This window comes from Paraburkholderia sp. RL17-383-BIF-A (genome assembly GCF_046028015.1).
Lineage (GTDB): Bacteria > Pseudomonadota > Gammaproteobacteria > Burkholderiales > Burkholderiaceae > Paraburkholderia.
In genome coordinates this window covers 56,862-99,413 of record NZ_JARESR010000030.1, presented here as the reverse complement: position 1 = coordinate 99,413, position 42,552 = coordinate 56,862, and the positions used below count along the sequence as shown (strand labels likewise).

Annotated in this window: 35 protein-coding genes, 1 tRNA gene and 2 pseudogenes (1 of these 38 cut by a window edge); 13 read left to right on the top strand and 25 right to left on the bottom strand. The window is 60.0% G+C overall.

Going from position 1 to position 42,552, the window contains the following annotated elements:
- On the bottom strand, window positions 1-341 hold a 341-nt coding region (locus P0D71_RS27895), incomplete at its 3' end, for a hypothetical protein (protein ID WP_408483128.1).
- A 406-nt stretch (window positions 342-747) separates the two neighbouring features.
- Entirely contained in the window at window positions 748-1,569 is an 822-nt protein-coding gene (gene ppk2 / locus P0D71_RS27890) for a polyphosphate kinase 2 (RefSeq protein WP_408185270.1), read from the bottom strand.
- A 262-nt stretch (window positions 1,570-1,831) separates the two neighbouring features.
- Between ppk2 and P0D71_RS27885 the strand changes: the two genes are divergently transcribed.
- The gene (locus tag P0D71_RS27885; protein WP_408483127.1) at window positions 1,832-2,482 is read left to right on the top strand and encodes a hypothetical protein; all 651 of its coding nucleotides are present in this window, start codon (window positions 1,832-1,834) and stop codon (window positions 2,480-2,482) included.
- A gap of 178 nt (window positions 2,483-2,660) precedes the next feature.
- Here the strand turns inward: P0D71_RS27885 and P0D71_RS27880 are convergent, their stop codons facing one another.
- The 4 genes from P0D71_RS27880 to P0D71_RS27865 all read right to left on the bottom strand — a co-directional run bounded on the left by P0D71_RS27880 (window position 2,661) and on the right by P0D71_RS27865 (window position 8,147).
- Window positions 2,661-3,215, bottom strand: coding sequence for a sn-glycerol-3-phosphate transporter (locus P0D71_RS27880; protein ID WP_408483126.1), 555 nt, complete (start codon window positions 3,213-3,215; stop codon window positions 2,661-2,663).
- 279 nt (window positions 3,216-3,494) lie between these two features.
- Window positions 3,495-4,508 (bottom strand): hypothetical protein, encoded by a 1,014-nt coding sequence (locus tag P0D71_RS27875; RefSeq protein WP_408483125.1) that lies wholly within the window; start codon window positions 4,506-4,508, stop codon window positions 3,495-3,497.
- A 356-nt stretch (window positions 4,509-4,864) separates the two neighbouring features.
- Window positions 4,865-6,286, bottom strand: coding sequence for a DUF2252 domain-containing protein (locus tag P0D71_RS27870; protein ID WP_408296653.1), 1,422 nt, complete (start codon window positions 6,284-6,286; stop codon window positions 4,865-4,867).
- 127 nt (window positions 6,287-6,413) lie between these two features.
- Window positions 6,414-8,147 (bottom strand): SulP family inorganic anion transporter, encoded by a 1,734-nt coding sequence (locus P0D71_RS27865; protein ID WP_408483124.1) that lies wholly within the window; start codon window positions 8,145-8,147, stop codon window positions 6,414-6,416.
- Window positions 8,148-8,666: 519 nt separating this feature from the next.
- On the opposite strand from P0D71_RS27865, the gene P0D71_RS27860 reads away from it, so the two are divergent.
- From P0D71_RS27860 to ydiK, 6 genes are all read left to right on the top strand, one after another.
- Window positions 8,667-9,116: a glycine zipper family protein gene (locus P0D71_RS27860; protein ID WP_408185313.1), complete on the top strand. Its 450-nt coding sequence runs from the start codon at window positions 8,667-8,669 to the stop codon at window positions 9,114-9,116.
- Window positions 9,117-9,207: 91 nt separating this feature from the next.
- Window positions 9,208-9,795, top strand: coding sequence for a hypothetical protein (locus P0D71_RS27855; RefSeq protein ID WP_408483123.1), 588 nt, complete (start codon window positions 9,208-9,210; stop codon window positions 9,793-9,795).
- A 482-nt stretch (window positions 9,796-10,277) separates the two neighbouring features.
- Complete coding sequence (gene arcA / locus P0D71_RS27850; RefSeq protein ID WP_408185314.1) at window positions 10,278-11,534, top strand: arginine deiminase; 1,257 nt, start codon at window positions 10,278-10,280, stop codon at window positions 11,532-11,534.
- A gap of 69 nt (window positions 11,535-11,603) precedes the next feature.
- Window positions 11,604-12,614 carry an ornithine carbamoyltransferase gene (locus tag P0D71_RS27845; RefSeq protein ID WP_408185277.1) on the top strand — a complete coding sequence of 337 codons (1,011 nt, stop codon included), beginning with the start codon at window positions 11,604-11,606 and terminating at the stop codon, window positions 12,612-12,614.
- Window positions 12,615-12,678: 64 nt separating this feature from the next.
- Complete coding sequence (gene arcC / locus P0D71_RS27840; protein WP_091795485.1) at window positions 12,679-13,611, top strand: carbamate kinase; 933 nt, start codon at window positions 12,679-12,681, stop codon at window positions 13,609-13,611.
- A 20-nt stretch (window positions 13,612-13,631) separates the two neighbouring features.
- The gene (ydiK, locus tag P0D71_RS27835) at window positions 13,632-14,807 is read left to right on the top strand and encodes an AI-2E family transporter YdiK (protein WP_408483122.1); all 1,176 of its coding nucleotides are present in this window, start codon (window positions 13,632-13,634) and stop codon (window positions 14,805-14,807) included.
- A 16-nt stretch (window positions 14,808-14,823) separates the two neighbouring features.
- Here ydiK and P0D71_RS27830 read toward each other — a convergent pair whose 3' ends face one another.
- The 5 genes from P0D71_RS27830 to P0D71_RS27810 all read right to left on the bottom strand — a co-directional run bounded on the left by P0D71_RS27830 (window position 14,824) and on the right by P0D71_RS27810 (window position 20,515).
- Window positions 14,824-15,135, bottom strand: a complete 312-nt coding sequence (locus P0D71_RS27830) for a hypothetical protein (protein WP_408483121.1) — start codon at window positions 15,133-15,135, stop codon at window positions 14,824-14,826.
- A gap of 25 nt (window positions 15,136-15,160) precedes the next feature.
- Entirely contained in the window at window positions 15,161-15,943 is a 783-nt protein-coding gene (fabI, locus tag P0D71_RS27825; protein WP_408483120.1) for an enoyl-ACP reductase FabI, read from the bottom strand.
- 66 nt (window positions 15,944-16,009) lie between these two features.
- Entirely contained in the window at window positions 16,010-17,197 is a 1,188-nt protein-coding gene (locus tag P0D71_RS27820) for an acetate/propionate family kinase (RefSeq protein WP_408483119.1), read from the bottom strand.
- A gap of 4 nt (window positions 17,198-17,201) precedes the next feature.
- A complete protein-coding gene (locus P0D71_RS27815; protein ID WP_408296634.1) occupies window positions 17,202-18,140 on the bottom strand; it encodes a phosphate acetyltransferase in 939 nt (312 codons plus the stop codon).
- 38 nt (window positions 18,141-18,178) lie between these two features.
- Window positions 18,179-20,515, bottom strand: a complete 2,337-nt coding sequence (locus P0D71_RS27810) for a DUF3141 domain-containing protein (protein WP_408483118.1) — start codon at window positions 20,513-20,515, stop codon at window positions 18,179-18,181.
- 339 nt (window positions 20,516-20,854) lie between these two features.
- Between P0D71_RS27810 and P0D71_RS27805 the strand changes: the two genes are divergently transcribed.
- On the top strand, window positions 20,855-21,748 hold the full coding sequence (locus P0D71_RS27805; protein ID WP_408483117.1) for a transporter: 894 nt from the start codon (window positions 20,855-20,857) through the stop codon (window positions 21,746-21,748).
- 73 nt (window positions 21,749-21,821) lie between these two features.
- Here P0D71_RS27805 and hpnJ read toward each other — a convergent pair whose 3' ends face one another.
- A complete protein-coding gene (hpnJ, locus tag P0D71_RS27800) occupies window positions 21,822-23,243 on the bottom strand; it encodes a hopanoid biosynthesis associated radical SAM protein HpnJ (RefSeq protein WP_408483116.1) in 1,422 nt (473 codons plus the stop codon).
- Window positions 23,244-23,860: 617 nt separating this feature from the next.
- Between hpnJ and hpnI the strand changes: the two are divergent.
- The 4 genes and pseudogenes from hpnI to P0D71_RS27780 all read left to right on the top strand — a co-directional run.
- Window positions 23,861-24,712: pseudogene (gene hpnI / locus P0D71_RS27795) on the top strand (bacteriohopanetetrol glucosamine biosynthesis glycosyltransferase HpnI); the annotation flags it as partial.
- Between the two features lie 43 nt (window positions 24,713-24,755).
- Window positions 24,756-25,568, top strand: a complete 813-nt coding sequence (locus tag P0D71_RS27790) for an IS5 family transposase (RefSeq protein ID WP_408483115.1) — start codon at window positions 24,756-24,758, stop codon at window positions 25,566-25,568.
- Between the two features lie 6 nt (window positions 25,569-25,574).
- Window positions 25,575-25,853, top strand: a pseudogene (locus P0D71_RS27785) (glycosyltransferase); the annotation flags it as partial.
- A gap of 393 nt (window positions 25,854-26,246) precedes the next feature.
- Window positions 26,247-26,750, top strand: a complete 504-nt coding sequence (locus P0D71_RS27780) for a hypothetical protein (RefSeq protein ID WP_408185284.1) — start codon at window positions 26,247-26,249, stop codon at window positions 26,748-26,750.
- A gap of 227 nt (window positions 26,751-26,977) precedes the next feature.
- Here P0D71_RS27780 and P0D71_RS27775 read toward each other — a convergent pair whose 3' ends face one another.
- From P0D71_RS27775 to P0D71_RS27740, 8 genes are all read right to left on the bottom strand, one after another.
- Window positions 26,978-27,364, bottom strand: coding sequence for a BON domain-containing protein (locus tag P0D71_RS27775; RefSeq protein WP_408483114.1), 387 nt, complete (start codon window positions 27,362-27,364; stop codon window positions 26,978-26,980).
- Between the two features lie 31 nt (window positions 27,365-27,395).
- On the bottom strand, window positions 27,396-28,541 hold the full coding sequence (locus P0D71_RS27770; RefSeq protein WP_408483113.1) for a porin: 1,146 nt from the start codon (window positions 28,539-28,541) through the stop codon (window positions 27,396-27,398).
- 44 nt (window positions 28,542-28,585) lie between these two features.
- Window positions 28,586-29,074: a Rieske (2Fe-2S) protein gene (locus P0D71_RS27765; RefSeq protein WP_408483112.1), complete on the bottom strand. Its 489-nt coding sequence runs from the start codon at window positions 29,072-29,074 to the stop codon at window positions 28,586-28,588.
- The gene (locus P0D71_RS27760) at window positions 29,071-29,619 is read right to left on the bottom strand and encodes an RBBP9/YdeN family alpha/beta hydrolase (protein WP_408483111.1); all 549 of its coding nucleotides are present in this window, start codon (window positions 29,617-29,619) and stop codon (window positions 29,071-29,073) included. The genes P0D71_RS27765 and P0D71_RS27760 overlap by 4 nt, the downstream gene beginning before the upstream one ends.
- Before the next feature lie 93 nt (window positions 29,620-29,712).
- Window positions 29,713-30,561: a TauD/TfdA dioxygenase family protein gene (locus P0D71_RS27755; protein ID WP_091795523.1), complete on the bottom strand. Its 849-nt coding sequence runs from the start codon at window positions 30,559-30,561 to the stop codon at window positions 29,713-29,715.
- Window positions 30,562-30,571: 10 nt separating this feature from the next.
- Entirely contained in the window at window positions 30,572-31,552 is a 981-nt protein-coding gene (locus P0D71_RS27750; RefSeq protein WP_408483110.1) for a quinone oxidoreductase family protein, read from the bottom strand.
- A 112-nt stretch (window positions 31,553-31,664) separates the two neighbouring features.
- Entirely contained in the window at window positions 31,665-32,984 is a 1,320-nt protein-coding gene (locus P0D71_RS27745) for an MFS transporter (protein WP_408483109.1), read from the bottom strand.
- A 181-nt stretch (window positions 32,985-33,165) separates the two neighbouring features.
- On the bottom strand, window positions 33,166-34,221 hold the full coding sequence (locus tag P0D71_RS27740) for a beta-keto acid cleavage family enzyme (RefSeq protein WP_408483108.1): 1,056 nt from the start codon (window positions 34,219-34,221) through the stop codon (window positions 33,166-33,168).
- A 246-nt stretch (window positions 34,222-34,467) separates the two neighbouring features.
- Between P0D71_RS27740 and P0D71_RS27735 the strand changes: the two genes are divergently transcribed.
- Window positions 34,468-35,469: an AraC family transcriptional regulator gene (locus tag P0D71_RS27735; RefSeq protein WP_408483107.1), complete on the top strand. Its 1,002-nt coding sequence runs from the start codon at window positions 34,468-34,470 to the stop codon at window positions 35,467-35,469.
- 235 nt (window positions 35,470-35,704) lie between these two features.
- On the opposite strand, the gene P0D71_RS27730 is transcribed toward P0D71_RS27735, so the two are convergent.
- From P0D71_RS27730 to P0D71_RS27710, 5 genes are all read right to left on the bottom strand, one after another.
- Window positions 35,705-35,795, bottom strand: a tRNA-Ser gene (locus tag P0D71_RS27730).
- A 61-nt stretch (window positions 35,796-35,856) separates the two neighbouring features.
- On the bottom strand, window positions 35,857-37,875 hold the full coding sequence (locus P0D71_RS27725; RefSeq protein WP_408342840.1) for a sodium:solute symporter family protein: 2,019 nt from the start codon (window positions 37,873-37,875) through the stop codon (window positions 35,857-35,859).
- Window positions 37,876-37,879: 4 nt separating this feature from the next.
- The gene (locus P0D71_RS27720) at window positions 37,880-38,248 is read right to left on the bottom strand and encodes a DUF4212 domain-containing protein (RefSeq protein ID WP_408483106.1); all 369 of its coding nucleotides are present in this window, start codon (window positions 38,246-38,248) and stop codon (window positions 37,880-37,882) included.
- A gap of 159 nt (window positions 38,249-38,407) precedes the next feature.
- Entirely contained in the window at window positions 38,408-40,390 is a 1,983-nt protein-coding gene (acs, locus tag P0D71_RS27715) for an acetate--CoA ligase (RefSeq protein WP_408296604.1), read from the bottom strand.
- Between the two features lie 595 nt (window positions 40,391-40,985).
- Window positions 40,986-42,552, bottom strand: the 3' portion of a protein-coding gene (locus P0D71_RS27710) for a hypothetical protein (protein WP_408483105.1). Its footprint extends 1,112 nt past the window's final position; the window shows 1,567 of its 2,679 coding nt (coding positions 1,113-2,679); its start codon lies beyond the right edge, outside the window; the stop codon is at window positions 40,986-40,988.

Genomic DNA, 42,552 nt, shown 5'->3' with positions numbered 1-42,552 from the left:
GACATATTTTCATCAAGCATCTGAAGCGCCGGGCGACGCGGCACACGAAACCACGAAAATGGCGAGATGATTTGCTGTGGCGAGCTTGCCTTCGTGTCCGTCGATCCGGATGCGTATAGGCTCTCTCCTGCCGGGTGCGCAACATGCGCTAAAGCAGACGTCAGGCTGTCTTGCGGCAACAGAACGCAGGCCCGATCAGCCGAAAATCGCATCTCCATCGAACAGCCAGTTTCAACGCCAGTGCGACTAGCAGCAGGAAGCCTGCGAGGGGAGTATAGAGCCGTCAAATTTCCAGCAAGGCGAAGGGCAAACGCCTTCACCTGCCCAATTCGATTCGTCATCGATGTCTCCGCGCCATGTATAGCTCGTTTTTCGAGTCGTTGCGACTGGTCCGCTCGCCTGACATATCTTCCGAATCGCGCGGGCCAATCCATATTGCAACTTAGAACTGCCGACCCTGTGAACTCACTCTAGCGCATTTCCTCCCTTATTTTTTGACTTATATCATCGGTTTTCGGTCAACCTTACTGTTTTATTTTTTTACCTAACTAAATCCGCTTCACAGCCATCGTTACTTAATTAAGAAAAACGAACATAAATACAATCGCACGAATCGAAATTAGAGTTTTTGAATAGGTATTTACACCGCTTTTCTATTTTATTTGTAAAAATAGTGCGGCTACGAGTTTAGCTTCTTGCCGCCACATGGCGCTTAAGAGCGAGATCAAAAGCTCACCTGCCTAATTATTAGAAAACTTCGGGCACGTATCGAAACGGGTATGCAGGATCGACATAGCCCTTTGGTTTCTGGCGCGCCGGCAGCGCAATCCGCTTGCGCGGCAATTCTTTGTATGGAACCGAATTCAGGAGATGGCTAATGATATTCAGACGGGCGCGCTTCTTGTGATCAGAAGGCACCACGAACCAGGGTGAGCCTTCGGTGTCCGTTGCTGCAAACATCTCGTCGCGCGCCCGAGAGTAGTCATACCAGCGGCTGTATGACTCGAGATCCATTGAAGAGAGCTTCCATATTTTTCGTTCGTCATTGATGCGCGATTCCAGCCTGCGAGTCTGCTCTTTTTCACTCACTTCCAGCCAATACTTCAAAAGAATAATGCCTGAACCCACGATCGCTTTTTCAACGAGCGGAATTGCTTTCAGGAACGCTTGCGCCTGTTCCTCCGTGCAAAACTTCATCACGCGCTCTACTCCCGCACGGTTATACCAACTCCGATCAAAGAGTACGATTTCACCCGCCGCGGGCAAATAGGGAAGATATCGCTGCACGTACATCTGGGTCTTCTCGCGATCAGTGGGTGCCGGCAAGGCAACGACACGGAAGATCCGTGGGCTGACGCGTTCCGTAATGGCTTTGATCGCGCCCCCCTTGCCCGCACCGTCTCTCCCTTCAAATACGACGCAAATCTTCGCCCCGGTCGCGACAGCCCACTCCTGAAGCTTCACCAGTTCAACGTGCAATCGAGCGAGCTCTTTCATGTAAGTCTTGTTGTCGATCTGTCCCAACCTGGCAGCATCCGCGTTTTCCCTTCTCTCAAGTGTTTTAGACATTGCTCCCCCTTGAAACGCGCAAAATTAATGGCATCACCTCACTATCTTCCGCATATCACGGTGCGGCAATAGGACTTTCGGCCCATTCACGTCTGCATGGCGACGCCGCACATCCAATGCCTCCATTTCGGCCCACGCAAGTCTACGTTCTGCGAAAAGCTCACCTTAGATCCGTGCTTGTTTTCGTCGAGAAGATTGACCAGCCTCAACAACTTCACCCAACTGTGGACTACGGTTGAAAGAGGACAACGGTAGAAGATCAATGAAGAATATGAAGGTCGGAAGGCTTCTGGACCCGATAGATCGAACCTCTGAAATATTGTTCGGCATTATCATGGCCGTTACTATCGTCGGCACAGTCTCGCTCGCCTCGCCTGAAGGCCAGCAGGCGCGTGCCGCGACAAGGGCTGCGCTAGGCTGCAATCTCGCATGGGGTCTGGTCGACGCAGTCATGTACCTGCTCAGGATCGTCACCGAACGAACCCACAATCGTGTCGTCGCGTCGCAGATCGCTTTAGCCGACTCTGAAACAGGGTTCAACCTCGTCAGAGATTCTCTACCCGGCTATGTTGCCGCGATCAGCGGACCAGAGGAAATTGCCGGCATGCGGCACCGCCTGCTTGCTTTGGATCTTACCCGGCACCCCCTTCTTCGCACGGAGGACTTCGCGGCGGCAGCTGGGATTTTTCTGCTTGTCGTTATCGCGACTTTTCCGGTCGCGCTTCCTTTTCTCGTCACGCAAGATATTCACGTTGCCTTGACTTCATCCCGCTGTGTTGCGGTGGCGATGCTATTTGCGGTGGGCGCGACACTCGGACGGTATGCCGGCGTTGGAAGACCCGCTTTCACAGGCGCATTGATGGCGATACTCGGCGTCGTACTCATTATGATCGTCATGGCGCTTGGCGGATGACCAGGCGACTGCCGGCTACGGTCCACAACGGCCGTGGTCTATCGAGAGATGTGTGCGCACGCTGAACCGTTGACCCGATGTTCACCACGAACCGCCCGGCGATGAGCTTGCCGCGTGGGCGATGACGGACCCGAATGGCTCAATGAGATCGAGGCCGGAACGAAGCGAGCAATATCCGTCAGAAGGCGATGCCGCCTGTGATCATGAGCCCACTGGTCCAGATAAACTGTGTCTCAATCCTCACGGGCCCCAGCTTATATCCGATGGCCGGGATGATACCAGGAGCGAATCCCCCGACATTGAGCGGCAACTTGTCTTTGTATTGCCCCGTGTAACCGTGAACGACACCACCCACCAACTTCGCATAAAACCCGGTGTCGGCAATGTTCCAGAGATATCCGCCATAAACCGTCTGTGAGAACTGTCCAAATGAATTTAGAAATACCCCGCCTCCGATCAACCACCCGTCGTTTCGTCGCCACTCTGCGGCGACCAAAGGCGAGTATGGTATGTGATCTGGGTCATAGTGGTAGTGGATGTTGTAGAGATTGGTTTGCAGTGTGATTTCATCTCCGCATGCAAAACCCGCTGCAACAGTCTGAGTGACGAAAACGAGAGCGATTGCACAAAGTTCCCGATTTAGTCGACGGTCACCACTCACGTCGCCCCTCCAGTGGACACCGGCCCAAACGATGAAGGCCGCGCCTTGCAACACACCTTGCCAGGAGTACATCAGCCTCCGCAGCGCTGAACGCGGAAATTCTGCCCTGGATGCCCAGCGGCGGAAAACGACCACCGACGATAATTAGTACCGTTGTACCTGCTCGTTGCGCGTCAATTTCACGCTACATCACCGGCGAAATATTGGATATAGGACTTTGGTCTCCCGTGTGATCTCTGCCATTGGGCATGAGGCGCGTACACGACTGAAAGTATTCACGGCATCCTTTAGATGAGAAACGCCGCCCGGTCCGCCGATGCAACTCACAACCAGCGTGACCAGCCGTTTCCACTAAAGCGCCCTGATTGCAGGGTCAATATGCAATCCAGCCGGCAGTAACTCGTGACGAGAATACCGAACTACTGCAAAAGCACGCTGCTCCGGTTTGATGCCGGGAATTCGAGCGAAGTTGAATTCAATATCGTGGCTACCCCGCGAGCCCGCTGGTTGGACCACGTTCATCAGATCGATGCGCAACCGCTTCTTCGTCAGGTAAATATGTGCAGAAGACTCTGACAGCACTTCGCAGACACGTTCAAATTCGAGTTCGATGACTTCGGTAGGCGCCTTGAGTGCCGCGAGTTTGCCGGCATTGTCTTCTATCGCCGCGTGCAGGCGGGCCAACTCCTCCGTGCTGGACTCGTCGCCGCCCCCAGTCACAGAGCGCATACCCGCGCCTTGCGTCTGAAACAGAGCGAAGCGCTCCTCGATAAGTTCGTGTCCGCGAGACAGCAGATCGCGGCGGTCTGCCGCGAGCTTCGCCAATCCTTCCAAGGCCAGTTGATCGACAAGACGGTTTCCAATTTCCTGATGCAGCTCGCTCTCTGTGGCGGCGCATATTCGGACCCGATAGTCGCCGAAGCAGATCGTGGTTTGCGCAACGTCACGACGAATTGTGTCGCCCTGCATCGCAACGCCGAGCACATGGCGTTCGGTCATGGCCATCCCGAGTACCGCATAGGCTTCCTCTGATTCAGGATGCAGGTCGAAATATTCACGCAACGCCTCTGAGCGGCCGAATGCCGTGGTCAAGTCTTCGGGCGTTGCAAAGAAAGCGCGCAGATGGGGATCGGACGACCACGTATTGATACTTGCCTGACGCGCTGCCGGCAACGAAGCGAGCATAGCCGCTTCGAAACGAAGATAAGCAGCAACGGCGGGCGCAAGGCGTGTACGGTAACGCTTTGCCATGCGCAAGCGGGGGATCATCGTGAGAATACGCTCGATCGTTGCGTCGATCCGCTCTTCTTGCTCAGGCGTTCCGCGTGGTTCGTCGCGATGCCATAGCCTGCTGAGTATGCTCATTGCCGAGCCTCCTGAAAAAAGCTCTCGCTCACGCTGAGGGATATTCTGCGGACTGGCAGTCTTGACCACGTAGACCAGTTGCAGCGGTGCGATGCAGGCGGATTCCTGATTACCGGTGAAAAATTATGCTTTCCACTGTGCAATCCGGAACGCCTGCCTTCGCCACCTTTATCATCGGCAGGTCACGACCCCACGTAATGATCCAGATCAAGCTCGGCAACAGCTGCTTTAATGGGCGCAAAAGCGGCAGGTGAATCGAATGCCACATGAGACGCACCGTCAAGGTATTGTCGTGGCGCGAGAACCTCTCGCTTCATCCCAATCCAACCGTGACCTCACGCCCGCTATTGCGCCCTCTAGCCTTCGACTATTGCCTCGATCCGTCCTTCACGGATCGCATGAACGAATTGCCGGTAGTCGCGCCGGTTCTGTGAGCTATATTCCGCAGCGAACTCGGTGATCGCATCGTCAAACGTCTGGCCCGAACCCATATACCCGGCGATCATTGCGGCGTCGCCCGAGCGCGCGTGAGCACGCGCAAGCGCGTGCGAGCACATACGCGCGTATTGCCGGAGCATGCCGGCGTCCAGCCCCTCGATCATGACGGACATTTTCATGTCGCGAAGCTGACGGACATAAAAGTCGCGCCCATTCTGACCGCGGCTCCACCCGAGAAACACGTCGCTGGCCGCCTGCATGATGCGATGACCGGCAATGACCCGTTGCCCATGGTTGGGATGCAGGCTTTTCCCCGCATAGGGTTCGAGCACGGACATTTTTGCTTCCTTGACTTGCAGGAACAGCGGATCGTTGTCCGACGCCATGAACAGCCCCACTCCGCAGATCGTGCCGACGCTGCCCACGCCGACCACCTTGAGCGCCAGATCAACGAAGTGGAACCTGTCGAACAGTACCCGCACATGTTCGGCGAGGCTCTCGCGATACGAGGCAATGGCCTCCGCATAGCCCGACTGAAGCCCGGGGGCGACGTCCTCAGTGGGATGAAAGATGAGCGGCGGCTCGTCCTTGATGCGGGGATGCCCGTCTGCTTCCGTGACCAACTTCGGATAGAGATGGTCAGGCACGGTCTTGCGGCGTTCCATTTCGATGCGCTGCGCGATGCGCTTGCGCGCTGCCTCGACAATGGCGGGATCGCCCGTCCGATCCTGGTACTTTTGCAGATCGATGCGGTCGTACCAGACATCGAGCGCGCGCATGGATGCGAAGTCGTGCATGCGTTCGCGATATTCGCGCACGAGATCCGTGCTAATGCGTGTCGTGTCGCTGTAGGGCAACTCAAGATGCTGCGCCGCGATCACGACACTGGCTGCGAGCCGCTTCAAATCCCACTCGAAGGGCGCGGGCAAGGTCTCATCCAGATCGTTGATATCGAAAATGATGTTGCGCTCAGGCGTTGCGAATCCGCCGAAGTTCATCAGGTGTGCGTCGCCACACGCCTGCACGCGTAACCCGCTGGTTGCCGTCGTCGCCAGGTCCGCAGCCATCAAGGCCGCCGCGCCGCGATAGAACGCGAATGGAGACGCAGACATACGACCGAACCGGATCGGCACCAAACTAGGCAGGCGCCCCTCATTGGATTCGTTGAGAAGCTCAAGGATATCCCGCCGACCATCGGGCTGCTTCCAGCCTCCCTGTGACGTCCGCGGCACCGAATCGCGCATGAGTCGACCTTCCGCCGCCCTCTCATCAGGTGTGCGGTACTGAACGTCTTTAGCATTCGATCTGCTTGCCGCCTTGCGTGAAACAGCCTTGTCCATGATATCCCCTGCCTGATTTGCTCTCGCCTCGTTATTCCCGTGTCATCGGTCGGTCCCTCTGACACAACCTTTACGCCGCCATTTGTCTTTCGCCCTTCACTCCGTAACTTCAACGATCCTGGATGGCTCAGTGCGCGATGCCCCGTGGCGCGTCCGGCGCAGCCTGCTTACCGTCCCGCGCGCACCAGGCGGCAAGCGCCTGCTCGAGGTTGAGAAACATCCGCTCGCGTCCCAGCGTCTTGCCGAGCGGCGCGTTCTGCACTACGGCAAAAACCTCGGGACTGAGGCCGACGAGCCATATGGACACTCCGTTTTCGCGGTAATGCTTCTCTGCTTCAGTCAGCATCTTCAGCGCCGTGTACTCCAGATCGAATACCGACCTCATATCCAGCGCAATCACCTGAGGATGCGCGCGCTCGACGAGCGGGGTGATCTTGTGACCAATGTTCGAAGCGTTGACGAAGAAGATGCGTCCCTCGGGCCGCAGAAGGAGGAGTCCCGGGAAATGTTCATCGTCGGGGTGCTGCTCGGATATCGGGCGGAATACGTTGGTGCCGCGCTTGCGACGCAACTCATAGACAGGCGGATCAGACACCTGATAGGCGAGCGCCGCGAGCGATACGAGAATGGCGATCAGAATACCGTTCAACGTACCCAGCAAGACGACGCCTGCGAGCGCCACGAGCGCCCAGATGAACTCGGTCCGCCTGACTGCCAGAATGGCGCGAAAATCCGCCGGCTTGAGCAAGCCGATCGAATAGACGATCACCACGGCCGCGAGCGTCGCATGCGGCATGAGGCCGATCAGCGGCGCAAGCAGCAGCATCGTGCCCAGGGTGACGGCAGCCGTGACCAGTTCAGCCAGTTGCGTGCGCGCACCCACGAGGCGATTGACCGCCGTCTGGGTGGTCCCGCCGCCCGCAGGCATCGAACCCACCAGTGCGCCTGCGGCATTACCGAGGCCTGTCGCCAACAATTCCCGATTTGGCAGCGGCGCGGGCTCTCCGCTCTGCACAAACGCTCGCCCTGAAGCAATGGTTTCGGTAAAGCTCATCAGTGCAATGCCCGCGGCAGCAGGCCACAGTTGCTCGATCAGCGAGAAGTCCGGAATCACGAGCGACGGCAGCCCGGTCGGAATGTGGCCGACGACGCCAACCCCGTATTTCTGCAGTCCAAGCAGGCCAACACCGGCGATCCCGCACGCTACCGCAATGAGCGGCGCCGGTGACTTCGGATAGAGATGCTCGAGTGCGACGAGGATCGCAATCGTCACGACGCCGACAATGACGGTCGCCACCGATGCGTGAGGAAGCCCTGCGAAGAGCGCATACACGTTGTGAAAGAACGAACCCTTCACGACGTGAAGGCCAATTAGTTTAGGCAATTGATCGAGCACAATGACGATTGCGATGCCGCCCTTGAACCCCGTGAGTACCGGCTCGGAAATAAAGTTCGCGACGAACCCGAGCCGGAGCAGCCCCGCGAGAACAAGGACGATACCGACAAGCAGCGTGAGCGTAGCGGTTGCAATGGCCAGTTGCGCCACCCCGCCGCCTGGCGCCACCTGACCGAGCGCGGTAGCGGTCAGAATGGCCAGCGTTGCGCTCGTACTAACGCTGAGTGGCCTCGACGTGCCCAACAGAGCGTAGATCACCATGGGCACAAGTGCCGTATAGAGTCCGATCTGCACAGGAAGGCCCGCAACCGTCGCATACGCCATCGCCTTCGGCAATACAACAGCCGATGCCGTGACACCCGCAATGACGTCCGGTTTGATCCAGGACTTCTGATAGCCGTGTACCCATTCGAGCACGGGCAGATGGAAACCGGAACCGTGGTGCGGCAAGGACCGATTGCGCATAAAGCTGCTCCCTCAGGGCGCGAAGCATTACCGGCAGGCACAGACGTCGCCCGCCGTTTCTATAGCGGATAGCCGATAGGGAATTCCCTTCTCCGCTTCTCCACAACGCGGGACCCGAGCGGCCAGCCTCGATCTTCAAGCCTACCGCTTACGCGGTGCGATTCGCATCGGACCAAGGTCTTAGAAAGTCGGGTATGCGCCGCCTCCAGGCCTCTACAACGCCGCTACGATGTGGCTACGCGGCTATGCCGCGATCCGCGCGCAGCAGCCGCCGCACCTGCAGATCCGCTCCGTTGAATACGACCATGGTCTGATTGCGCATGAGGGGCGTGAAAAGCAATGATGAACGCGATCCGGCCACCTCTGCGCTGGAGCGAAACTGCACGCGTCATCTGACACGCCGGACCAGACATGGTCGCCACCGTCCCATCTCCGATATGGCGCAGAGACGTGAGCACCCGTTTGTATCGGCGAAGGCTCGAGTAAGGAGTTGCCGTGAATAACTTAACGAAGTGCTGTATTTGCGCTGCGTTGGCCGGCGCGGTGTCATTCGAAGGCGTGGTGGAGGCGAAGCCCATCGCGTATCCGTCGAAGGGACAAAGCCAGCAAATGCAGCAACAGGACGACGCCGCGTGTTACTCGTGGGCGAAGAGCAATACGGGTGTGGACCCGGCTGCCGTCGCCAATGCCCCCCCTCCGCCTTCGGGTCCCGCGGTGGGCGGTGGCGAGCGCGTTCAAGGTGCGGCGCGTGGCGCGGCCGGCGGCGCAGTCGTCGGCGCGATAGCGGGCGATGCAGGCAAAGGCGCGGCGATCGGCGCGACGGCAGGCACGATGGTCGGAGGCTCGCGAGCACGCCAGAACCGTCGGGCTGCCGGTGCTGCCGCCCAGTCACAGACTCAAGGCGCGATGGATACGTTCAATCGTGCCTGGGGCGCGTGTATGGAAGGCCGTGGGTACACCATCAAGTGAGCAATTCCCACCGGTGAAGCCACACATGTCCTGATGACGGCATCCAACTACCGCGCCCGCAAAAAAAGCCCGGGTGTCCAAGGAGAGCATCATGAACAGCAAGAAACTCATCATCGCAGCGACGCTCGCGGCCCTGGCACAGGCGGGATTCGCGCAAACAGAACCCAACGTGGGCGTGACAAGTGCGCCCGGCAAGGTCTCCGTCACTGGGACGATCAAGACGACGTCGACGGTGGTCGGCATAGAGCCGGAAACCCGCACGGTGTGGTTAAAGGATGCGAAAGGCAAAGTCGTGCAACTCGTAGTGGGCGAGGAAGCGCATAATTTCGGCCAACTCAAGCTCGGCGACAGTGTTACAGCGGAATACTCTCAGGCATTAACCGTCACGCTGAAGAAAGGCAGTGCGCCACTCTCCGCCAATGAGAGTCAGAACATTACGCGCGCACCACTCGGTGCGAAGCCTGGTGGAACGGCAAGTCGCGAGGTGACGGTCATGGCGAACGTCACTGCCGTCAATCATCAAACTGGCGCGGTAACCCTGCGAGGACCGCAAGGCAATTCACTGGACCTGATCGTGCAGGACCCCGAGCAGCTCAAATTGATCAAGAAAGGCGATCAGGTGCAAGTGGTGTACAACGAGGCCGTTGCCATTTCTGTGGAGCCCGCAGTGGTCAAGTGATTGTCGGGATTCGGCCGCGACCCCGGCACCCCACGGTTGACCACGACCCGCGGCCCTTCCCCTCCCTCCCCGCCGACCACGCGGTGCTCCCGTACTCGTGGAAGCTGCGCTACTCGAAAGCAAGCATGGTGGATTCTTCCGCGGCCTTGTTGCGGTCCACGTCGGCGAGCGCCAGAAGAAAGCGGCATGGCGATTTTATCGTCCGGTATAAGGCTATCAACGGGCGTCGGACCAAAGTCTTATTGTGTGCGTTGCCTTTCACGCTCACATTGGTCGAAACGCAATCGTACCCAGATCAGGCTTGCCTGATTCGATGACGACACGTGAACGATGCGTACCCATTCGCATGGCGCTTTCTCCGCCACCCCCTCTATTGTCCCGCCCAGCATGTTGCCGAGTGGCATGTCGGCCGTGCTTGTCGCCGGGTTGATGGTTGGCGTTGCGATAAGGATTCCTCACCCTCGAACATGGGGAGACACATGATGACCAAGGAAAAGACCGCATTCGGCGTTCACTCCGAAGTAGGCAGGTTGCGTAAAGTGATGGTTTGCTCTCCCGGGCTCGCGCATCAGCGACTCACACCCAGCAACTGCGACGAGCTACTTTTCGACGACGTCATGTGGGTCAGCCAGGCCAAACGCGACCACTTCGACTTTGTCACGAAGATGCGCGAGCGCGGCGTCGATGTCGTCGAGATGCACAACATGTTGACAGAGACGGTGCACAACCCGGAAGCACTGAGCTGGATACTCGACCGCAAGATTCGCACGGACACGGTGGGCGTCAGCCTCGCACAGGAAGTGCGTCATTGGATCGAGGGGCTCGAACCGCGCCACATCGCGGAGTTCCTGATAGGCGGCGTGGTGGCCGAGGACGTGCCTGACACCGAGCACAGTGGCATTCTGAAGATGTACAGGCAATATCTGGGCTATTCGAGCTTCGTTCTGCCGCCTCTGCCGAACACCCTCTTCACGCGCGATACGACATGCTGGATCTACGGCGGCGTTTCGCTCAATCCCATGCATTGGCCTGCCCGTCGCCAGGAGACGCTGCTCACTTCCGCCATCTACAAGTTCCATCCTGACTTCGCCTCAGGAGACTTCCAGATATGGTATGGCGATCCCGACAAGGATCACGGGTCGGCCACGCTTGAAGGTGGCGACGTCATGCCGATCGGGAACCGTGCGGTTCTGGTCGGCATGGGCGAACGCACGACAAGGCAGGCTATCGGCGAGTTGGCCCAGTCGCTTTTCAGTAAGGGCGTGGTTGACCGGGTCGTCGTTGCGGGCCTGCCAAAGTCACGCGCCGCGATGCACCTCGATACGGTTTTCAGCTTTTGCGACCGCGATCTCGTCACGATCTTCCCGGAAGTAGTCAACCAGATCGTTGCCTTCTCGGTACGCGCGGACGAATCGAGCACATCCGGGCTCACGATTCGCCGCGAAGAAAAGCCGTTCGTCGACGTAGTGGCGGAAGCGCTCGGCCTGCCTCGTTTGCGCGTGGTCGAGACCGGTGGAAACAGTTTTGCCGCGGAACGAGAACAGTGGGATGACGGCAATAACGTGGTCTGCATCGAGCCTGGCGTGGTGGTGGGGTACGACCGCAACACCTACACGAATACGCTCCTACGTAAAGCCGGCGTAGAAGTCATCACGATTGCGGCCAGTGAGTTGGGGCGCGGCCGGGGCGGCGGTCATTGCATGACATGCCCGATCAGCAGGGATGCGGTCGATTTTTGAATGGCACCCCAATGCCCGCCAGTCAATCCGACTACCTCCCGCCGAACTCATCTCTGACGGAGAAGCAACATGGCCTTTAATCTGCGAAACAGAAGTCTTCTTAGCCTCGTGCATCACACCAGCAGGGAGTTGCGGTATCTGATCGACCTCTCCAGAGACCTCAAGCGCGCGAAATACACGGGCACGGAACAACAGCATCTGAAAGGCGTCAACATCGCGCTGATCTTCGAAAAGAGCTCGACGCGCACTCGTTGCGCGTTCGAAGTCGCCGCCTATGATCAAGGTGCCAACGTCACTTATATTGATCCGAGTTCGTCGCAGATCGGGCATAAGGAAAGCATGAAGGACACTGCCCGGGTACTCGGGCGCATGTACGACGCTATCGAATATCGCGGCTTCAAACAGGAAATCGTCGACGAACTCGAGCAATATGCCGGCGTACCCGTGTTCAACGGTCTGACAGACGAGTATCACCCCACCCAGATGCTGGCCGATGTGCTGACGATGAGGGAGAATACGGACAAGCCGCTCCCCGCCATCAGTTACGCGTACCTGGGGGACGCTCGCAATAATATGGGCAACTCGTTGCTCCTCATCGGCGCGAAGCTCGGCATGGACGTAAGGATCGGCGCGCCGAAAGCGCTTTGGCCACATGAGGATCACGTCGCAATGTGCCAGCAGTTTGCCGCGGAAACAGGAGCACGTCTAACGTTGACCGAAGATCCGAAGGTTGCCGTCAAGGGTGTCGATTTTGTTCATACCGACGTGTGGGTGTCGATGGGCGAACCCGTTGAAGCGTGGAAAGAGCGCATCCAGATGCTCCTGCCCTACCAGGTCAATATGGACATGATGAAAGCCTCCGGAAATCCTCAAGTCCGGTTCATGCATTGTCTTCCTGCGTTTCATAACAGTGAAACAAAGGTCGGCAAGCAGATCGCTGCCCAATATCCGAATCTCGCGAACGGCATCGAAGTCACGGAAGAGGTCTTCGAATCGCCGTTGAACATCGCATTCGAACAGGCAGAGAACCGGATGCATACGATTAAAGCTATTCTGGTCTCGACACTCGCGGACCTCTGATCCGGCGGGACTGAATTTCATCAACGGTCATGTCCAGGCAGGGACCGTCACTCGGGAGCGCATCATGCGGATAGTCGTTGCATTAGGTGGGAATGCGCTACTGCGCCGTGGCGAGCCTATGACCGCCGAAAATCAGCGAGCCAACGTACGAATTGCAGCCGAACAGATTGCCCAGATCGTACCGGACAACGAAATCGTCATCGCGCATGGCAATGGTCCTCAGGTCGGCCTGCTCGCGCTGCAAGGCGCGGCCTATAAAGATGTGGAAACCTATCCGCTAGACGTTCTCGGCGCGCAAACCGAGGGCATGATCGGCTATATGATCGAACAGGAACTGGGCAACCTGCTGCCCTATGAAGTGCCTTTCGCTACGCTTCTGACGCAAGTCGAAGTCGATGCGGCCGATCCCGCATTTCAACATCCCACCAAGCCGATCGGCCCCGTCTACACCCAGGAAGAAGCCACACGTCTCGCCGCAGAGCGAAACTGGACGATCGCCCCTGACGGCGACAAGTTTCGCCGTGTGGTCGCGAGCCCGCGCCCCAAGCATATATTCGAAATACGGCCGATCAAATGGCTGTTGCAGCATGGCACGATCGTCATCTGCGCGGGTGGCGGGGGCATTCCCACCGTGTATGACGAGCACCACAAGCTGTCCGGGGTCGAGGCTGTTATCGACAAGGATCTGTGTTCAGCATTGCTCGCACAGGAACTCGACGCCGACATGTTGATCATTGCGACCGACGTCAACGCGGCCTACGTGGATTGGGACAAGCCAACCAGAAAAGCGATCTCGGTCGCCCATCCCGATGCGCTGGAAGAGCTGGGTTTCGCGGCGGGATCGATGGGCCCGAAGGTCATGGCTGCGATCGAGTTTGCCCGAAACACCGGCAAGGATGCAGTGATCGGCGCGCTGCCCGATATCGTTGCCATCACGGAACGCCGCGCGGGAACACGCATCAGTACTGGTGAGCGCGGAATTCAGTATTCCAGCTAGGCCGTAAAGGAAGGCGCACGATGGAACACCCGGCTCAATCGACCCGGCCGCCGGAATCCGGACGTCAGATGGTCCGACCCGCGGTCGACCTTGCCCGAATCGTGCTGGCTGTCAGCGCGCTTTTTCTGCTGGTCGGCGGTAGTCTGTACATCGTGCATCCGTTCGTACCCGCTCTAATGTGGGCTACGACGATCGTCGTGACGACCTGGCCGCTCATGCTGAAGATGCAGCGGTACTTGCGCGGAAGCCGGGGGTTGGCGGTGACAGTGCTCCTGCTGCTCGAGATCGTCGTTATCTGCATACCGGCATACGGCGCTGTCTCCACGCTTGCCGACCATGCAGCAGACATCATGGCCTTCGTCAAAGCACTGCCCAACTATGCGCTTCCGTCCCCGCCCCACTGGCTCGCCAGCCTGCCGCTGACAGGGAGTCTTGTGCGCGAGTGGCAATCGCTATCCGACGCGGGCCCCGGCGGCATGCTCGCGAAATTGCAGCCTTATGCGGCTGTCGCCGCCAGGTGGATGGTGATTCAAGTGGGCTTCGTTGGCTCGTTTGCCGTGCAACTGATCCTGCTGATCATCATTTGCGGACTGCTCTTTGCCAAAGGCGAATCGGCCGTCCAGCTCGTGACGGGCCTGGCCTTGCGTGTCTCGCCGGAAAACGGCGCCAACATCGTCCATCTCACGGGCCAGTCGATCCGCGCAATCGCGTTGGGCGTCGTGGTGACGGCAGTCGTTCAGGCTTCGCTCGGCGCGGCCGGCATCTGGATCGCGGGCATTCCGTTTGCCGGCGTGCTGAGCGCCCTACTGCTCCTGATGTGCCTCGTGCAGATCGGACCGCTTCTGCCGATGCTCGGCTGCGTCGCCTATCTGTTCATGCATGACGCTCGATTGCCGGCTATTTTGCTGCTCGTCTGGACCATTGGCGTTTCAGTGCTCGACAACATTCTGCGCCCCATCCTGATTCGCCGCGCAATAGCACTGCCAATGGTGCTTATCCTCACTGGTGTAATAGGCGGTCTGCTCGCCTTGGGACCGGTGGGCCTGTTCATCGGCCCGGTCATCCTCGCAGTGACTTATCATCTGCTCATAGCGTGGATCGAGGCTCCCCGAACTTTCGACGCAGAGAATCCGGATGTCCAACCTCAGCCCCCTCAGCCAGTTGACAGTACGACGCACCCAGTTGCGGACGGGTGAGATGCGAGCGCCTCATTCAGTCAGGCTGGACTGAGGCAATGCTCTCATTCTCGAGGAAATCCGCTCCGGTGAGCCGGATGCGTTCTCCACAACGCGGCCGCATTGCCCGGCTCACAGCCTCCCGTATCTTTACCTGGCCAAGCGCGAACGCCAGCAGCGTCTGCCTGTTCGAATGGTCGGCCGCGCCGAGCACTTCGCACGCCGTGTCGCGATCGAGAGAGAATGCACAATAGCCCCAGCCGAAAGCGTGTGCTGAAAAGCAAAGCGTATTTTCGTCGCTAAAGAGCGGGGAGCTGATCTGAATGATTGTCGTATCCATTGCGTTCATGATGGCACCGCCTTTGACGGTTGGATCACGCCATGATGTTGAGGCCCCCGTCGATATACAACGTTTCGCCGGATAGCCGCCGCGCGTACGGCGTCGCAAGAAATGCACAGGTGTAGCCCACATCCATGATGTCGACCACCTCGCCCAGAGGCGCACGCTGCACTGCCTCGTTCAACATGAGTTCGAAATCCTTGAGCCCGGACGCAGCGCGCGTTTTGAGAGGGCCGGGAGAGATAGTGTGTACGCGGATGCCCTTCGGCCCGAGTTCGTGCGCCAGATAACGCGTACAGGCTTCGAGGGCGGCTTTCACTGGACCCATCACGCTGTAGTTCGGCACCACTTTGTTCGCACCGTAATAGCTCATCGTCAACAACGTACCGCCTTCTTTCATTAGCGGCGCGGCGAGGCGCGCCATTCGTACGAACGAATGACAGGATATATCCATGGCGCTTAGAAAGCCCTCACACGAAGAATTCAACAGCCCGCCATGCAGATCCGACTTTGGCGCCCATGCGATGGCGTGCACGACAATGTCGAGTTGCCCCCACAGTTCGTCGATTTTCCCGAAGACTGCTTCGAGCTCGCCCTCCCGCGTCACGTCTAGCGGCATGAAGGTCTGCGCATCGAGCGATTTTGCGAGCGGCTCCACGTAAGGCTTTGTCTTTTCATTCGCGTAAGTGATCGCAAGGCTGGCCCCAAGCTCGTGAAACGCTTTCGCGCATCCATACGCAATCGAGTGTTCGTTAGCGATACCCGTGACTAGCGCTTTCGCATCTTTCAGGATCAAACGCGGTTGCTCGATCGGCATGATAAAACTCCTGGATAGGGCTCTTGGGTGCTGGCAAGCGTGACACTTCGCGTCGTGGAACTATGCTCATGATTTCAACGCGTGGACAGCCGCCTGCGTGTGGCGGGCAATCATGAGTTCCTCGTTTGTGGCAACAACCCAAACCACCACGTTGCTCGACGGAAGGCTGATCAGCGGACCACCTCCCTGATTCGCCACGTGATCCAACTCGGCTCCCAGCCACGCCGCGTCCATCACAACACGCTCGCGAATCGTGGCCGCGTGCTCGCCGATTCCGGCAGTGAACACCAGCCCGTCAATGCCCTTCATCGCCGCAGCAAGGCTGCCGATTTCGCGCGCAATCCGGTAGACGTAGACATCCAGCGCAAAACGGGCGCGCGGCTCAGCGCTATTCAGCAACACACGCATGTCGCTCGACACGGCCGACATGCCGAGTAAGCCCGACTGTTTGTAGATCAGATCCTCGATGGCCCGCGCATCCATCTTCAGTTCATCGAGCAGATAGAGAATCACGCCCGGGTCGAGGCTTCCGCAACGCGTTCCCATCGGCAGGCCGTCTACCGCCGTGAATCCCATCGTACTGGCTACGCTCTTGCCGCCAACCATCGCGCACAGGCTTGCGCCATTGCCGAGATGCGCGACGATGGTCCGGCCAGCCGCAGCCGCCGGCGAAATCTCCGGCAACACGCTTGCGATGTATTCGTACGACAGCCCGTGAAATCCATACCGCCGCACGCCCCGCTCCGTAATGGCCACAGGCAGCGCGTAGGCCCGCGAAGTCTCGCTCTGCGTATGGTGAAATGCCGTGTCGAAGCACGCAACCTGCGTAACGTCCGGACGCAACTGCGAGATGATCCGGATAGGCTTCAGGTTATGCGGTTGATGCAGCGGCGCAAGTGGAGCGAGCTTCTCGAGTTCGTCGACGATAGCCGGTGTCGCCACAACGGCATCGGAAAATCGCTGGCCGCCATGCACGACCCGATGACCGACCGCCGTCAGGCGATGCCCGTCGCAATGGCTGCGCAGAAACGCGGAGAGATACTCGATCGCGCCCAGATGGCCGAGTTCGTAGCCCGCACCCCATTCCTTGCTACCGGCTTCACCATGCCGATCCGTCGCGCTGAAACGCGGGACCGTGTACAGCGCTTCGATCTGGCCGCGCAAAACGAGGTCGAGGTCGGTCGTTCCCGCATCGAATGCGGAGAATTTCAGGCTTGAAGAGCCGGCGTTCAATACGAGGATCACGTCGGCCATGGCGTCACCCGACAATCTTGCCGGCCTCGCGCCGGGCCTTGGCGACAAGCGCCGCGACCGCGCACGAGGCAAGACGTGTCGTCACGGAGTCCGCGCGACTCGTCAGAATGATCGGCACGCGCGCGCCAAGCACAATACCCGCTGCATCCGCGCCGGCAAGAAAGGACAGGCTTTTGGCGAGCATGTTTCCCGCTTCCAGGTCCGGCACCATCAGCAGGTTGGCGCGTCCGGCAACCGGTGAGTCGATCTGCTTGATTCGCGCAGCTTCGAGGTTGATTGCATTGTCGAGCGCGAGCGGACCGTCAACCAGTGCGCCCGTAATTTGCTGGCGATCCACCATTTTGCAAAGTGCGGCGGCTTCGACCGTGGACGGCACTTTCGGATTGACGGTTTCGGTGGCGGACAGAATCGCCGCACGCACTTCCGGAAACTGCAACGCGTGTCCCAGATCGATCGCGTTCTGCAGAATGTCGACCTTCTCTTCGAGCGACGGCGTGATATTCACCGCGGCGTCGGTAATGATCAGCGCTTCGTCATATTGCGGCACGTCCATGATGAAACAATGACTGATGCGCCGCGCCGTTCGCAGTCCGGTATCCCGCTTAACGACTTCCGCCATCAACTCGTCCGTGTGCAGACTGCCTTTCATCAGTGCCTCGGCCTTGCCTTCGCGCACGAGCTGAACCGCCGCGGCAGCAGCCGCGTGGCTAAACGGTGCGTCGATGATCGGATAGGCGGATATATCAATGCCATGCTCAGCGGCAAGCGACTCGATGCGTGCGCGTGGCCCGACGAGCAACGGCGCAATCAGGCCCATCTTTGCTGCCTCGACGGCTCCTTCGAGTGAACTGCGATCGCATGGATGCACGACGGCTGTCGGCAAAGCCGGCAAATTTTTGCAGTACTCGATCAGACGCTGATACTTCGCATGCTGGGCTTCCATCGGCTTTCCTATCGTCGGTTCTGCTGTGGCGTGCGGGCTCATCGGCGCACCCGGTCGGGCACCGCAACCGGACGCTTGCGTTCGGGGCGCGGCATGAGTACCGAGCGGATGCGTTCGAGGGCCGACCGTTGCGCGTCGGTAGGCGCTGAATTCAGTACGCGCTCGTCCGCGACGAGTTTGTCGATCAACTCTAGAAAGCGGCTTCTGTCCTCGTCATGTGCGAGTAGAGTCGGCAGCGTGGCGATCGCCTGATCGGGTTCGTAGCTGGCGATAATTTCCTGCTCGCCCCGAATGCGCCGCCACTGGTCGGCAGCAATGTCGGGAAGATAGTCAGCGTAGCTCTCAGCCAATTCCTTGCGCATCTCCAGGCGGGCCAGCGGTAAGGGCTCGCCCTTGCGCGCGAGAAGAAAAGCCGCACGGGCCAGCGCCTCGGTGTAGCCACCCTCTCCGATCGCCTGAAGCGCTGTGCGCACAAACGGCAGATCACGAGGATCGGCCGGGACCGAATCCGTGCGGTTCGCATGCGGATTGCGGTCGGCGAGATAGATCGAGTAGATATTCGCGTAGATGCCGAAAAACGTTGCCTCGGTCGCGGCATCGCGCATCGCCCGGTAATAGTCGAGCGAAGCGCTCACGATGTCGGACCCGGTTTTCTCGGCCTTATGCCACGGGTTTTCTGGATCAACCGGTTGGCGGTTTTCCTTGACCGCCTTGGCGGCAGGATGCAGCCAGCCGAGCCAGGGGTTCATGTCGGACAGTGCCCAACGCTGGAAACGAAGCGGATGAAACTCGCGCAGCATGCGGGCCGTCGTCTCATTGCTCAAAGACTGCACAATGGGTTGGGTGAAGAGTTCGTACGCCCGCTGATTGAAGTCTGACAGAGCGGCAACCGCTTCGAACGGTTTCTCGTCCACGCGCTCGAAACGGTTGAAATGCGCGGCGATCTCTTCGAGCCGATGTTCGCTGAATTCGACTTCGTATCCGGTTTCCCCCGAATCGCTCTTTACTTCCTTGATCGACATGCCGTAAAGGCCCGGCGGGAACGTCTCGATCGTTTCCAGCACGGAAACGATCTGCGTATGCTCCTTTCTTGCGACTTTGCCAGATACAAAGATGCCGAGGTGACCGATGTCCTGATGCATGAGACCAACGATCACCTGTCCGCGCGACTTGATTTCTTCTGTACTCTTATAAATATCGGCGACCCAATTGAACGCCTGTTGAGGTGGCGTGATGTTGTCGCCCATCGAAGCGAAGAGAATGATCGGCGAGCGGATCTCGCGCAAATCGAATGGCTTCCCGCCGCTGCTGCTCACTTCGCCAGACCACAGCTTGTTGCCGACGAAGAGATTGCGCGTGATCCACTCAATTTCCTCGCGATTCATCAGGTAGTAGCTGCCCCACCAGCGCTCGAACTCCAGAAAACGAGGCGGCTCCGTATCGATGTTCGAGAACAGATGGTAATACTTGTCCCATAGCGAATTGGCGGGGTTCAGGTTTTCGAAGTTCTGGACCAGATGGGCTCCGTCAAACTTGCCGTCGCCGAGATCCGCCGCATACGACGCGAGCCACGAACCGCCGAGGATCCCGCCCGCGTATCGCATTGGATTGTCGCTCTCACCTTCGCTCCACGCGCCGCTCCAGTACGACATCGGCGCACCGTTGATAACGACGGGTCCGGTTTCGTCGGGATCGGAACTGGCCAGCATCATCGCGGCCCAGCCGCCCTGGCAGTTGCCGATGATAGCCGGCTTCGGGCCTGACGGATGCCGCGCACGCACCTTCCTCACGAACTGCTGCTCTGCCGTGCAGACATCGAGCAGTGTCTGACCAGGTTCGGGATCACGAAAGAACACCACGAAATACACAGGATGTCCCGCGCGAAGTGCCACCCCGGCTTGCGAATCGTCCTTGAAGCCACCGATGCCCGGGCCATGTCCCGCGCGGGGATCGATGATGAGATAAGGGCGCTTATTCGCGTCCACCACCACGCCTTCCGGCGGGCGAAGCTGGAGCAGCGCATAGTTCACGGGCCGCTCGAATTGCCGCCCGTCGAGAATGACGTCGTAGTCGAAATGCAGCACGGGGGTCGGCCCTTGCGCGTTTCGCTCCACGAACTCGGTGCCGCGCTCGACCAGAACGTCCCAAAACAGCAACGAGCGCTGCGCAACGTCGATCGCGTATTGCCATGCCTGCAATGGGTCGAACGGCGCAGCCACTGTATGTGCGGCATGCTTGACGGCACGATCTCCATCAAGCGCATCGCGCACACGTTGAGTCAACCGTTCCTGTGCGCCGTGTGTGCGCTTCTGCAACACGCGAGTAATCTTCGTGGCGATATCCTGACTGCGGGACAACTGTGCTCCTGCATCCATTGCGCAACCCTCGGAAAGGAACAAGAAATGATCACCACCGGGAGACGGCAGTCGCGTTCTTGATGCCTGCACACACGCTTTGGGTAGCGTAGCGTCCAGCATGCAGCGTTCGCTATGCGGGGCGCTCGCAGCACACCAGCCCGACCCGAAATCGTTTCATGGTATGGCCCGCGGCTATCGCATGAAATCGGACCAAAGTCTTATTCCTGTGTCATCAGGCGAACGGTACGCTGCGTACATCGTGCCCTCCTCTACACTTTAAATTTTGCGGCCAGCCAGGTTGCCTATGGCCGCCTGCCCAAGCCGACCATGAGGCATCGTCCATGCCGTTGGGCTCTGATGCGCAATACCGCAGCTGGACTTCTGTTTCCGGTCGGCGTGGCGTGTGCTCAAGAACTCGAACCGCGCACCTATTCTCCGTCTCCGGTTGGCACGCATTTTCTGGTCTCATCGTGGTCGCACTTGTCCGGCGACGTCCTGACGGATTCGTCCTTACCCATCTCGGGGGTGCGTGCACAGTTCAATCTGTGGTCACTCGCCTATGTGTCGACGTTTGGCTTTCTCGGGCACACGGCATCGCTGGGGATAGCGCTGCCGTTCGCGCGCGGGAACGTCAGCGGAGATGTTCTCGATTCGGCAACAGAAGTCCATCGTTCTGGCCTGGGCGATATGCGGCTGCGCTTCGCCTTCAATCTGTTCGGCAATCCGCCGTTGCCTCCGGATGCGTTTGCCGCGCATGAATCCGCAACCGCGGTCGGGACCAGCTTGACGATCATCGCGCCCACGGGACAATACGTTGGGTCACGATTAGTCAACATCGGAACCAACCGATGGTCATTCAAGCCGGAGTTCGGCGTGTCGCAGACTCTTGGCAAGTGGTTCGTCGATGGGTCCGCGGGGGTATGGTTCTTTACGAGCAACAATGAGTTCTTTAACGGTGCGCAGCGAACTCAGGCCCCGCTGATGACTTTTCAATTGCACGGCGGCTACACGTTCCGCCCCGGGTTCTGGCTTGCCGGCGACCTCGGATACACCAGTGGCGGCCGGACCTCGACCAACGACGTGGAAGCGGAAGATCGACAGGCCAACGTGCGATACGGTGTGACGGTGTCCGCACCGATTGCGCGCGGATGGTCCACCAAGCTCGCGTTATCGCATGGTCTTGTAACCCGTGCAGGTGGCGACTTTACGTCCGTTACCCTGACGCTACAGTATCGATGGTTCGATCGATAATTCCATCTCGCCACTGCAGCCACGTTTGTTTCCGCGCGCAAGGCCGGAAAAAACGTGGCTTCAGATAAGCTCTTTAAGCCTCGCGCGCCCTGAGAAATCTGAAGAACTCCACACCTTCCTGCAAGCGCCGTTTCATCATCTCCCAACTCACCAGCATCTCGCGGACAATTTCCCAGATCTTTGCCGGTCTGAAGTAGAAGCGTTTATAGAATTCCTCGACGCCACGATAGATCTCTTCGCGCGACAAGTGCGGATAGCCGATTGCTGAAACCTGGACCCCCGTGGAACTGACGAGGTTGATGACCTTGCTCTCTTGCAGCCAGCCATTCTCGATTGCTTGCTTGTGAAGGCTCGTACCCGGATAGGGCGCCGCAAGCGACACCTGGATCGTGTGCGGATTGATCTCTTTCGCGTATTCGATGGTTTTCTGGATCGTCTCGCGCGTTTCACCAGGCAGCCCCAGAATGAAGGTGCCGTGGATCTTGATGCCGAGCTTACGGCAATCTTCAGTAAAACGCCGGGCCATATCGGTTCGCAAGCCCTTTTTGACATTCACGAGAATCTGGTCGTCGCCTGATTCGTAACCGACAAGCAGGAGTCGCAGGCCGTTCTCCTTCATCACCTTGAGGGTGGAATAAGGCACATTCGCTTTCGCGTTGCACGACCACGTCACACCTAACTTACCAAGGCCACGGGCGATTTCCTCGGCTCTCGGTTTCAAATCGGTAAACGTGTCGTCGTCGAACATGATCTCCTTGATTTCGGGCATGTTGTCCCTGATCCATTTCACTTCTTCAAGCACATTCTCGACTGACCGCGTGCGATAGCGATGACCTCCGACCGTTTGCGGCCAGAGGCAAAAGGTGCACCTCGATTTGCAACCTCGCCCCGTATAGATGGAAACATACGGATGCTTGAGGTAGCCACTGAAATAATTCTCTGTCTTGAGGTCGCGCTTGTAGATGGGCGCAACGAATGGCAACTCGTCCATATCTTCAAGAATGGGCCGGGCTTCGTTGTGCATGATTGCGCCGTCGGGCAGACGGTAGCTCAGGCCGAGAATCGACTCGAACGGAAGACCCTGCGCAATGTCGCGACACGTGAAGTCGAATTCCTCGCGGCACACGAAGTCGATAGCGTCGCATGCCGTAAGCGATCCATGCGGATCGACGGCGACTTTCGCGCCAACCATCCCGACCTGTATCGTGGGCTTGCGCTTCTTTAAGTGCTCTGCGAATTGCGCGTCGCTCGGAAACGAAGGTGTGCTTGTATGAATGATGACGAGGTCGCACTCTTGAGCAATATCTAGCGACGCCTCCAGGGACAGGCCATCTGCTTGCGCATCCAGAACGCGGCTATTCTCGATCAGCGCGGCGGGCTGGGCGAGCCACGTCGGATACCAGAATGAACGGATCTCACGCTTCGTCTGGAAACGCGACCCTGCTCCACCATCGAAGCCATCGAATGAAGGTGCCTGCAAAAACAGTGTTTTCATAGATGCTCTCGAAGAAAATGGCCTGCATGCGCGGAATCCATCACCCGCCGAAACTCGCTGGGCGTCGGCAACGCACGGGAAGTTGATTCATGCACTCAACGTTGAGTCGGTCGCTGCAATAGATGGCATTGACGCTACCCTCCCCACAACGAAATGCGCAGACAGCAAGCGCAGACAGCAAGAATAGATAGAACCATCATCGCCCCATGAAACCGAATGGGATTGAAGCAGCGGAGCGGAATGGCCGCTGTCGCCAGGAAACGAAGGGACGTTCAAGAATACTACGAATCTCGCGCTCGACAGGAAGGGTTTTTTTCGCCTAGTCTAGTTAGGGATGCCGTGAGATGACGTTACCCGTTGGCGAACTGTAAGCACTGCGGGTTGCTATGACCGCCAGGCAAATTAACCACCCCGGGTGGGTGACGTTCAGCGCCGGCCTGCCGCCATCTGCGTCCCGGGACGTGTGCGGCGTTCTTGTCATCGCGTGACGCTGGAATGAAAGTCGGCGCAAAAAAAGTTCGACATCAGCTTTCGGCAAAAGGCGACAAACCCCCTATACTTCCGAACATCAACGAATAAGACGTCCCGCCTTCGACGATCCTCTTCACGGGGAACCTATGTTTCTCATCGGGCTTGCGCTTCTGTGCGCCATGGGTGCCGCGCTGGGGATTGTGTATACGCTGCTCGCCGGCGCATTAATGGGGCGTTTCTTTTCCCGTACGACATCGCAGCCCACCTGCTTTCCGCCCGTCACGATCGTCAAACCGCTGCACGGTGACGAGTGGTCCTTGCTTGGCAACCTGTCGAGCTTCTGCGAGCAGGACTATCCAGGCCCGGTGCACTTCCTGTTCGGCGTGCACGACGCGGAAGATCCAGCGTTGCAAACGGTCGAACAACTGCGTCTGTTATACCCCAGAGCACATATCACCGTCGTGGCTGATGCGCGACTCTATGGTCCCAATCGAAAGATGAGCAACATTCTCAACATGTTGCCCGAGGCGCGGCATGATGTGCTGGTGTTCGCGGACAGCGACGTGAGCGTGAGCAGCGGTTATCTGCGCAATGTGATCGGCGAGTTGCAGAAGCCTGGCGTGGGCCTCGTCACCTGCATCTATCGCGGACAGCCCGATCCGGGTTTCTGGCCCCGCCTGTCGGCCATGGCGACCAATTACCAGTTCCTGCCCAGCGTCGTCACCGGGCTTGCGCTTGGCCTCGCGCGTCCGTGCTTTGGGCAGACGATTGCAATGCGGCGGGCAACGCTCGAGAAGATTGGTGGCTTTGCCAAGTTCGTGCATCACCTGGCGGAGGACCATGCGATCGGCGAAGCGGTGCGCATGACTGGCGAGAAGGTGGTGATTCCGCCGTTCACGGTGTCTCACGCCTGCGGCGAGACCAGCGCCGCCAAGCTGATTGCACACGAATTGCGCTGGAGCCGAACCATCCGGACAATCGATCCACTCGGCCATCTAGAGCGTGTTAGGCACTTTGCAGGAGACCTGGTATCCTGGCGGGATGAAAAGAGCAGATCGCAAAGGGTATCCGACCGATGTGTCCGACGAAGAATGGAGCTTCGCAGCACCCTATCTGACGCTGATGGACGTCACCGCGCCGCAGCGCAAATACGAACTGCGTGACATGTTTGATGCATTGCGCTGGATGGCTCGGGCCGGCGCGCCGTGGAGGATGCTGCCCAATGATTTCCCACCTTGGGAACTGGTTTATCAGCAGACTCAACGCTGGTTACAGGCAGGCTGTTTTGAGAACATGGTCTGTGATCTGCGCTCGATAATACGCGTGGCACAGGGACGGCAGGGACAGCCCAGCGCCGTCATCCTGGATGGTCGCACGATACAGTCGACTTGCGAGAGCGGCCCGCGTGCGGGCTATGACGGTTATAAGCGCAAGCGTGGCAGCAAGGTGCACATTGCGGTAGACACTTTGGGACAGTTGCTGGCGGTACATGTGACGCCGGCCAACGAACAGGAGCGCGCCCAGGTAGCGGAGCTTGCGCGTCAGATCCAGCAGGTAACGGGGCACACGGTCAAAGTGGCATTTGCCGATCAGGGATACACGGGCAAAGAGCCAGCGCAGGCCGCGCTTGATGAAGGTATTGAACTGCAGGTAATCAAACCGGAGGAAGCGAAAAAGGGCTTCGTGCTGCTGCCCCGGCGGTGGGTGGTCGAGCGCAGCTTTGGCTGGCTCAACCGTTTCCGCCGTCTCGCACGTGATTATGAACGGCTGCCCGAAACCCTTGCAGGACTTCATTTCATGGTCTTCGCAATGCTCATGCTCGTTCACGCAGTGCCAGTACTTCAAAGTGCCTAACACGCTCTAGGCTCAGCGCTGATTCATCCATTCGCCTTTGCCGTGTTGGCCGTGCTGCTTTCCAGAGGCGCCGCCTGGGCCTGGCTGCTTGCTGCGCTCGCGCTGCTCGCGCGGCAAGCGTTGAAAGTCCTGTCGGACCGCTCGCTGGGGCAGCCACTTCGCGGCCTTTGGCTTCTGCCGTTCTGGGACATCGTGTCCTTTTCGATCTTCCTGGCGAGTTTTCTGTCGACGCGGGTCAACTGGCGCGGCTTCAGTTTCAAGGTAGATGGCAACGGCCTGTTAACGCCGGTCAGGACAAATGACGGTAGTGCGAATTCAAGTGGCAGGTTGCGCGACTTCGAAGCTGCGGGCCCGGAAACAGCAAAGTATCCTAACGCTGTCGATGAAGCTATCTGATAAGGATAACTATCCTCGATTTTACAAATAGCCAGTGACCAACAAAATGAATGTTGATTACGGTTTTGCGTCAGCCAGCCCATTCACCGATAACACGCTGGATCTTTCGTCGCGTTGCCCTGGACACAATTCACGCGTCAAGGCGGTCGGCGCCGCGTCGTCCCTTCGAGCGTAACGGATCCACGTGACAGCAGCGCGCGCCCCACTCCGTTCATCGAGCCGCGGCGCAACGCTCCATGAAAGCGAGACTGCCAGACGCAATCACTTTTAGCGGAGGCTTTCATGCTTAACCGACTTGCATTTCTGATCATGGCTTACACGGGGTTGGTGCTCGCGGGCTGCACCCCACCGCATCAACAGGTAGCCGCTGGCGCAGATCAGTCCGAACTTGTTGCACGCCTCGGCCCGCCGAAGGAAACGTACGATCTACCAAACGGCGGCAAGCGGCTGATGTGGCCGACCCAGCCCATGGGAACGACGACGACGGCAGCGGACATCGACGCTTCAGGCAAAGTGCTCGGTGTCCGGCAAGTACTTCGAGACAATGAGTTCCATCGTGCCGAAGTGGGAAAGTGGACCCGGGACGACGTGTTAGTCAACTTCGGCCGCCCTTTCGAAACCTCCTACTTCAAGCGCGTGAGCCGGGAAGTCTGGTCCTACCGGTACATGGAGAACAACATCGATCATTTGATATACAACTTCTATTTCGACGATCAGGGCGTCCTGCGGCAAACGCAGCGATCACCCGATCCCCAATTCGATCCCAGCCAGCGCAATCGGTTCTAATCACATCGAGCAGGCAATGCCTTCATCTCCCCCGTAAGCAATGGAGCCGGCCGGCTTCGAACTTTGGCGCCGGCGGCAGTTGAGCTTGAGGGAAAGCCAGACCATCGACATGCGTTGATCAAACGGCAGACGGGCGCTTCGTCGCGCGTAGGAATCACGCGCAACTGCAGGACGGGTAGAAGTGAGCGAGAGCAGCCGTCTTCGAGCTCACGCTTGACTAACGCAGCTTACATGCCGCCAAACGGTTTCTTGACCGTCAGCTTGTTGCTCACCGACGTCACGCCTGGGACGCTTCTCGCGATCGCCTCGGCCTTGGCGATCTGGACAGTCTCCGCAACTGTGCCGTTCAGTGTCACCGCGCCGTCCTTCGTGGTGACACTGATGTCTCCGGCGTCGATCTCCTTGTATTTGCCAATGGCGGCATACACCTTCCGGCGCAGCGCGCGATCAGCTTTCCTCCCCGTGGGTGCGGCCGCACCCGATGCCGCCTGCGCCGACGAGCCTTGCGCAACAGCTGGTGCGCTGGCTACCTGCGCGGTCTGGGACCACGCGCTCATGGACACCGCAGCGCCCAACGCGGCGATCGTCAATCCGAGTGCCTTGGTTTTCTTCATGGTTCTGCTCCGTTTGATAGGGGTGGCGGGATCAGAAGGTATGGCGGATGCCAACCATCGCCGCCGTGGTCGAGACGCCGGGTGCGACCGGTGTGCCATAGACGATCGTCTGGTTCATCGTTCCCTTGTTGTCCACATAGCCGACCTGCGCGTAAGCCCTCGTCGCCTTCGACAAGCTGTATTCCGCGCCCACCGCGATTTCGCTCGAGTGATTCGCCGAATTGTTTCGGTCCTTCAGATAGTAGTAGCCGGACGTCACCTTGAAGACCGGATTGAACTGGTAGCCAAGGCCGCCCGAAATCATCTCGAAGTCGTAGGTGGTGCTCTTCGCCGGATTCTTGCCGACGCTGTACGAGGCGGACAACGAGAATCCGCTGATCGTGTACATCGCGCCGAAATAATAGAAGCGGTTATTGGCGAGGCCTGTCGCCGGAACGGCCGGACCCGTCGGGTAATTGGCCGGGTATGGATTGGTGTCGTGCCCGTTGTAGTACACCGCGGCCAGATTCAGACCGTAGTTCGAATACTTGAGCACGGCCGACTCTCGCGTGCCGCCCTGGAACTGCCCTGCGTTGCCTCCCGGCGCGAACTCGAGCGCGAGCGACGCGCCATAGAATTTCGGCGACGAGTAGACCAGCGCGTTACTGTCATACAGCGCACCGATCGGAGCGTTCGTGCTGGTGCCGGGCCAGCCGGCCGCCTGATTCATGCCCAGCCAGGCGGTCAGGATGCTGCCAAAGTACTGCGCGCCGCGCACGTCCGTTTCCGACATCGCGTAGATCATCGGGATGATCTGCCGGCCGGCGTCGAACGCGCCGAACGGTCCCGTTGCTCCAATCGTCGCAAACTGGTTGAAGAGCGCGGTCGTCCCCGGCGTGTCGGACAGCCCGAACTTGCCGTTGGTGGTGTTGAACGTGCCTTGCAGTTTGAACGTGATTTTGTATCCGCCGCCGATGTCTTCGCTTCCCTTCAGCCCCCAGAAGCTGGAGTAAATGCCGCCGTCCTTGAGTTGATAAACATGCCCCAGGTTACGCGCGTTCGGCTGAAACGATGCGGCTGTGGTGCTCTGATAAAGCAGTCCGGCGTCGAGTACGCCGTAAAGCGTGACCGACGACTGGGCATGAGCGGCCGCTGAACAAACTATCAGCACTGCCAGGCTGCTTGACTTGAATTTCATTGTGTCTCCTCCAGGTGTGGCGCGCGCCGGGTGGCCCCGGCTACTTATGGCTTGTTGCTTGAATGAAACGGGGTTGTCACCACGTCGGATACAGGTGTGTGTCGCGATGCGGCATCGCATGCCGGTGCCTGCACGGTACTGATGACCGGATCCTCGAGACTCACGAACAGCTTTCCGTCGATGGCACGCACCGGAAAGGTCGTCAGGCTCAACCCGCCTGCGCCTGGCATGCGGCCGGTGCGCAGGTCGAAACGCAGACCGTGCGCCGGGCAACTCAGCACGCATCCGTCGAGCCGCCCGCTCGCGAGCGAAGCGCCGTTGTGGGGGCACGCGTTGTCGATGGCGTGGACCGTGCCGGCGATGTTAAACAGGACAATGCTGCGGCCATGGACGAAGGCCAGTTTTCGCTGGCCTGGCGCGAGTTCATCCACCGCGCCAACCGGTATCTGACGTGACATTTCCTGTTCCTTTAGATTTGGACTACTGACACCATGGCGCTTAAAAACGCCTTGGGGATAGTGGATTCCGGTCATTCAAGTTCTTTGATCAACGTCTCCGCCATCGGCCACTCGCCAAATCCCGCAGCCGGATTCAGGAGACCGACTTCGCCAAGGTCGACGAGGCGACTGCCCCAGTTGCTCGCCATCGCTTCGACACGTTCGAACTGCGCAAGCGGGTCGTTGCGGCTCGCACCGACAATGCTCGGGAACGGCAGCGGCTTTCGAGGAATGGGCAGCCAGCCGTTCTGAGCAATAGCATCGAAGGCCGGATAGCCTGCAGGCAGCGGCGTCTCAAGGTCGGCCGGTGCGGCAAGCAGTGCGCCGCGAATCTTGCGGCTGTGTTGCCGGGCCCAATGCACGGTGATCATCACGCCCGCGCTGTGGGCGACCAGGATCACCGGGCCATCGACTTTCGCGAGGGCACCATCGAGCGCGGCGACGCGTGCCGCGCAACTGAGCTTGTCTTGCTCGAGCGGCGGCACCGAGGCTACCTTGGGCAGCCTGCGCTCCAGCAGTGTTTGCCAATGCTCGGCGACGTGGTCGCGCAGGCCCGGCACCATAAGGATGGTTGGTGTCATATCGTCTTATCGAAAATCATGAAGCGGTCCCCTGTCGATCAGCGTTAGCGCGAAGCACTATCCCCAATCTCATGCAGGACGGTTGCTGCCCGATCAGTACGGCTTGTCGCCGACAATTCCGGCGCGCTCCATCTTGCGGTGACACGGCGGGTAGTCCATCACTGCATAGTGCTGCGTGCTGCGGTTATCCCAGATCGCGATGCTGTTGGGTTTCCAGCGCCAGCGGACTTGATACTCGGGAATGCAGGCCTGGCTGATCAGGTAGCGCAGCAGGTCACCCGCGCCCGGGTTAGCGTCCTGCCCGAAACGCACGCGCGCCGGCGTGTGGTAGTTGGTGAAATGGGTGGCGAACGCGTTCACGAACAACACCTTCTCGCCGGTCTCCGGATGCGTGCGAACAACGGGATGCTCCGCGTCCGGAAATTGCGCCTTAAGCGCGAGACGTTTTTCGATCGGCATTACGGCACCAAAGCTCGCCTCGATGCTGTGGCGGGCGCGCAGATCCGCAATCTGGGTTTTGATGTGATCGGGCAGGTTCTCGTAGGCGAGGACCATGTTTGCCCACATCGTGTCGCCGCCGACCGGCGGACACTCCACGCAGCGCAGGACAGCGCCGAACTGCGGCGCTTCGCGCCAGGTGGCGTCCGCGTGCCACGCGTTTTCATAGCGGTCGTTAGGCTGATCCGGGTTCTTGTAAATGCGCACGAGGCCCGGATGTTCCGGATCGCTGCCGGCAACGGGATGGTCCTCCAGTTCGCCGAAACGCCGCGCAAACGCAACATGCTCGGCGCGCGAGATGTCCTGATCGCGCAGGAACAACACCCGGTGTTGGAGCAGCGCCGCACGGATCTCGGCGAACAGACCGTCGTCGTGGATCGCATCGGCAAGATTCACGCCGATCAGTTCGGCGCCGATGCTGTACGTCAATTGGTCGACTTGCATGGCGTTTTCCTCAGATGACGAAGACTGACGAGCCGGTCGTCTTGCGCGACTCGAGGTCGCGATGAGCCTGCGCTGCGTCTTCCAGCGCGTACCGCTGGTTGAGTTCGATCTTGATGCGTCCGGCGGCGACATGCCCGAAGAGTTCGCCGGCGAGTTCGTCCTTCTCGGCGGGATCGGCGATATAGTCCGCCAGCGCGGGCCGCGTCAGGTAGAGCGAGCCCTTCATGGCCAGAATCTGCGGATTGAACGGCGGGATCGGCCCGGAGGCCGTGCCGACGCAGACCATCAGGCCACGGCGCCTGAGCGAATCGAGCGACGCGTCGAAGGTCTCCTTGCCGACGCTGTCGAACACGACGTCCACGCCGACGCCGTTGGTCAATTCGCGCACGCGTTTCGCGACGTCCTCACGGCCGTAGTGGACGATGTGGTCGCAGCCATGAGCGCGGGCCACTTCACCCTTGGCCTCGTTCGAAACGGTGCCAATCACCGTGAGACCGAGCAGCTTCGCCCATTGCGACACGATCAGGCCGACACCGCCGGCGGCGGCATGCAGCAGGATGGTGTCACCCGCCTTGAAATCGTGAATGCGGCGCATCAGGTACGACGAGGTCAGGCCTCGCATCGTCATGCCGGCAGCCGTTTCGCAGGAAATTGCGTCCGGCAGATTGATGAGCGGCGCCGCCGGGACAAGGCGTTCAGTGCTGTAGGCTCCGAGCGTGTTGAGAAAGCCGGTATAGGTGACGCGATCGCCGACGGCGACGTTGGTCACGTCCGGGCCGATTGCCTCGACCACGCCCGCGGCCTCCACACCCATGCCTGCAGGCAGCGGCACAGGGTACAGGCCGGTGCGAAAGTAAGTGTCGGCGAAATTCAGGCCCACTGCTTCATGGCGCAGGCGAACCTGTCCGGGGCCGGGGTCGCCCACTTCAACGTTTTCGTAGCGCAACACTTCGGGACCACCGGTTTCATGGAAACGCACTGCCTTGGCCATATCGAATCTCCTATCCTTTACTCGAACTGCAAATTTATTTGGCCTGTAAGGGGCTGCCCGTCCTGCTTTCGGGCGCACTTGCCAGGTCTAAAGTACGCGGCTAATCGTGGGCTCAGCGCCCGGCCTGTTCGCGCAGGGCACTCACGCGATCGAGGTCGACGCCATAGCTGCGCTTGCCGATGAAGAAGGCGGCCGCCGCGACGAGCGGTGCAAACGGCACGAGTTGCAGCGCGCCGATCAGCCCGATCCGGTCAGCCACGATGCCCGTCAGGACGGCAGCGGGCGCGAGCCCCAGCAGGTTGTTCGCAAGCGTCAGGGTGGCAAACGCCGATGCGTGGATCGACGGCGGGGTGAGGTTCGCCACCATCGCACCCGAGGGGCCGGTAGCGCCCGCACTGAAGAACATGCCGACGCCGATCAGGACGAGCTGTGCCGGGCCCGCAGGCATCCGGAAACCGATCGTGAGCATCACGAAGCAGATCAGGCAGAAGGCGACGGCCGTGCTCCACTTCTTTTCGCGTTCATGCGAGCTGAGCCGGTCGGCCAGCATTCCGCACACCACCATGCCGAAAGCGGTTGCCAGCACGAACACCGCCGCGCTCATTGCCGCTTTGCCGGTGGACATGCCGTAGTAGCGGTTCAGGAAGCTGGGCATCCACGCCCATACGGCTGCCGGCACCAGCAGATGGATACCGCTGCCGACGTAGGCGCACACGACTGACTTCGTCGAAAAGAGCCCTTTCATCAGCGCCCGGAAGCTCATGCATACACCGTGGCTCTGCACTTGCCTGCTCATGCCCGCCGGCTGCAGTCGAGCCAGCTGCTTTTCAGTGACGGCAAACCGGTAGAGAACCAGCAACACGATCCCGAGGGCCGCCATTGCGCCGAACGCCGCGCGCCAGCCGAGATGAGCCGCGACCGCGCCGCCGAGCGCCATGCCCAGCACTGAACCGAATGCCCCTCCGGCCATGAACGCGGCGGTGAGCGTGGAGCGCAGCCGGGCCGGAAAGATACTGAGGACAACCGCGATACCCACACTGCCATAGGCGGCTTCACCGATACCGACGAAGGCACGCGCGAGCAGCATTTCGTTATAGTTCGTCGAGAGCGCACAGCCGAGCGTTGCGAGGCTCCACATCGCCGCCATCAGGACAATGCTTTTCACGCGGCCCCAGCGGTCGGCAAGCACCGACAGCGGAAAGGTCAGCACGCCGACCATCAACGCGACCACACTGCTCAGCGAGCCCAGCCGGGTGTCGGAAAGATTCCACGTGGCCTTGAGCATTGGAAACACCGCATTCAACACCTGCCGCGACATGTAGTCGGAGAGCAGCAACCCGACCGTCAAGGCAAATACCACCCACGCATACGCGCGCACGCCATGTTGCGTCGTCGATACATCGGCCGTCGTGGGCTCAGCATGCGTGAACATGAGTCGTCTCCTTCGTGTCCAGCTCGTTGGCGGCCGCCTTTTCCCTGTCGGGCAAAAGGGGCCTTTATGGATACCGTGCAACCCTCCCCGGCATACCGGGGAGCCCTGCCTTTGAGGAAGCTAGCCTGCGCTGCTTTGGCCGGAACCCGACCTCCGCGAAGCGTCAGCCGCGCTCCATCCTTTACGCCGCGCGCAACGGGAGGTTCTTCACACCGGCCTCGCGATTCGGCGCCATGCCGTTGGCCGCGAGCGTCTCGCCGACCGTTTCGTATTGCACACCGATGCGGTAGATGTCGCGCGCTTCCTTGCCGGAAGCGATCTCGCGGCCCAGTTCGCGCGCCACGCGCACGCACTGCTCGATCTGCTGCACCGAGGTCATCCGGTTGCCGTGCTGGTCGATGATCGTGTCTTCGATGCCGCAGCGAGGATGCAGGCCCATGGCCAGCGCCATCATGTTGAACGGCAACACGTTCTTGAGCAGCGATTCGGCCGTGAGCGTGCAGCCGTCCGGCGCGCGATGCACGAAGTTGAAGAAGTTGAACGGGTTCGGGCCGTCGAAGCCCCCGCCGATACCGATCCACGTCAGGTTGAGCGGACCCTTGTAGGCACCTTTGCGCACGAGGCGATCAAGTGTCTCGAGCGCATGGATGCCCGTCAGCTGGAAATGCGGCTGAATGCCCGAAGCCTGCAGCCGGCGCAGGTGCTCCTCGACCCATGCGGGTCCGGCAGGAACCGTCATTTCGCTATAAGCGGCCATGAGCGCGGGATTGGACAACGAGGTGCCCTCCAGGTACGCCGGATAGAGCAACTCCATGATGTTCATCTGCGTGGTGTTGATCGCCACCGTCACCTGATCCGGCCTCGGGTCGAGATCGGCCAGCATGTGACGCGTGTCGTCGGAGAGCCACTTCGCGGCCTGACCGTCGTCTTCCGGCGCGAACGAGATCGAACCCCCGACCTGGATGATCATGTCCGGCACGGCCGCGCGGACACCCGCGATGAGTTCGTTGAATTTCGACAGGCGCTTGGAGCCCTTGCCATCCAGTTCACGCACATGCAGGTGCAGGACAGTCGCGCCCGCGTTGTAGCAATCGACGGCCTTCTGGATCTGCTCGGCCATCGTCACCGGAATGTCTTCCGGAAAGTCCTCGGGCATCCATTCCGGGCCGTACGGAGCGGTCGTGATGACAACCTTGTCCTGGTTCTCGGGGTGCAGCGAATCGTCGAGGAATTGCATCGTGATCTCCAATAGGGGGACGGTATTCCGACGCGTGCGACAAGGCCTGTCGCATCAAAACTGGTCGGAACATGATGAACCGTTGAGATCGCACGATACGGCAATCCTGCGCTACACTTTTATGATTGGGCGCCATCCTTTTAGCATTTCATGCCACTGCGCGTTAACACCGAGATGCGCGCGCGGTAGGCATTTCATTACCAGACACAGCGGCGGCGCTTGCGAGACGGGTGCGGAGACACAGCGATGGAAACGATGTTGCGCTCGGTCGCCATGAGCGGCTATTTCGACGTGACGCGGCGGGTCGGACTGAATCCGGTCGAGCTTGCACAGCAGGTCGGGATCGATACCGCGGCGCTTGCCAATCCGGACGATCGCATCCCGGCAGCCGCCGCGTGCCGGCTGCTGGAGCTGACGGCCGAAAAGGCCGCATGCCCGACTTTCGCGCTGCAAATGGCCGAGACCCGGCAGAAGTTCGGTACGGGTGTCGTCAATCTCCTGCTCGCGCACAAGCGCACGCTGCGCGAAGTGCTGCTGGCCACCGTCGAATACCGGCATCTGTTGAACGAAGCCTTGGCTCTGTACGTCGAGGACGTGGGGGACACAGTTACCATCCGCGAAGACCTGGTCGTCGAACCGGGCACGCCAACGAATCAGGCGATCGAACTCGCGGTCGGCATTCTCTGGCGCCACTCCAGCGCCCTGCTCGGCGATCACTGGAAACCGCGCTCGGTCCATTTTGTTCATCAGGGACCGAAAGACCTGACGTTTCATCGACGCTTCTTCGGCTGTCCGCTGGAGTTCGGCGGCGATTTCAACGGCTTCGTGTGTGCGGCCGCCGATCTCGACTACCCGAATCCCGCCGCTGACCCGGAGCTGGTGCGATATGCCGAGAGCCTCGCGGATTCACTGAACGTGGCGGGTGTCGATTCGACCGCGCTGGAAGTGCGCAAGGCGATCTATTTGTTGCTGCCCATCGAGCAGGCCACCGTCGAACTGGTTGCCCGGCATTTGCGCTTGAGCGTACGGACGATGCAGCGCCAACTGGAATTGGCCCATACCAGCTTCTCGCGTCTGGTCGAGGAAGTCAGGGGCGAACTTGCCGTGCGCTATATGAGCAACCCGCGTTATCCCATCGGGCGGGTTTCCGCATTGCTGGGCTATTCGCAGCAGGGTTCGTTCACGAACTGGTTCAATTCACGCTTTGGCGTGACGCCGCGCGATTGGCGCAACAGCCATTTGAAATGATCGCGGACTTGTGTGCGGACTTGGGTGTGAACTTGTGTCAGAAGCGCGCGAGCGATGCCGGGATGATCGAGCACGCGCAAGCACTTTGGGCACATGCTGAGGGCAAGAAAATACGGCGAATTTACCGACGGAAGCCGGCGCGCGTGAAACCCTTGCGGTGAAATTCCATGGCATTGGGCCATTTCCATGGCACAGCGCAGAATTTGCGAAAACCCGCAAAGGCTTACTGGAAGGGTGGCGGAGAGACGGGGATTCGAACCCCGGATAGGTTATTAACCTATACACGCTTTCCAGGCGTGCGACTTAAACCGCTCATCCATCTCTCCGGCGGGGAGCCGAATTATAGCAAACTTCGCGCCCTGCGCCAGACCCCTCGCACAAACCGGTTTAAGGATGCCGGATATAGTCCACCAGCGCCCGCGTATAAGCGTCCGGTTTGCGGTCGATCAGACTCACGCCGATCGCCACCAGAAACCCCGCCGGCACGCCGAATACGCCGGAACTGATCGGCTCGATCCCGAACCAGCGTGCGCCGGCGAAGCCCGTCATCTGCGTGAAGAACGGGTACGTGGAGACGATGTAATAGATGCACACCACCAGCCCCGCCACCATGCCCGCCACCGCCCCCAGCCGCGTGGTGCGCTTCCAGAACACGCCCAGCACCAGCACCGGAAACAGGCTCGACGCCGCCAGTGAAAACGCCGCACCGACCAGAAACAGAATGTTCCCCGTGTTCAGCGACGCCACATAAGACGCGAACAGCGCCACCCCCAACAATAGAATCTTCGAGATCGTCACGCGCCGCTGACTCGACGCGTTCGGATCGACCATGTGGTAGTACACATCGTGCGACAAGGCATTGGCGATGGTGAGCAGCAAACCGTCCGCGGTGGAAAGCGCCGCCGCCAGCGCGCCCGCCGCGATCAGCCCCGACATCACATAAGGCAGCCCCGCGATCTCCGGCGCGGCAAGCACGACCATGTCGGGCTGCATCTGGATCTCACTCCAACGCACGATGCCGTCGCCATTCGTATCGGCGAGACTGATCAGGCTCGGCTCGACCTTGCGCCATTGCATGAGCCACTGCGGCAAGTCGGCGAAGTGATGCCCCACCAGGTTGGTCAATATCTCGTACTTGATCAGCACCGCCAGCACCGGCACCGTCAGATAGAACAGCGCGACGAAGAAGAGCGTCCATCCCACGGAGCGCCGCGCGGACGCGACCGAGGTCGTCGTGTTGTAACGCGTCAGGATATGCGGCAGGCTCGCCGTCCCGAGCGACAGGCACAGCAGCAGCGACAGAAAATTGCGCTCGTGAATACGCCGCTCCTGGTCGGTCGCGGCGGGGAACGGCTCATGCATCGGCACCGGTGCGGCCGCGCGCATCAGCATTTCATCGCGTCGCTGGCTCCAGACGATCTGCGCGGCGCCGGCGTCGCGTGGAAACTGCTCGAGCGCCCTCTCGCGCTCCTTGATCTCGCGCAGCGGCCCGTTATGGCGGCGCAGGTCGGCGACTTCCTGCGTGAGACGCTGCTTCTCGTCGACGTACGATTGCGGCAGCGCGTCGAGCCGCACCTGCATGAGCGCGGCACGGCGTCGATAATCGTCGCGCACGGTCTGCTCGAGCGGCGCTTCGCGCACCTGCTTTTCGAGGCCTTCAACCCGCTCCATCAAGCGGCCATAGTCGAATTGCGGCACCCAGCCGAGGCCATCCTTGTGAGCGATCATCGACACGGGAATCAGAATCGCCGCGATCAGGATGATGTACTGCGCAACCTGCGTCCACGTGACGGCGCGCATGCCGCCGAGAAACGAACACACCAGAATGCCCGCGAGGCCGCAGAAAATGCCGACGGCAAAATCCACGCCGATAAAGCGCGTCGCGATCAGGCCGACGCCCTGGATCTGCGCAACCAGATAAACGAACGAGCACAGGATAGCCGCCAGCGCCGCAAGGCCGCGCACGGCATTGCTCGAAAAACGCGTGCCGAGAAAATCGGGAATCGTGTAGCGCGCGAGCTTGCGGACATACGGCGCGAGCAGGAATGCGACCAGGCAATAGCCGCCAGTCCAGCCCATCAGATACGCGAGACCGTCATATCCGGTCGCATAGATCGAGCCAGCGAGGCCGATGAACGAGGCCGCCGAAAGCCAGTCCGCGGCCGTCGCCATACCGTTGAAAGCGGACGGCACACGCCGCCCCGCTACATAGTATTCGACGAGATCGGACGTGCGCGACAGCAGGCCGATCACCGCATACACCGCGATCGGCACGAACAGGAACACGTAGCCGATCCACACTCCCGGACCCGTGGTGCGTTCGATGCGCCACATCACATAAATGAAGAGCAGAAAGCCGAGGGTATAGAGGGCGTAGGAACGGATCAGCCGGTTCGTGAGCTTCATCGGCTCAGTTTCCGCTCGTGGTGGGCACGCGGACGCTGAAGCTTGCGTCCGCAACCAGGGCGCGTTGCAGGCGGCGATCGGCGCCTTGCATCAGCACGATATACACCACGATCAGCGCGAGGTAGATCAGGATCGCGCCCTGCGCGCCGAGGTAGAACGGCAGCCTGAAGCCGCCGACCCGCACCTGCGCCAGAGCCGGCGCCGTCAGCGGCAAGACGAACGACACGATGAAGCCCACGGTCATCAACATCGCGATCAATGCCACGTTGAAGCGCCAGTACTTTTGATGCGCGCGCGCCATCGCCGCCGAGACCGCGGGCGGGTCTGGCGGAGGATTGAACGTAGCGTGAGAGGAATGCTGCGGCGCGGCCATGCGCCTATGTATCAAAAAGCCACCGGGCAGGCAATCGGGATTGTCCGCGCGGTGGCCTCGAAGAACTGGCTTCAGTGCCCGGGAACTGCCATCGGTCAAGAGCGCACCGCCTTGGACGCCCTTGCCATTTACCCCCGGTTTACAGAGGCAAACCCAGGCTCAGAGCGACTCGCCGAGTTGATCGAGAATCGCCGGGTTCTCCAGGGTGGACACGTCCTGGGTGATTTCCTCGCCCTTCGCGAGCGAGCGCAGCAGGCGGCGCATGATTTTGCCCGAACGGGTCTTCGGCAGATTTTCACCGAAGCGGATGTCCTTGGGCTTGGCGATCGGACCGATCTCCTTGCCGACCCAGTTGCGCAGTTCGTTGGCGAGCTTGACCGCTTCCTCGCCTTCGGGACGCGCACGCTTGAGCACCACGAAGGCGCACACGGCTTCGCCAGTTGTCGCATCGGGGCGGCCCACCACGGCCGCTTCGGCGACGAGCGGGTTCGACACCAGCGCCGACTCGATCTCCATGGTGCCGAGCCGGTGGCCCGACACGTTGAGCACGTCGTCGATACGGCCCATGATCGTGAAGTAGGCGGTTTCCTTGTCGCGCACCGCGCCGTCGCCGGCGAGATAGAGCTTGCCGCCGAGTTCTTCGGGGAAGTAGCTCTTCTTGTAGCGGTCCGGATCGCCCCACACGTTACGCAGCATGGACGGCCAGGGGCGCTTCACCACCAGAATGCCGCCCTGCCCGTTCGGCACGTCCTGGCCGGTTTCATCGACCACCGCCGCCATGATGCCCGGCAGCGGCAATGTGCACGAACCCGGCACGAGCGGCGTGGCGCCCGGCAGCGGCGTGATCATGTGGCCGCCGGTTTCGGTCTGCCACCACGTGTCGACGATCGGGCAACGGCTGCCGCCGACGTTCTCGTAATACCAGACCCACGCTTCCGGATTGATCGGCTCGCCGACCGTGCCGATGATACGCAGCGTGGACAGGTCGTAGCTCTTCGGATGCACTTTCTCGTCGGCGTCGGCGGCCTTGATCAGCGAGCGGATCGCGGTCGGCGCCGTATAGAACAGCGACACCTTGTGCTTGGCGATCATGTCCCAGAAGCGACCGGCGTTCGGATAGGTCGGCACGCCTTCGAACACGACCTGAGTGCCGCCGAGCGTCAACGGACCATACGTGATGTAGCTATGGCCGGTGATCCAGCCGATGTCGGCGGTACACCAGAACACATCCGTGGGCTTCCAGTCGAAGGTCCACTTCATGGTCTGCGCGGCCCACAGCAGATAGCCGCCGGTGCTGTGCTGCACGCCCTTGGGCTTGCCGGTCGAACCGGAGGTGTACAGGATGAACAGCGGATGCTCGGCGCCGACCCACTCGGGCGCGCATTGATCCGATTCAGCCTGGGTGAGTTCGTGCATCCACAGATCGCGGTCTGCGTTCCATGCGATCTTGCCGCCGGTGCGCTGATACACGATCACGCTTTTGACCGCTTCGCAGCCGCCCATTGCGAGGGCTTCGTCGGCAATGTTCTTCAGCGGCAGCGCCTTGCCGCCGCGCATCTGTTCGTCCGACGTGACGAGCGCGACCGCGCCCACGTCCACCAGCCGCTCGTTGAGCGACTTCGACGAGAAGCCGCCGAACACGACCGAATGCGTGGCGCCGATACGCGCGCAAGCCTGCATCGCGACGATGCCTTCGATCGACATCGGCATATAGATCACGACACGGTCGCCCTTCTTCACGCCGCGCTTCTTCAACGCGTTCGCGAAGCGCGACACGCGTTGCAGCAGATCCTGATAGGTGACGTTGGTGACGGTGCCGTCATCCGCTTCGAAAATGATCGCGATGCGCTCGCCATTGCCGGCTTCGACATGACGGTCGATGCTGTTATACGACGCGTTCAACTGGCCGTCTTCGAACCACGTGTAGAACGGCGCATTCGATTCGTCGAGCACCTTGGTGAAGGGTGTGTTCCAGCTTAGCGTCTCGCGAGCGAGGCGCCCCCAGAAACCTTCGTAATCGCGTTCCGCTTCGGCGGCGAGCGCCCGGTACGCATCCATGCCGGAGATCGTTGCACCCGCCGCTACTTCTGCGGAGGGCGGGAAAACGCGGCGTTCCTGAAGAACCGATTCAATCGCAGACATCGACAACCCCTTGGTGAAGATGAAACGTAAAACCTGGCCGACGCGTCTGGGACACGTCGTATCGTATGGCGCCCGAAAGCTGCGGCGGGTGTCTCCAACCCTCGGCAACTGATCGCCTCTGCCGCACTGCACCATGCGCGATCGCTCACCGACTTTCAAACACGATAAATGCCGCAACTTACCTGCTACTTACGCGCGGCGGTATCGTCGGCAAAGACGCGCCCCGCCGCTTCTGATGTTGAATGTTAACCGAAGCCATCTGGCCGTGTCATGGCTGCATGGCAAAGACACCTGCCCAGGCGCCACCATGCCCGATCGATACCCAGGGTTACTCCTGGTGCCGCTGCGTGTCTTTCGTCGCGAACGGCTAGCGCGCAACTGCAGACTGGCCCCCCGCCGCGACGCCGCCCGATTGAAACCCGGCGGCCTTCACGCGTTCGCGATCATATCGGCGCCAGTGGAACGACACGGCTGCGATCCCACAAACGCGCACCGTTCTCTGGACACAGGGCGGCCATGCTTACTCGCCGGGTTTCATTTAACTTAGGAATGGCAACTAACATTCTGGTGAATGACTGGCCGGATTCCCCACGTCTCAGACCATATATCGGTTGGGATCAGTCAGATATACGCTGCCCGTTTTATCGCCGCGATACGCCTGAATGTCGAACTTAACCTGCTGTTTGTCCGGGTCCAGAATATTACCCACGACGACGAGGTTCTTTCTTCCATCGCCGGTCGTCACGCCTTCGTTCAGAATGGGCAGCCGGAAGACCCCGTCCTTCTCTTTGCCGAAGAACTGATAGCTCACCGAGCCGGATGCTTTCGAATAGGTCATCGCGATCGACCGGTCGAATACACGCATCGGCTGTCCTGTGGATGGCCAGCCGAACATTTGCGGCGCATGCGATACGACCGTCACGGAGTCCGCACCCGCGCCCTCGGCAAGCGCCTTCAGATACGGTGTCGCGGACGTGGCAAGACTGCGCCCGCGTTGCTGCATCGCCTGTCCGTAGTAAACGAGAACAGTTGGATCGCCGTGGGCGCCGGAACTTATGTCGCCCATCGGCGCCGCGCCGGGCTTGTTCCCTTGCGATAATTCGAAGCTCTCGATGGCGGGCCGCATGGCAGGCGTATAGAACGAAGAAAACCAGTTCACCACCGGCGTCGCATTGAGCGCGGCTTTGTCATACTCCTTGTGCAGTGCGTTGGCCTCTGCATCCCGTCCCTGCGCGCGCAGATCGTCAACCTGCTTCCTGAGCGCCTCTGCGTGATAGATCTCGGCGAAATTCGGCAGCAGCAACGGCGCGAGCGCCGCCGGCGGGAACGCAAACGACGCAGCCGTCGCAGCGAGACCGGCTACGAGTTGCGCGGAGTCGTTACCTACGTTCCATTTCGCCTGCTCGTTTCCCGGGTTCCGGATCAGTTCCTTGATATCGGACGACAACTGCCCGACAGACGGCGCAAGTCCGATCGCCGTGCCGAGCAGCGACAGTGCCTTTGACGAGAGGCCAAGCAACTTATTGCCGTTGATGTTGACCACGCTGAGGGCATCGCCGGTGGTACTGAGCGAGTCAGCGGCCAATGCCATCTGGTTCATCGTGCTCGGGGCGTTCTTCACGTTCGCCGAACTCGACGCCAGCGCGAGCATGTCGATCGGCAGCCAGTGGCCATTGGCTTTGACGCTGCCGGGCAGCACCTTGCGCGAAGGCTCAGGAACGTTAAGGCCCGCGGGCAACGGCACAGTCTGGGTTGGCCGCGATCGGAATGGCGGCGCCGTCTGGTTGTCGCGGTGGCGCGTGATGACCACCGTTTGACTGCCATGGTGATCCGTCATCGGCTGGAACTTTTGCGTGGCATGGTGCCGGCTTTCGACGGTCGCTTGAGATTCGCGATCATGCAGCAGCCAGCCAGTTTGGGATCCGGCATCCTGCCCATTTTTTCGTTGCTGGACGCCCGGCTGCGAAGGCTGTCCGGCGCCGGCTGTGGTTTCTGTTTTCCACGGCACTGACGCGACAGCGTTCGGCGGCATGGTCTGTACGTCGGCGTCGCGCTTCGCGCTCGCCGTCTGAGTTCCCGCCATGTTCTTCAATGGAGTGGCCTGAATTGCTGTGCTGATTTTTAACCTATCGACTGTCTGCACGGCGTGGTCGTGCTGCTGA

Bases quoted from the DNA above. Each gene is read 5' to 3' on its own strand.
- ppk2 (WP_408185270.1), bottom strand. From the start codon at position 1,569: ATGTCTAAAACACTTGAGAGAAGGGAAAACGCGGATGCTGCCAGGTTG.
- P0D71_RS27885 (WP_408483127.1), top strand. From the start codon at position 1,832: ATGAAGAATATGAAGGTCGGAAGGCTTCTGGACCCGATAGATCGAACC.
- P0D71_RS27880 (WP_408483126.1), bottom strand. From the start codon at position 3,215: ATGTACTCCTGGCAAGGTGTGTTGCAAGGCGCGGCCTTCATCGTTTGG.
- P0D71_RS27875 (WP_408483125.1), bottom strand. From the start codon at position 4,508: ATGAGCATACTCAGCAGGCTATGGCATCGCGACGAACCACGCGGAACG.
- P0D71_RS27870 (WP_408296653.1), bottom strand. From the start codon at position 6,286: ATGGACAAGGCTGTTTCACGCAAGGCGGCAAGCAGATCGAATGCTAAA.
- P0D71_RS27865 (WP_408483124.1), bottom strand. From the start codon at position 8,147: ATGCGCAATCGGTCCTTGCCGCACCACGGTTCCGGTTTCCATCTGCCC.
- P0D71_RS27855 (WP_408483123.1), top strand. From the start codon at position 9,208: ATGAACAGCAAGAAACTCATCATCGCAGCGACGCTCGCGGCCCTGGCA.
- arcA (WP_408185314.1), top strand. From the start codon at position 10,278: ATGACCAAGGAAAAGACCGCATTCGGCGTTCACTCCGAAGTAGGCAGG.
- P0D71_RS27845 (WP_408185277.1), top strand. From the start codon at position 11,604: ATGGCCTTTAATCTGCGAAACAGAAGTCTTCTTAGCCTCGTGCATCAC.
- arcC (WP_091795485.1), top strand. From the start codon at position 12,679: ATGCGGATAGTCGTTGCATTAGGTGGGAATGCGCTACTGCGCCGTGGC.
- ydiK (WP_408483122.1), top strand. From the start codon at position 13,632: ATGGAACACCCGGCTCAATCGACCCGGCCGCCGGAATCCGGACGTCAG.
- P0D71_RS27830 (WP_408483121.1), bottom strand. From the start codon at position 15,135: ATGAACGCAATGGATACGACAATCATTCAGATCAGCTCCCCGCTCTTT.
- fabI (WP_408483120.1), bottom strand. From the start codon at position 15,943: ATGCCGATCGAGCAACCGCGTTTGATCCTGAAAGATGCGAAAGCGCTA.
- P0D71_RS27820 (WP_408483119.1), bottom strand. From the start codon at position 17,197: ATGGCCGACGTGATCCTCGTATTGAACGCCGGCTCTTCAAGCCTGAAA.
- P0D71_RS27815 (WP_408296634.1), bottom strand. From the start codon at position 18,140: ATGGAAGCCCAGCATGCGAAGTATCAGCGTCTGATCGAGTACTGCAAA.
- P0D71_RS27810 (WP_408483118.1), bottom strand. From the start codon at position 20,515: ATGGATGCAGGAGCACAGTTGTCCCGCAGTCAGGATATCGCCACGAAG.
- P0D71_RS27805 (WP_408483117.1), top strand. From the start codon at position 20,855: ATGCGCAATACCGCAGCTGGACTTCTGTTTCCGGTCGGCGTGGCGTGT.
- hpnJ (WP_408483116.1), bottom strand. From the start codon at position 23,243: ATGAAAACACTGTTTTTGCAGGCACCTTCATTCGATGGCTTCGATGGT.
- P0D71_RS27790 (WP_408483115.1), top strand. From the start codon at position 24,756: ATGAAAAGAGCAGATCGCAAAGGGTATCCGACCGATGTGTCCGACGAA.
- P0D71_RS27780 (WP_408185284.1), top strand. From the start codon at position 26,247: ATGCTTAACCGACTTGCATTTCTGATCATGGCTTACACGGGGTTGGTG.
- P0D71_RS27775 (WP_408483114.1), bottom strand. From the start codon at position 27,364: ATGAAGAAAACCAAGGCACTCGGATTGACGATCGCCGCGTTGGGCGCT.
- P0D71_RS27770 (WP_408483113.1), bottom strand. From the start codon at position 28,541: ATGAAATTCAAGTCAAGCAGCCTGGCAGTGCTGATAGTTTGTTCAGCG.
- P0D71_RS27765 (WP_408483112.1), bottom strand. From the start codon at position 29,074: ATGACCGGAATCCACTATCCCCAAGGCGTTTTTAAGCGCCATGGTGTC.
- P0D71_RS27760 (WP_408483111.1), bottom strand. From the start codon at position 29,619: ATGACACCAACCATCCTTATGGTGCCGGGCCTGCGCGACCACGTCGCC.
- P0D71_RS27755 (WP_091795523.1), bottom strand. From the start codon at position 30,561: ATGCAAGTCGACCAATTGACGTACAGCATCGGCGCCGAACTGATCGGC.
- P0D71_RS27750 (WP_408483110.1), bottom strand. From the start codon at position 31,552: ATGGCCAAGGCAGTGCGTTTCCATGAAACCGGTGGTCCCGAAGTGTTG.
- P0D71_RS27745 (WP_408483109.1), bottom strand. From the start codon at position 32,984: ATGTTCACGCATGCTGAGCCCACGACGGCCGATGTATCGACGACGCAA.
- P0D71_RS27740 (WP_408483108.1), bottom strand. From the start codon at position 34,221: ATGCAATTCCTCGACGATTCGCTGCACCCCGAGAACCAGGACAAGGTT.
- P0D71_RS27735 (WP_408483107.1), top strand. From the start codon at position 34,468: ATGGAAACGATGTTGCGCTCGGTCGCCATGAGCGGCTATTTCGACGTG.
- P0D71_RS27725 (WP_408342840.1), bottom strand. From the start codon at position 37,875: ATGAAGCTCACGAACCGGCTGATCCGTTCCTACGCCCTCTATACCCTC.
- P0D71_RS27720 (WP_408483106.1), bottom strand. From the start codon at position 38,248: ATGGCCGCGCCGCAGCATTCCTCTCACGCTACGTTCAATCCTCCGCCA.
- acs (WP_408296604.1), bottom strand. From the start codon at position 40,390: ATGTCTGCGATTGAATCGGTTCTTCAGGAACGCCGCGTTTTCCCGCCC.